Genomic DNA, 57,671 nt, shown 5'->3' on the forward strand with positions numbered 1-57,671 from the left:
CATAATCATAATCCAAATGCTAAGCATAAATCTATCAAAAAAGAAGGATCTTCAAGTCAACACTTTAATAGATTTGGAAATTAAAAAAGAAGAGTCTTCCGACTCTTCTTTCAATTAATTATTTTTACTCTTCTATATATGCATTATTAAAGAATACATGTCCTAAAGTTGAAACTCTAACGCCTTTAACTTCTGGCTTAGCTCCCTTAACTTTAGTGTAGTAGTATAATGGGATCATTGGAGCTTCATCCATAAGTATATCTTCAGCTTTTCTCATAAGTTCCCATCTCTTAGTTGAATCTGTTTCTTTTCTAGCATCTGCAAGTAACTTATCGTATTCTGCATTTGAGAATCCTGCATCGTTATTTCCGCCGCCAGTTTCAAATAAATCTAAGAATGTCATTGGATCAACATAGTCTCCATTCCAACCATGTCTAGCAATTTGGTATCCACCTTGTTGTCTTGTATTTAAGAATACCTTCCATTCTTGGTTAGTTAATTCAGCTTTTACACCAATTTTAGCCCAATCTTGTTGAATAACTTGAGCTATATCCTTGTGAGATCCTTCAGTATTATACATAAATTCAAATGTTGGAAGCCCTTCACCATTTGGATATCCAGCTTCAGCTAATAACTTCTTAGCTTCTTCTGTATTAGCTTGATTTGGATTAAAGTATTCTTTGCTTGCAAATTCTTCACCTTTATCATTTAAAATTCCCTTTGGAACATAGCTATATGCTGGAACTTGTCCTGCTTTAGTAACTTTTTCAACTATACCTTTTCTATCGATTGCAAGTGATAAAGCTTGTCTTACTTTCTTATTGCTTAAAGCTTTCTTAACTTCTGGTGATGATATAGTATCTTGCTTACCAACATTAATTACTAACATGTATGTTGCAAGATTTGGATAAATTGTAACTAAACCTTCATTTTTACCAGCTTCAATTTCTGCTGGAGGAACTGTATCAACCATATCAAATTCCCCTGCTTTTAATGAAGAATATGCAGTGTTTTGGTCAGTAACTAATTTATAAACTATTCCTGGAAGTTTAATTTCTTTCTTATTCCAATAATTATCATTCTTTTCAAAAACTAATTGATCTTTCATATCCCATTGAACTAATTTGAAAGGTCCATTTGAAACATAAGTTTCTGGATTAGTTGCCCATGTATCTGGATTAGCTGAAACTATATCTTCTCTTAATGGAACATAATTTGTAAATGCAGTAAGTTCTGGGAAGTAATCTGTTGGTGATTCTAATGTTACCTTTAAAGTATGATCATCTACAACTTCTATTCCTAAATCTTCTCTTTTAGCTTTTCCATCATAGAAATTTTTTGCATTCTTAATATAGAAAAATTGGTATGCATACTCTGCTGCTGTTTCCTTAGTTAAAGCTCTAACCCATGAATATTCAAAGTCTTTAGCTGTAACGTCTTTTCCATCTGACCATTTAGCATCCTTTCTTAAAGTAAAAGTATATACTAATTTATCGTCAGAAACATCCATCTTTTCAGCAACTCCTGGAATTGCCTTTTCATTTTCGTCCAGTCTCATTAGCCCTTCAAAAGCATTATCAATAACAGTTCCTGACTCTGCTGCAGTATTTAGAGTTGGATCTATCGTTTCTGGATCTGAACCTAAATTATAAATTAATTTTCTTCCACCATCACCTGAATCACCTTTTCCGCAACCCGCAAAAACAGACATTCCAAGTGCAAGCGTTAGTGCAACTGCACAAATTTTTCTTAGCTTATTGCTTTTCATTGTTTTTCCCCCTTAATATATAAACTTTATACTAATTGCCTATGCAATAAATACCTAATCATTAAATAAATGGCATGCTACAAAGTGACCTTGCTCTACTTCTTTAAGCTCTGGATCTACTTCTCCACAAATTGGCTTAGCATACTTACATCTACCTTTAAATCTACATCCTGGTGGCGGATCTATTGGTGATGGTATATCACCTTGTAAGACTATTCTTTGATTTGTTTTAGCCACCTGTGGATCTGGAATTGGCACAGCAGAAAGTAAAGCTTGTGTATATGGATGTTTAGGTTTTAAATAAACATCATCAGCTGGTCCCTTTTCAACCATTTTACCAAGGTACATAACACCTATATGAGTTGATATATGCTTAACCATTGATAAATCATGAGCTATAAATAAGTAAGTTAGCCCAAACTCTTCTTGAAGCTCTTCTAACATATTGATAACTTGTGCTTGAATTGAAACATCAAGCGCAGAAATCGGTTCATCACAAACTATAAAGTCTGGTTGTACTGCAAGAGCTCTAGCAATACCTATTCTTTGTCTTTGCCCACCTGAAAACTCGTGAGCATATCTATTTATATGGCTTCCATTTAAGCCAACTCTATCTAATAAATACCTAATTCTTTTATTTCTTTCTTCTCCCTTATATAACCCATGAATGTCTATAGCCTCACCTATAATATCTCCTACAGTCATTCTTGGATTTAAAGAAGCATATGGATCTTGAAATATCATTTGCATATTCTTTCTTAAAGAAACCATTTTCTTTTCACTATGATTAGTTATATCTTCACCATTAAAAATTATTTGTCCTGAAGTTGGTTCATATAGCTTTAAAATAGTTCTACCAGTAGTAGTTTTACCACAGCCTGATTCTCCTACTAACCCTAAAGTTTCTCCTCTTTTAATGCTAAATGATACATTGTCTACAGCTTTAACAAAGCTTTTATTGGAAAATAATCCTTTATTTACAGGGAAGTATTTGCAAAGATTTTTAACTTCTAAAATAACATCGTTTTTATTTTCCATTATTCTTCCCTCCTTATTGGTGACTCTACCTTTGGTGCATTTTCATGACATAACCAACAAGCTGCTCTATGTCCTTTTGATATTTCAAATAAAGGTGGTTGGTTCTCTATGCAAACCTTCATTGCATACTTACATCTAGCTGCAAATGGACATCCTACTGGTGGTTTTAATAAATCTGGTGGCTGTCCTTCAATCGGTGTCAATTTTTCTTTTATTTCACTTTTAGGATTAGGAACGCTATTTAGCAATCCCCAAGTATATGGATGTCTTCCATTGTAGAATATGTCTTCATCTGATCCTTCTTCTACAACAATTCCACCATACATAACATTTATTCTCGAACAAAGGTCTGCTACAACTCCTAAATCATGTGTGATTAAGATAATTGAGCTATTAACCTTTTCTTTTAAATCTTTCATTAAATCTAATATTTGTGCTTGTATTGTAACATCTAATGCTGTTGTTGGCTCATCAGCTATTATAAGGTTTGGTTCACAAATAAGACTCATAGCTATCATAACTCTTTGTCTCATACCACCTGAAAATTCATGTGGATATTGCTTAAGCCTTTTTTCAGGACTTGGGATACCTACCATGTCTAACATCTTAATAGCTTGTTCATTCGCTTCTTTTTTAGAAATCCTCTTATGCTTTATTAGATGTTCTGTCAGTTGCTCTCCTACTGTATATAAAGGATTTAATGATGTCATAGGATCTTGGAAAATCATAGCCATTTCATTTCCTCTAATTTTCTGCATAACCTTTTCATTTGGATTAGTTATATCAGTTCCATTAAACATAATAGTATCCGCATCAATAACAGCATTATCTGCTAATAATCTCATAATTGACATCATTGTAACTGATTTACCACAACCTGATTCTCCAACTATCCCTAAAGCTTCTCCTTTATCTAAGTGTAAGGATACTCCTCTTACTGCTTGTACATCACCTATATGTGTTTTAAAGGAGGTTTTTAAGTTTTTAACTTCTAATAATCTACTCATCTGTCATTCCTCCTATCTCTTATTCTTAGGATCTAAAGCTTCTGTTAACCCATCACCAAATAGGTTAAATGCTAATATAATTAAACAAATCATTCCAGCTGGGAATAATAATTGATACGCTGCTGTACTTAAAAGTCCACTAGCATCATTTGCCAATGTTCCAAGTGAAGCAAGTGGTGCATTTATACCTAAGCCTATAAAACTTAAGAAAGCCTCTGTAAATATTGCTTGTGGTACAAATAATGTTAAAGTTACTAATATAGAACCCATTGTGTTAGGAATTAAGTGTCTAAAAAGTATTCTTGCTTTTGAAGCTCCAAGAGCTTTTGCTGCTAATACGAATTCTTGTTGTTTTAATTGAAGAATATCTCCTCTTACTATTCTTGCCATACCTACCCAATAAGAAATAGCCATTGCTAGAATAATAGTAGTTAATCCTGAAGATCCTTCTTTCTTAAATGTAGCCATTAATATGATTACATAAATTTGATTTGGTATAGCATATAAAACGTCAACTATTCTCATCATTATATTGTCTACTCTACCACCAAAGAAACCAGAAACTCCTCCATATACTACACCTATAACTAAGTTTATAGCTGCTGCTGATACTGCAATTATAAGAGAATATCTAGCTCCATACATTACTCTTACAAATAAGTCTCTTCCTAAATTATCAGTTCCAAACCAATGCTGAGCACTTGGTCTTAAATCTGTTGCTTGTAAGTTTGTATCGTAATAAGTATATCCCATTGTTTTTTGCATTATAATTGGTCCTAAAGATGCAAATAAAATTATTATTCCTATCATTATTAATGAAAACAATGCTACTTTATTACTTTTTAATCTTCTCCAAGCATCAGCCCAATATCCAACGCTTGGTCTAACTATTTGTTCAAAGTTCTTTTCCTCTTCACTTAAAGGAGTAAATAGTTCTTTATCTATATTTAAATCCATTTTTAAATCTTCCATGCCTTTACCCCCACTTACCCTTCTAGTTTAATTCTTGGATCTATAAACACGTATATTATATCTACTAGTAAGTTACATATTACTATTAAGGTACAATAAAATGTTGTAACTCCTAATAATGAACTATAATCTCTATTAGTTATTGATAAAGTAAATTCATTTCCAAGCCCAGGTATAGCAAATATTTTTTCAACTACGAAAGAGCCTGTTAATACTCCTGCTACTAATGGTCCTAAGTAAGTAACTACTGGAATTAATGAATTTCTTAATGCATGTTTAAATACTATTGTTTTTCCACTTAACCCTTTAGCCTTTGCAGTTCTTATATAATCTGATTTTAATACATCAATTAATTTACTTCTTGTTAATCTTGTTATAAATGCCATTGAACCTCCTGAAAGTGCTATAACTGGCATTATATAATTTTTAGGTTTACTTAATCCAGTAGCTGGTAAGAAACCTTTAAGCTGTACTGTAAATATATATATTAGAAATGTTCCCATTACAAAGCTTGGTATTGTTATACCTAGTGTTGCTAGTAACATACAAACTCTATCTGGCCATTTATCTGCTTTTAATGCAGCTACTATTCCAAGTAGAACTCCAACTACAACTGAAAATACTATTGATACTCCACCAACTTTAGCTGAGTTTGGGAAACTCTTTTTTATTGTTGTTAAAACGTCTCTTCCTTTATACTTCATTGATTTACCAAAATCACCTTTTAATAAATTCTTCATATAAATTGTATATTGTTCCCCAACAGGTTTGTCCAACCCATATTTTTCGTTTAGCTGGGCTTTCATGTCCGGTGTTATTTTTTCTCCATCAAATGGACCACCCGGCATCATTCTTACTAGAAAGAATACTATAGTCACAACTGCCCAAATAGTAACTATACTAGTTAAAAGCCTCTTTCCTATATACTTTACCATTTGTTTTCAACCCCCATTCATCATTCTACACACATTCCATTTTGTAGATATTAATAATTATATTATATTATTAAAATTTGTCAATTAACATTTTAAATTTATATTCAGTATTTTGATAATATATCAATAATACCTATCTTTTTTTTTAAATTTATAAAAGAATCCCTCAAACATTAGTAAACGCTTACACTTACTTTTTTACTCATTTCTGCAAGTATAAATATTAATCCTTCATTTTTCTAATTATTATTAATTTACTTTTATTTTAATAGAATATATTTATTAAATTTTAATTTACACGGACAATTATATAAATTTGTTCGTTTATAGTGAACATATACTTTCTAATTTTTATAGAATTATTACGCATAATTCTAAACTATTTATAAAAACTGATTAGCATAAAAGCTTTACTATAATGCTAATCAGTTAACTATTATTAAATGTGTAATTTATTTATATAATTCTCTAACTTATCTATATATTAATAAATTAATATTCTATTCCTTTTCTGGCATCTACGCCTTTTTCAAAATAATGTTTAATGCATTTCATTTCTGTAACTAAATCACTTTTTCTCAAAATTTCTTCTGGTATATCCCTTCCTGTTAAAATAAGTTCCATATTAGTAGGTTTATTATCTATAATATATAGAACTTCTTCAACTGTTAAGAACTTATTATATAAGACTCCCATTATTTCATCTATAATTAATACATCGCATTTATTATTTCTTATTGTATCTAAAATAAATTTATATCCTTCTTTAATTTCAAGCTTTAATTCCTCTTTTTCTTTTTCGTTTAAATTCCAAACAAAATCTCTTGGCTTTTCAAATCTAAATAATTCGAAGTTTTCCCCAAGCTCATCTATAGTTTTTAATTCTCCTGTTGGACCACCTTTTAGAAACTGAAGCATATATATCTTTAATCCATTTCCATAGGCTCTCATTCCTTGACCTATGGCAGCAGTAGTTTTACCTTTACCATTTCCTGTGTACACTTGAACTAATCCTTTATCCAATTTCATTCTATCAACTCCTTTTTTTATAAATTGTACATTATATATAATTGTATTGTAAACATAATATAATTTATCATTATTTTATTATTTTTCTATGTATATATCCTTAATATATTATTTCTACATTCTTATTTTATAATACAGTGCTGATAGTCTCAAATATAATCATACATTTATAGGAAACTATAAAATTTATACTTGTGCATACTTAATTATAAGAAAATAATTTATAAAAAAGTGCACATATGTAAATTTGCTTATTCCGTCACTTCGCTCCAAGTCATCACAAACTTACATATGTGCACTTAAAAACTGAAGGAATGAAACTATAAAGAGTTATTCATAGAGTAAACTTTTTATAACTTCCTAAAGAATAAATGATTAAAGGTGAAAAGCAAGCTTTTCACCTTTATTTTATACTACATTACTTCTTCTTCACTAACTTCATGTTCTAAATCTAAATTATCATTTTGAACTCTTTCCATCTTTGATACAGATACTTCATATGCTATTTTCTTTATAACATCTGTATCGCTAACTTTCTTTTGATACTCTCTACTTTGTAATCTTCCCCAAACTCTAATGTTATCTCCAACCTCTAAAGATTGGCAGAATCTTGAATTTCTTCCCCATGCTATTGTTGGAATATAATCTGATTTATTATATGCTCTATTAACTGCTAATAGTACATCTGCAATTTCTCTTCCAAAAGGAGTTGTTCTATAAACAGGTTCCTTGCATATATACCCATCTAAGAAAATTTCATTAGGATTCTTACTTCTTTCAATACAAGGTTCTATATTTCTTGCAAAAACAGTTAATATAAGTTTATTTGACCCATCAACAAACTTATTATATGACCTCAATTGACCATCTACTATTATTTCTTTACCAATAGATAAGTCCATATTAGCTATAAGTCTTTCTGATACTGTTATGTTTAAAACATCAACTGAATCACTAAGTCTCATAACCTCCATTGAAAATGTATAAAACCCTTCCCCATACATTTCATGGCTAAATTCTAGTTCTGATATTACTGTTCCCTCTAAATAAATTTTGTTATTTAACATCAAGTTGTCCATCATTAACCCTCTCTCCCTTAGTAATAATTTTAATCGATTGCATTTTTAACCCCACTGGATACATTTCCATTATAATACATTATATCATCATTTTTCAATATTTTTTAATTTATTTTTTTATTTGTTCTCCTTTATCATCAACATAATAATCCTTCTCATATATCATTTCACCCACTGGTATGAAGGAATATCCTTCTTCTTTAAGTTTTTTGATTATTTTATCTAGATTTCCTGGAGTGTACTTTGCATTGTTATGAAAAAGTAAAATTGAACCTGGAGCAATTTTTTTCATAACTCTATTATACTCCTCATCAGCTCCTTTTTGCTTCCAATCAACAGAATCTATATCCCATTGAATACACTTATATCCTTGTTTATTTACAAAATCAAAGGACTTTTTATTGTAATCACCACTAGGAAACCTAAATAATTTAGGTTTAACTGCTGCTGTTTCTTCTATTATTTTATCAGTTTTATCAAGTTCCTCCTTCATCCTATTTTCATCTATCTTGGTAAACATAGGATGAATATAGCTATGGTTTCCTATTTCATGGCCTCCCTCCTTTATATTAACAAGCTTTTCTCTATTTTCTTCACTATAATTAACCCAACCTCCCATTATAAAAAAGGTTGCCTTTACATTATATTTATCTAGTATCTCTAATATGTTATAAATTTCATCTTTTTCAGCCCAATTTATGTCAAATGTTAAGGATAAAACTTTTTCTTCTTTGTTTACTCTATAAATAGGTCCTTCATTAAATGTTTCTGATAAAACATATTTAAAATTTTCTTTAAATAAAACAGAAAAAATCATAGTGCACACTAATAATGCTAAACTTATTAATACTCTATATCTCCTTCTCACAAAAAACTCCTGTAAATTGATGTTATTTATTTATATTCTTTATAAATAATATTAATGACTATAATATCAACTTAGTAAAATTTATGATATAATTAATATATACTTTCTAAAAGGGAGGTTTAATATGTACGAAAACTCAGCAGAACTAGCAGAAAACAAGTTATTAGTTTTATATGTAATAGAGTCATTAAAATATCCTATTACTAATACTCAACTAACTGAAATTATATTGGAAAATAATTTTATAAACTATTTTACTCTTCAGCAATATATTAGTGAACTTGTTTCATCAGAATTTTTAAGATATGACATAGTGAATGATAAAAATTTAATTTATATAACTGAAAACGGATCAAATGTTCTTTCATTTTTCTCTGATAGAATATCTTCAATAAAAAAGAAGATAATCGATGACTATCTTCTTTCAATGATTGATTCCATAAAAAAGGAGTTAACTATTAATAGTGATTATACTTTAGGAAAAGATAATGCTTTTATAGTAAATTTACAAGCTTTAGAAAATGAGAATCTTTTAATATCTCTTAAAGTTTCTGTTCCATCAAAAAAACAAGCATTATCATTATGTAACAGATGGAAAAGCAATCCATCTGATATCTACACTAAAATAATGAACTCTTTATTCAGTGATTCTGACTAATATAAAGTCATAGCATTAGGCTCTTTTCCTACTGTTATGACTTTTATTTTATTTTTCTTTAGATTAATGCACATAACTCTTCCATTTAAATAATCTGATACAAATGTTGTTTCACCATATTTAACTATTGACTTAGGCATTCCTCCTAAATTCATTTTACTTAAATTACTAAAATCACGTTTATTTATTATACTAAGGGTTCCATCTACAAAATTACAAACATATATACCTTCCTCATCTTCCACAATATCTATAGGAACCTTTCCGACCTTTATCCTAGCTAGTGACTCTAATCTTGATAAGTTAAATACCTCAATATAACCTTCCTTGTCATCTCCCATATAACTTTCACATACATATAATAATCTTTTATCCTTAGAAACTTTAATTTTAGTTGGATATTCTAAAGTTGTTATATCTTTAATTACCTTATTGGTATTTATATCTATAACAGATACATTATTGCTTTGAAAGTTAGAAACAAATATTAGACCAAGTTCCTTAGATACCTCTATATTATGTGGCCAATTATTAACATGTATTTCTAACGCAATCTTATTTTCTTTTAAATCATAAATAATAATAGTATTTGATTCAGAGCATATAATATATAAAGAATTCTTATATCTTACTAAATCATTTGGATGAGCTCCTATATAAATGCTATTTTTTTCCTTTAATGTATCCATATTTATTATTGATATCGAATTACTATAACTATTAGCAGTATAAGCTATATTTTCATTAATGCAAATACCACTTGGTCCTAAAGGTCTTTCCCCAGTAGTTAAAAATATTTCTTCACTCAAAAAATTTTCTATAGATAGTTTGCTTATAGAATCACTACCTGTATTACAAATAATTAAAGATTTCATTAATATAGCACCTCCTTTATATTAGAAGCTATTTATTAAAACTTTATAAAGATTGATTATTATATACTTTTATAGATACTCATAATATCTTAAATACTATGTACATTTATAATATATTCCTACTTAAAATAAATGAGACAACTTTTTATCTTTTATATCATATTTCCACATTTTCTCTTCATTTCTACTTAATATAGATATATAATATGTCTTGTACAATATTGTATAAAGGAGGGATATAATATGTTTGTTTATAAAACTAAAGGGGTTTGCTCTACAGAAATACATATAAATGTAGAAAATAATATTATAAAAAACGTTGACTTTATCAGAGGTTGTCCTGGAAATCTTATTGGAATATCAGCTTTAGTGAATGGAATGAATATTGATGAAGCAATATCTAGGTTAAAGGGGATAACATGTGGAAATAAAGATACATCTTGCCCTGATCAACTTTCTAAAGCACTAGAAGAATATAAAAAATCTGCATAATAAAAAGGAGTACTTCTACTCCTTTTTATTATAATTTTTTATTTTATCAACTACATTTTCTCTTATCTCTTCTATAGGAAATTCTTTCCCTGGACAAAGTGTTTTATATAAATCTTTATGCCCTAAAATTGTATATATATCGTATTTTAATGATATATATACTGAAAGCTTATATAAACTTTCTAACTGCTCTTCATTTGGATGTTCTTCTTCAAAGTTCCCTTCCAAGCATATTCCTATAGAAGTATTATTTTCACCTTTTGTATGTGCTCCTTCTGCATTTTCTGGTCTGCAAGAATAAATTCTTCCATCTTTTCTTATATAATAATTATATCCTATTCCTTTCCATCCCTTCTCCTTATGATATTCGTTTATATCTTCAGGACTCCATATACTTCTTGCAGCATGATGATATATTATTTTATCTGGTATATTGCTTAGTTCTAAATTTTCTTTCCATTTGTAATCTAAGTTTATAATATTCAAATTTTTCTCTAGTATATTTAATTGATTATCATCAATAACTATATTGTAAAACTTTCTATAGCTTATTTTAAAATAAGATCTTATATCATCTCTTGAAAGTATTACTATAATAATTATTAATAATATTACTGTTGCTATTAAATATATTTTTTTAACCTTCAATTCTATTTCCTTTCTATAATATATATTTCTTAATATATTATTAAAACTTTTAAATTATTATAAAAGGAGTAAATATTCTCTCCATAGAATATTTACTCCTTTAAGTTTACATAATTAATTTTATAATATAAAGCTTATTATTAATGTAATTATTCCGCTTAACATTAAAGAAATATTAATTATATCAATATTTAAAGTAACTTTACATGAATCAACTATTCTTCTTCTATCGATTTCATTGGTTTCTAAGCTTATGTTAGCTAACCACTGAGGATTAATTTGACCCAAATCTTGAAGAGATAAACTCATAGGATTGCCTCCTATTGAAGAAAATACCCCCATCATTAATATTGCTATTCCTTCTACAAAAATTATGTCTCTAAAATGGTACCCTTGAAAAATCGAAATAAACTGTCCTAAACTTAAAGCAATTATTAGACTAGTTAAAGAAACAACCAAAAATTTTGATAAATTTTTTTTATTCATAAGAACCACCATCCATCCTTTTGAAATCAATTACATTATATCATTATAGCTATTTTCTTACAATAACCATAACTTATTCTAGTGTTTCTTCAAATTATCAGTATTTTAAAATTTTGTAATTATCTTAATTAAAATAATAATCAAATTATATATATTCTTTTTAAATTTAAAAGATATATATAAACATTAACAGATAAATATTTTTATATAGACTTTTAAATATAAGAGCATAAAAATATTTTAAATAATTAATACTACATATGGGCTGAATTTAATATAATTTATTTGAACAATGTTCATTCTAGTATTATTATGAACTATGATCAAGAAAATTAATAATATTTTATCTTAATTATACATTTAAGCAAAATACTATTAAATTTAAGCTTAAAATCAATTTGCTTAATTATAGTAAAAATACTATTATTAATACATAAAATTAATTAATAATTATTTTTATATAATATTTTTTATGAGGAGTGTTAATTATGAATAATTTGATGATAGAAATTAGAGATAGAAGCAATACATTGCATAAAGCTGCTGAGAGTACTGGTTTCACAACAAGACTACTTGATAAAAATGCAACTAAAGAGAGTTATTCTGAATATATATTTAACTTATATTACGTATATGAAGCTATAGAAAATAACCTTGATAAGTTTAATGATTTAGAGGCTGTAAGCCCATTTGTAACAAAAGAATTATATAGATCTCATTTAATAAAAAAAGATTTAGAAACACTTTTAGGTGATACATCATCCTTAAAACCTTTGTCTTCTACACTTTCTTATGTTGATAGAATAAATAGTGTTTCTACACAAAATCCTAATTTAATAATTGCTCATGCTTATACAAGATTCTTAGCCGATTTATTTGGTGGAAGAACATTTTATTCTTTATTGAAAGATTTTTATAATGTCACTGAAGATGGATTAAATTATTATCAATATAAGGATCTTGGCGATATGAGAGCTTATGTTATGAGTTATCATAATATGTTAAACTCACTTAAGCTATCAAATGAAGAAAAGGAAGCTTTTATTTTAGAAATTTGTAACTCATACATTTATAATATGGCAATTTCAAATGAATTAGATGCTAAATACTTTTAATAAAAGGAAAACTGTAAGCATACTAAGCTTACAGTTTTCCTTTTATTAATTTACCTAAAAAATCACTATGATAAACTTTAATTGAAAATTAGCTCTAAGTAACCATATAATTTTATAAGAAATAGTTATATTAATAAATTATACTATTTTCATTCATTATTAGACTAATTTACTATATATAATATATAATAGTATCTTTTGATTTTTTATAATCGTTAATTAAATCTTCTAAAGTAATTGATGAGAAATACTTGCTTATAATGCAATTTATATCTTTCCATAAATTTTTATTTATAAAATCTTCTAATTCATTTTCCTCCTCATCATTTATATCTATAAATATATTTTCACCCTCTAAAACTTTTAATATCTCACTTATAGTTAGTTCACTTGGATTTTTACCTAGTGTATATCCGCCTTGAGCACCTTTTCTTCCTACAATAATTCCACCTTTTCTTAATAATGAAAATATTTGTTCAAGATATCTTTCTGAAACATTTTGCCTTTCTGATATTGTTTTTATACTTACATTTTCACAATCCATATTTATAGCTAAATCAACTAAAGCTCTTAGCCCGTATCTTCCTTTTGTTGAAATCTTCAAATAATCACCTTTCCCTTATTGTCTTCCTATTTAATAATAAAAGTCACCACTTTAAATAGTAATGACTTTATTACAATTACTTATATAAATCTGTTGATAAATATCTTTCACCTGTATCTGGTAAAAGAACTACTATATTTTTACCTTGATTTTCTTCCCTTTTTGCTAATTCTGTTGCTGCAAATATAGCAGCTCCTGATGATATTCCAACTAATAATCCTTCTGTTCTAGCAATATCATTTGAAGTATTAAATGCATCTTCATTTTCAACAGCTATAACTTCATCTATAATTGATACATTTAAATTTTTTGGTATAAAGCCTGCTCCTATACCTTGTATTTTGTGAGGTCCTGGTTTTCCCCCAGATATAACTGGAGAATTTTTCGGCTCAACCGCTATTATTTTAACATTAGGATTTTTGGCTTTTAGTACCTCTCCTACACCAGTAATAGTTCCCCCTGTTCCAACTCCACCTACAAATATATCCACTTTGCCTTCAGTATCTCTCCAAATTTCTTCTGCTGTTGTATTTCTATGGATATTTGGATTTGATGGATTTTCAAATTGTTGAAGAATAACTGAATTCTCTATAGTATCTTTAAGTTCATTTGCTTTAGCTATTGCACCTTTCATTCCTTCTGCTCCAGGTGTAAGAACTAATTCTGCTCCTAAAGCCTTTAAAAGATTTCTTCTTTCTAAACTCATAGTTTCTGGCATTGTTAAAATAAGTCTATATCCCTTTGCTGCCGCTACAAAAGCTAATGCAATTCCTGTATTACCACTTGTTGGTTCTATTATAACTGATTCTTTATTTAATATTCCATTTTTCTCTGCATCAATTATCATTCCATATCCAACTCTATCTTTTACACTTCCACCTGGATTAAAATATTCTAATTTTCCTATAATATTTGCTAATACTTTATTTTCATTATTGTAATTAGATAACTCTAACAATGGTGTATTTCCTATTAATTCTACTAGACTTTTCGCTATTTTCATTTTAACCTCTCCTCTCTTCTTCTCCTACTATTCCGATATGTTTTGTTTATAGTTATATAATACTCTATTTTCAAAGATTTGTGAATAGCTTTTAAAGAAATTCTAAAAAAATAGATTATATCATTATTATGATATAATCTATTTTTAATTATTAATTTATATTAAGCATTTACAAACTAATTATTTTTTTATCGTTCTCTAATAAAATACACTGATCCCCAACTCTAACTTTTCCACCTTCTAGCACTCTAGTAAATATTCCATTTTTTGGCATTATACATTCTCCAACTTGATAATATATAGCACATTTATCATGACATTTTTTCCCAATTTGAGTTACTTCTAATAATACATCCCCTACTGTTAGCATTTGTCCTATTGGAAGCTTATCTAATTCTATTCCTTCTATAACTAGATTTTCTCCAAATGCTCCAAAATCAACGTTCCCACCTTTTTTTCGAAATTCATCAATTTTTTCAAAAGCTAGTAAGCTCACTTGTCTATGCCATTTTCCTGCATGAGCATCACCTTCAATACCAAACTCCTTTATAAAGTTAGCTTCAGTAATTTCTTTTTTCAAAGTTCCTTTATTCTTACTTGTACATATAGCTAAAACCTTCCCCATATTATTATCCTCCAATTTGATTCATAGATTTTAGTTCTTTATTATTACTTTTTTTCATAAATAAATGTTTCTCAGGTTTATTATAAATACTACTCTTTATAGCTATAATTAACTCTTCATCTGAAGCACCACTTCTAAGCATCTTTTTTAAATCAACTCCATAATTAAAATGTAGACATTGTTTTAAAAATCCTTCTGGAGTTATTCTAATTCTATTACATTGATTACAAAAACAATTACTTATTGCACTTATAAATCCAACTTTTCCCTTTGAATTACTAATTTTAATATAATTTGCTGGTCCACCATTTTTATTTTCCTTAATTTCTTCAAAATTATCATATTTAGATTTTATAATATTCAATATATCTTTATTAATTATACCTTTATATCTATTTCCTACTCCAATAGGCATAAGCTCTATAAACCTTACATCTATAGGTTTTTCTATTGTTAGTTTTATAAAATCTGATATTTCATCATTATTAATTCCATCTATCATAACAGTATTTATCTTAACATTAATCCCTAACAATAAGCATTTATTAATTGCTGATAATACTTTTTTTAACTCTCCCACTCTTGTTAATGTTCTAAATCTATCTTCTCTTAAAGAATCTAAACTTATATTAACTCCAGTTAAACCACTTTTCACTAATTGATCTAATTTATCTTCAAGTAATATTCCATTTGTGGTTAAATATATTTCTTCTATCTCATCTATCTTATTTATTTTATCAATTATTTCAACTATTCCTTTTCTTAATAAAGGCTCTCCTCCAGTAAATCTAATTTTTTTTATTCCTAATTTTGAACTTTCAAGAACTATTTTATAAATTTCATCATCAGTTAACATTTCTTCACTTTTAAGGAATGTATTTTCTTTCTCTTCCATACAATAGATACATCTTAAATTACAATTATCAGTTAGTGAAACTCTTAAGTAATCTATTTCTCTTCCTAATTTATCTTTCATATTATTTTGAAGAGCTGTCATTAAAAAAATTAAACTCTCCACTCTTCCCCCCTGTTTTTTTAAGTAAGTGAGTACTTTCTATAACCATTCTTTTATCAACTGCCTTACACATATCATAAATAGTTAATGCTGCAACTGTAACTGCAGTTAAAGCTTCCATTTCAACTCCTGTTTTATCTACTATTTTTACTGTTGATTTTATTTCAATAAAGCTTTCTTCATTATTTATTTCAAAATCTATATTACAACTAGAAATTAGCAAAGGATGACACATAGGTATTAAATTAGATGTTTGCTTACTAGCCATTATCCCCGCAACTCTAGCTACACCTAGAACATCTCCCTTACCTATTTTCCCATTCTTTATAAGTTCTAAAGTTTCATTACTAACTTTTATTTTGGATACAGCAATGGCCACTCTCTCAGTTTCTTTTTTTTCAGATATATCTACCATTTTTGCATTACCATTATTATCAAAATGGGTTAATTTATTTTTCATTTTTATTCCTCCTGAGTTTTAAATAAAAGCCTTATATTTATTTACATAGTTATTACTCTTGTTCTCCATAACATGGTAAAAGGCCATAGTTAGAAAAACTAATTATTTTCTTGCACATTCTTGCTCTTCACCTATCAATATACCTAATCCATGCTTTAATTCATCTAATATAAAATCTAATGCTTCCATACAAGCCTTAGGGCTTCCAGGTAAATTCACTATTAATGTATTTCCTCTTATTCCTGATACTGCCCTTGAAAGCATAGCTCTCTTAGTTATTTGAAGACTATAACATCTTATAGCTTCACATATCCCCGGTGCTTCTCTATCAATTATTTCTTTAGTTGCTTCTGGAGTTATGTCTCTTTTAGAAAAGCCTGTTCCTCCTGTGCTTAAAATTAAATTAACCTTTAACACATCACTCATACAAATAAATTCTTTTTTTAGCATTTCTTTATCATCTGGTAAAATAATTTGTTTTTTTACATTAAAGCCTGCTTTCTCAACTATATCTCTGATTACAGCTCCACTTTTATCCTCTCTTTCACCCTTATATCCTTTATCACTACTTGTTATTATTCCAACACTGTACATTAAATTCTCACCCCTATATTGATTAAATAATTAATGCCAAAATCTCTTTAAGGAAAATTTTATCCGTTTATTTAATACTTCTATATCTTTTGCCATATTCCTTCTTTAAAGCATATTATTGTCTAAAATTTCAATTTATATGGAATTTTAGATAATAAAAAAAGAAGTGATTTACACCTCTTTTCAATTATTTTTAATTATTTCTTTTTCTACTGGATTATTTTTGAATAATATTATTTTATCACCAATTTCTCTTGCTTCATTTAAATCATGACTTACTATTATAGCAGTTTTTCTTTTTTCAGAAAAATATTCTCTTACTACCTTAATAATATTTTCTTTATTTTCCTTATCTAAGCCTTTAAATGGTTCATCCATAATAAATACATCACCATCATATAACATTGCTCTAGCTATATTTATTCTTTGTCTCATTCCTCCACTTAATTCATGTGGATAAAGCTTTTTACAATTTGATAAATTCATTTTTTCTAATATATCATCTATTTTTTCTTTTCTAATTTCTTTATGAAAATTATCTTTTATAACAAATTCTAGATTTTTATAAATATTTATCCATGGTATTAATCTATTTTCTTGAAAAACAGCACTAACATTGAATCCTCTTAATATTAATTCATCCTTTATATAATTAAGCAAAGTACTTTTTCCTATGCCAGACTCACCCATTATAAAATTTATAGAATCTTTATTAAAATCTATAGAAAAATCTTTATACAATACTTTTTCTTCAAAGTTAATATTAATATTATTAAATTTAATCAAGTATATACCTTCTCCCTTTAATACTTTTATTTAAAACATATATAATTATTTTATCAGTTATATAACAAAGTATAGCAACTATAATTATCCATGCAAATATTCCTGCTGTATTAAAATTTATCTTTTCTCCTTGAATAGCAGTTCCTATTCCATATAGTGGTTGTCCATACACTTCTCCTGCAATTACAACTTTTAACACCAATGAAAAGGTAGATGTCGCTATAGATGAAATATTAATTATTATCTTTGGAAAATATATATTTAATAATTTATAAATAAACTTAACTTTAAAGGCTTCTGCCATTTCAATTAAATCTTTATTTTCATTTATTATTGAATTAATTGTACACTCATACAAAACTGGAAAAGCCATAATAAATCCAATTAAATAGGGTGCATAATTTTTATTTAACCAAATTAAAGCTATAAGTATAAAAGCTATTGTTGGAATTGATTTTAATATGGAATTAACAGGATATAAAAAATTATATATAAATTTATTAAAGCCTGATACTATACCTAAGATAATAGCTATTATTAATGCCATTATAAAGCTTATAAAGCCTCTCAACAACGAATTTCCTATATTTAACAAAAAATATTTTTCTTTCACTATGTTAAATATTTCTTTTAATATTTCACTTACTTTAGGTAAGTAAATAGAATTATTTATTTTATTTGATAATAGTACCCATATCCCTACTAAAACAAGTAGAGATATAAATATAATTTTTTTATTTTTAATAGAAGAAGTCTTCATCTGGAATTTTTTCTCCTATTGATTTTGGATTTTTACTTTCTAGAATTTTATAGTAATCTAAATATTCTTTCTTGCTATCTTTTGCTTTTGAAAAGTTTATATTACTATTTTTTATTGATTTTTCTAATACACTTACATCTACTTGTGAACCATTTTCTACAGAATACTTAGCTGCTTCACCATTGTTTTCATTTGCCCATTTTGTAGATAAATCTATTTCACTTATTAATTTATCAAGAAAATCTTTACTATTATTTATTAAATTTTCTTTAACAATTATACTAGCTTGAGGAAACCCCTTATTGCTATCAAATTTCTCTTTCCATAAATCATTTAAATTAGCTATTACTTCTATATTAGTATTCTTATTAATTATAGTTGTTAGCACAGGTTCTGGAACAACTGCAAACTTTGCTTTTCCCCCTAATATAGTAGGTGCTAACTCAGTTGCCCCACCTACATAACTTAATATAACTTCACCCTCTTTAATTCCACTTTCCTTTAAAAGAGTTTTAAAAACTATATCTGGAGTTAAGCCCTTTCCTATATTATAAATCTCTTTACCTCTAATATCATTAAAACTAATTTTTCCTTCAGTTGAGATCAAATATAATGCTCCCCAACCTGTTGTACCAACTAACTTATAACCTAAATTCTTATTATAAGCTTGTGCAGCTAGATTTGACGGAACTATTGCTATATCGGGTTCTCCCTTCATTACTGAAGTTGCTAATGTATCTGAAGTATTTTCTATAGAATAGATAATATTATAATTATTATCTACTTGTATATTTTCTTTAATCATTTTTGATATAGATGTTGATGGAACTCCATTTGGCACTACTAAACTTATTTCCTTCTTTTCCTTTGTTTCTTGTTTAGACTCTTCTACATTCGATTTACAGCCTGTAAATGTTAAAAACATAGTAGCTATAAGGAAAATGCCTAATTTAACTTTATTATTCTTTCTCATTTTATCTACTCCTTCTAAATTTACTACTTCTTACCATTATATCACTAATAAAAGGATACACAAACAGCACTAATATAAAATCAAATATCTTATTATAAGTTATGATTTATTATATAAAGCAGTTTCTATGTTGAATTTATTTTATCTTTCCTTTATAATATAATTAGTAAATTTTTGAAGGGAATGAATATTTATGATAGACAATAAATTAGATTTACTTATTAAAAATAGTAATAACTTAGAAAATGTAAAATCTACTTTTGGAATGGGTATATTTAAAAGATGTAATGCCTTAAACCTAACCTTAAGAAATATAGATGTTGATGTAGAAAAAATAAATAACTGCATAGATTTAATAAAAAATAATTCTTCTTTTTTCTCTAATTTTAGAGGAAATAACCTCCTAACTACTGCAATTAATTTATCTATACAAGATAATCCAGAAGAAAGCTTTAAAGATATAACCATTATATATAACAAATTAAAAAATCATTTTTTTAATAATCAATTTTTAGTTTTAGCAGCGCAAATAATTTATAATTATAAAAATACAATAGATGTTGACTTATTAGTTGAAAATACTAGAAAAGCTTATGATATTATGAAAAAAAACCACCTATTTTTGACTGGGCAAGATGATATTTGCGCTGCTGCTCTTATTGCTACAACTTCTTATAATTTAGATCAAACATTTATTGATATGGAGGAGTGCTATACTATTTTAAAAAATAATGGTTTTTATGCTGGTAATAATCTTCAAGCTCTTTCTCACATACTATCTCTTTTTGATGGATTCTCACAAGAAAAATGCAATAAAGTTATTTTATTAGATAAAACCTTAAGAAAACATTCTATTCCTTTAAAAGGTTATTCTCTTCCTATACTAGGTGTTGCAGCTTTAACAACTAATGATTATGAAGAATTTGCTCAAAACTTAATTTCAACTGATAAATTTCTAAAAAAACAATCTGGTTTCGGAACATTTACTTTAGGTTCAACTGTAAGGCATATGATTATAGCTTCATTACTCTCTTTAGAGTCTATTGAAAATAGCGATTCTTTAATAAAGGAAAAATTAATTGAAACAACTAACAACATATCTCTAAATATAGTTATTATAATGCAAATAGCAGCAGCCTCAGCTGCCGCTGCAGCTGCTGCTTCCGCTGCAAGCAATTAGCAATAAAAAAGTATTATTAATTATATAAAGTAAAACCTTAAAGTTTACTCAGTAAACTTTAAGGTTTTTACCATTTCATCTTCTCCAATTATTAAACTTTCAAATATTTCACGGGCATTTTCACTAAACTCTTTAGGTTCTACCATTGCAGGACTGAAATGAGTTAGCAACAACTCCTTTACTTCACCCTTATTTGCTAAAATAGCAGCTTCTTTAAAAGTCATATGTTTATTTTTTATAGCTTTTTCTATATCCTCATCACTTCCATAAGTGCCTTCACAAATGAACAAATCACTATTCTTTATTAGCATAGGAATACTCGAGATAGGTCTTGTATCTGTTATGAAGCTTAATTTAACACCTTTTCTTTTCTCTCCTAAAACCATGGTGTAATCATATTTCACTCCGTTATAAATTACTTCTTCTTCCTTTTGTAATTTACTCCATAGAACTTTAGGTACATTCATTAAAGTAGCTTTTTCTAAATCAAATTTTCTTCTTCTTTTAAAGTAAAGACTATATCCTAAACAAGGTGAAGAGTGATCTAATTCTAATGATCTTAATATAAAATCACATTTTTCAACTTCAGATAGCTGTAGCATATCCTTTGTAATATTAAAATACAACTCATCAGGATTTTCTAAAATATTTATATCATAAGGTAAATATCGACAAATAACTCTAAGATTATTTATCACATTATTTATTCCTATGGGACCAACTATTGTTAATGGCTTTTCCCTTCCACTATTGCCTATAGTAGATAATAATCCTGGCAATCCCACTATATGATCTCCATGGAAGTGAGTTATAATAATTATATCTATAGCTTTAAATCCAAGCCCCATTTTTCGTATAGTAACTTGAGTACCTTCTCCACAATCTATTAATATTTTTCTTCCTCTGTAATTTATAAATAGTGCTGATAAGTTTCTATTTGGCATAGGCATTCCTCCACCACAACCTAATAGCGCAATATCTATCATTTTCTCACCTTCTTTCTAAAATATATTATTTACAAATTTAATATATATAATTTATATTTTACTATCTATATAGCATTAAATATCTTTATATCTAATTAATATATTTAAAAAGTATATTTTAAATATAATTATCTCTATTATATTTAGATAATTAATTTAATTATTAAATAAAGACAGTAGGATAAACTTCCTACTGCCTAAAACTAATCTTACTTATATATTTATTTTGCTAACTCTAATGCTATTTCCATCATATCAGTGAAGCTTTTTTGTCTTTCTTCAGGAGTAGTTTCTATTCCTTTAAATATATGATCAGAAATTGTAAGTATAGATAAAGCTTCAACTCCATATTTTGCTGCAAGTGTATATAATTCAGCTGATTCCATTTCTACAGCTAAACAACCATAATCAGCCCATAACTTTATTCCTACATTAGTGTCATCATAGAATAAATCCGAAGACAATACGTTTCCTACTTTAATATTTAAACCTTTTTCTTTTCCTTTATTATATGCTTCTAATAAAAGCTCAAAATTTGCTGTTGGAGCATAATCCATTCCTTGGAATCTTCTTTTGTTTATTCCTGAGTTCGTTGATGCACTTTGAGCCAAAACTATATCTCTTACATTAACCTCTTCATTCATTGAACCTGCTGAGCCAATTCTAATAAGTCTTTTTGCACCATAAAACTGAATTAATTCGTTTACATAAATAGAGTGTGACGGTAACCCCATTCCTGTGCCTTGTACTGAGATTCTTTTACCTTTATATGTACCAGTATAACCATACATTCCCCTAACTTCGTTATAACAAACAGGATTTTCCAAGTAATTTTCAGCTATGAATTTAGCTCTTAGTGGATCTCCTGGCAATAATACTGTTTCTGCTATAGCTCCTTCATCAGCCATTATGTGTAAATGTTTTGCCATGTTAAAAGCCTCCTTAATCTATAATTAATAAAATACTATCATATTTATAAAAACAAATAAACCTTTTCATTCTAAAATATCATTATTGTTATATTTATTCTCAAAAAAATAGAATGTTATTGTATATTCTATTTAATATCATTAAATAGTATTAATAATATTATTTTACTAAGTTAATTATTACTAGAATATATTAAAATAAGTGTAATCAGTAAAATAAAATTTTACTAATTACACTAAAATTTATCTAATATATTGGATTATTTGTAATACTTATATATTATTTAATATTCTTCTAATCTCTCCTATCATATAAAGTGATCCTGAAGCAATTATTAAATCATCTTTTTTTGCTTTACTTAATGCTAATTCTATTGCCTTATTATATTCATTAAAAGCAATGCAATTTTCATTATATTTTAATACTACATCTTTTAATTCATTTGCATTCTTTGCTCTTATTGAATTTGCTGTAACAGTATAAACCTCGGTAGCTAATGGTGCTATTATTTTTACCATTTCATCAACATTTTTATCTGCCAAAATTCCAAGTATTAAATATATATTTTTATATTTAAAATACTCTTCTATATTACTTTTAAGAAATTCAATTCCTGAAATATTATGAGCTCCATCAATTACTACATATGGATTTTTTCTTAATACTTCAAGTCTGCCCTTCCATCTAACACTTTTCACACCAGAATATAACTTATCATAATTTAATTTTATATAATTTAAATTATGAAGTTCTTCCAACCCTTTAATTGCTAAGGCTAAATTAATAATTTGATGCTTACCAAGTAAAGGTAAATCTAAAATATACTTATTATTATTATAATCTATTGAAACCTTTTGATATTGAATATCATCATTTACTATTTCTAATAGTGTGTAATTTTTTGAATCTACAACAATTAAATTAGATTTAGTTAATAAAGCCCTCTTTTTAATAATTTCAATAGCTTCATTTATTTGATTACAAGTTATAACTGGAATATTTTCTTTTATTATACCTGCTTTTTCATTAGTTATTTCTTCTATTGTATTCCCTAAAATATTTGTATGATCTAAGCTTATAGAAGTTATTATTGATAATATTGGTATAATAACATTTGTTGAATCTAATCTACCTCCAAGCCCCACTTCTATTATTCCAAAATCAACTTCTTTTCTATATAAGTATAAGAACATTATACAAGTTAAAACTTCAAATTCTGTTGGATGTTTATATCCTTCTTCTACCACTTTATTAACATATGGTTTTACTTCTTCTAATAAGCTTACTAAATCCTCTTCTAGTATATTGTCCTCATTTACTCTTATAGTTTCTTCTATTTCTTCTAAATGTGGTGAATTGAAAAAACCTACTTTGTACCCATGTTCAATAAGAACCTTCCCTATTATCGCTGAAGTTGAACCTTTTCCATTTGTTCCAGCTATATGTATAAGCTTTAGTTTTTTATGTGGTTTTCCAAGTAACTCTAATAATCTTTCTGTACGTTCTAATCCATAACTTGAGCCTAATTTTCTTAATTCTTCTAAATATTTTAATGCCTTTAAATTCTTCATACCTGTCTCATTCCTTTTAGATCTTTTGATATATGGTTTAAAAATAATTCCATTGTATTATTTACTCCTAAATAGCTTAGCATTCTACTTCCAACTGCATCTTCAAATTCATTAAATAGTATTTCACCATTTTCTAAAAGTAAAAAGTCAATTCCACCGAAATCTATTTCTATATTATTTAATATTTTATCTAGTACTTTTTCTTCTTTAGATGAATAATTATATAACTTCACATTTCCTCCTTTAGAAAAATTAGATAAAAAATTATTTTTTTGTGGTTTTCTTATTACACAGTTAACTATTTTATTATCTATTATGTAAAATCTTATATCTCCTATGTAGTCTTCAATAAATTCTTGATATACATTTTTATTAAAATCTAAATTATTAAATTCATTTAGTATATTAATACCTATTCCACCATGTCCATTTTTAGGTTTTTCTATTATATTTTTGCTCTTATCAATATCTTCTAAACATCTATAGATTCTTGGATATCTTATATTTAAAGATTCTATAAAATTATATGCTTCTAATTTGTCATTTCCCAATTTACAAAACTTATATTTATTAAAAACTTTAATACTTAATAACTCTAAATTATATGTTACATTGTAATTTCTAGATCTATTTATAGCAAATTTATATTTTCCTTCTATCTTTTTATAATCAATATCTTTTGTTAAAATAAGTTTTAAATCTAAATCATACTTTCTTCCATCTTCTATTAACCAATTAATATAACCTTTATTTTTTTCTACATCTCTCTCATCATATATAACTAAACCATTTATCATAAGCATTCCTCTAATATATATTTTAATATTTCTCTTCCAAAGCTTTTTCCCCAAAGTTCTTCAAAACTTAAGAAATTTAAATTTGAATTTACTTCACATAATAAAGGCTTATCATCATCTCCAAATAATAAATCTACTCCTGAAAAATCTAAACCTAATGCCTTGTGTGCTTTTAATGCAAGCTCTTCTTGTTCCTTAGTTAAGTCTATCAACTTTCCCTTTCCGCCTTGAGATATATTTGCTCTAAAGTCTTTATCTGACTTTCTAAGCATAGCCCCTATTATTTTATTTCCTATTATATTTACTCTTATATCTCTACCATAACTACTTTTAATATTTTCTTGCATAATAAAGTCTACATTTCTCTTATTTAGCTCACTAACTTTTCTAATAAAATCTTCCTTGCTATTTATTAAATATACCTGCATTCCAAAAGAACCTTTTGATTCTTTTATTATTATATCTTCTCCAAGTTCTTCATAACATTTTAATAAATAATCTTCATTGTTTGATGAATAATTAAAAACCATTGGGGATAGTATAGTTCGCGGCATTTGGATTTTATTATTAGAAAGTTTTAAATGCATTAATCCCTTATGATCACAATATTCTATTGATTTACTTGAATTAAAGACCTTTAATTCCATATTTTCTAAATGTTTTGCTAATAATACATCTTTATCCCAAAATATAATAAATCTTGGATTAGGCAGCTCCTTTAAATATAAAAGTTCAGCTTTACCTTCATTATTATACATAGGTATTATTTCTGTATTTTTAACTGCCTCTAATTTTATATCTAATTTTTCTGCTTCAATTACTAAGGATTTTACAAGCTTATTTATTTTGGGAATATTTAATGTTCCATTGTAAATTATCCATCCTGTCATATACATATCCACTCTTTCTACTCTTTATTAATTAACCTACTTTTATCACTTTTAATTTTTTTTGTCAATATTAAAGCTTATGTTATTATTTTATATTAATTGTATTTTATATTAAGATAATTTAAAATAATAAATAGATAATCTAAAGAAGGAGTTTATTATGAATGATTTAAATGAAGCATTAAAATTAAATTTAGATAAAATTTCTATTTTTGAAATAGATGAAGAAAAATTAATTGAACTTAAATCTTATGACTACTATATGCAAACAAACTTTTACTTTTGGTTGGTTAATAAAATAAATTTTTTTGAAAACAAAAAACATTATGAGGAACTAGCATATTCGCATTATTTAATGTCTTATTTTATTTTTATTATTTTAACACCTTTGTCATATGAAGACCTAGCATTTAATCATATAAATAAAGCCTTAAAATATAAAGATGAACTTAAGTATAAAGAATGGTTTCTTATTTTTTCAACACTTCCTAATAACTTTATAAAAACTTATGATGCAATAAAAATTGCTGAAGAAGTTATTGAAAAAGATCCAAGCAGTACTTTAGCAAATACTATATTACAGATGTTTTAATAAAAAAGTGGACATATGTAAGTTTACTTATTCCGTTGTTCCACTCCAAGTCACCATAAACTTACATATGTCCACATACAAACTGAAGGTAAGGAAAGTATAAAATAAATCTACTTTCCCACATTTAATTACTAAAAGTATTATATAATCGCATTTTCAAAGCTTTATTTTTTTATACTTTCCTAGGCATTTAAACACTAAAGGCTCTAGCTTAAGCTAGAGCCTTTAGTGCCTTTTATCTTATTAAATCTTTTATCTTAAATATTATAAACTAAATACTATAAATTAGAAACAACTTTTTTTATAATAAATAAATTCTATTAATGTTGTATAGCAATGAATTTTATTTTATTATTGTAAAATTATATCTCCTATTTTAAAGTATCTATTCTAACTAAAACTGCATTTAGCATTTCTTGATATTTTTCTCTCTTTTCTTTTTCACCATCAATTACTGCTTGAGGTGCTTTAGCTACGAAGCCTTGATTAGATAATTTCTTATCTATTCTTTCTACTTCTCCTTCTAGCTTTTTCTTTTCTTTATTTAGTCTTTCAAGTTCCTTTTCTTTATCTACTAAATCTAAAAGCGGCATAAATAATTCTCCACCCTTAACAACTAGTGATACTGCATTTTCTGGAACCATAGACTTATCTTCTATAAATGATACTTCAGATGCCGATGCTAGCTTTTCTATATAGTGAACTCCAGATAAGAATGCATCTTTTGATTCATCTGTAGTATAACTAATTACTTTAGCTTTTCTTGATGGTGGAACATTCATTTCAGCTCTTACATTTCTTAATCCTTTAATAGCTTCAATTATAAAGTCCATATCTTTTTCTGCTTTTTCATCATTTAAGCTTTCATTGCATTCTGGCCAATTTGAAATTACTATTGACTCGCCATCAGTTAAAGTAGTGTATATTTCTTCAGTTATAAATGGCATTACAGGATGTAATAGCTTAAGTCCAGTTTGCAGAACATCATTTAAAACATTGTAAACTATGCCTTTTTGCTTTTCATCTTCACCATATAAAACTCCTTTAACTAGTTCTATATACCAATCACAGAACTCTGTCCACATGAAATCATATACCTTTTGAAGAGCAATTCCAAGCTCATATTTTTCCATATTTTCAGTTACTTCTTTAACTAATGTATTCATTCTTGAAAGTATCCATTTATCTGCTAAACTATATTCCTTGCAATCAGCATATTTATTCATTATATCTTTATCAAGATTCATCATAACAAATCTTGAAGCATTCCACATCTTATTTGCAAAGTTTCTAGCAGATTCAACTCTTTCAGGAATATATCTTATGTCATTTCCTGGTGAGTTACCTGTTACAAGCATAAATCTTAAAGCATCTGCGCCATATTCATCTATAACTTCTAACGGATCAACCCCATTTCCTAAAGATTTACTCATCTTTTTACCCTCAGAATCTCTTATGATACCATGCATTAAAACTGTATCAAATGGAGTTTTATCCATATTTTTTATTCCTGAGAATATCATTCTTGCAACCCAGAAGAATATAATATCATATCCTGTAACTAATACGTTTGTTGGATAAAAATATTCTAAATCATCTGTTTTATTAGGCCATCCTAATGTTGAGAAAGGCCATAAAGCTGAAGAGAACCAAGTATCTAGTACATCTTCATCTTGACGTAAGTGCTTAGATCCACACTTAGGACATACTGTAGGAGCATCTACTTCAACTATGATTTCTCTACAATCTGTGCAGTACCAAACTGGAATTCTATGCCCCCACCATAATTGTCTTGATATACACCAATCTTGAATATTTTCCATCCAGTTAAAGTATATCTTATCAAATCTTTCTGGTACAAATTTAGTTTCATTATTTTTAACTACATCTATAGCTGGTTTTGCTAAAGATTCCATTTTAACATACCATTGCTTTGATATTATAGGTTCAACTACTGTTCCGCATCTATCATGTGTTCCTACATTATGAGTATGTGGTTTAACCTTAACTAATAATCCTTGTTCTTCTAAATCGCTAACCATTTGCTTTCTAGCTTCATATCTATCTAATCCTTGATACTTTCCACCTAACTCATTAATAACACCATGATCATCCATGACTCTTATTTGAGGTAAGTTATGTCTAAGACCTACTTGGAAGTCGTTAGGATCATGTGCTGGAGTTATTTTAACAGCACCAGTTCCAAATTCAATATCAACGTAGTCATCTCCAACTATAGGAACCTCTCTATCTGTTAGAGGTAATTTTAATGTTTTTCCTATAAGATGTTTAAATCTATCATCATTTGGATTTACAGCTACTGCTGTATCTCCTAATAAAGTTTCTGGTCTTGTAGTTGCTATTTCTAAAGCCCCTGAACCATCAGCCAATGGATAATTTATATGCCAAAAGCTTCCTTCTTTTTCTTCATAAATTATTTCAGTATCTGAAAGAGCTGTCGTACACTTTGGACACCAGTTAGTTATTCTATTTCCTTGATATATTAATCCTTCTTTATAAAGGTTGACAAAAACAGCTCTAACTGCCTTATTTAAATTTTCATCCATAGTAAAAGCTTCTCTAGAAAAATCACAGGAAACTCCAACTTTTTTAAGTTGTTTTCTTATAGTTTCTCTATATTCATCAGACCATTCCCAAACCTTCTCTAAGAAAGCTTCTCTTCCCATTTCCTTTTTAACTAAACCTTTTTTTAAAAGTTCGTTTTCAACTTTAACTTCAGTTGCAATAGAAGCATGATCTTGACCTGGTAACCATAAAGTACAGTATCCTTGCATTCTTTTAAATCTTATAAGCATATCTTGAAGTGTATTATCAAGTGCATGACCTAAATGAAGCTTTCCTGTTATATTTGGTGGTGGCATAACTATAGAAAAAGGCTTCTTATTTTTATCAATTATTGGTGTAAAATATTTTTTTTCTTCCCAATTTTTATAAATTCTTTCTTCGAATTCTTTTGGGTTATACGTGGTTGCTAAGTTTTTCTTTTCAGACATCCTTTTGCCTCCTTTTATTTTATATATTCAAGATAATTAATAAAATTTTATTATATGTACTAAATAGTAAATAGCAATTAAGTATAATTTGAAGGTTCATACTTTAAGATTCACATAATTAATCTATAAATTGACTTTTGTAATTTAGAAACCAAATAAAATAGTATAATATAATCTTGAATGTTTAATTTTAAGCAATAAAAAAAGCCTTCATCACAAAAGGACGAAGACTCGCGGTACCACCTTTTTTCTTAATATAAAATATTATTTTATATTAAGCTCTTTATTTATTAACGACTAAGACAGCCGCCTTTACTTACTTAATTTCAGTAAAGATGCTCAAAAGCTACCTTCAGGATACTCTATATAGAAGGCTTTCAGCCGGTGACCCTCTTTTTCTTTAATACTCGGTATTCCTTACTCCTCTTTATCATTGCTTTTATTATATGATTTTGTAAGGTTATATTATACTATATTATTATTTTTGTCAATGTTATCATAAAATAAATAATTAAAGTAACTTAAAAAAGTGCTAAATTTTTATTTAGCACTTAAAAAATATTCTATTTATTAGATTTTAAAATCCTTTGGATTATGTTCCTTTGCTTTTGGTTCTCCAAAAGCTGCTTTTACACTTTCCACTTGCGGATTATGATTTATATGTTTTTTATGACTATTTTTTGATTTCTTACTCATTTACTTCACCTCCAAATTTATATAATTAGCTTATGTAAAATAATTTAATTTATTTTATATAAAGCTAAGAAAGAAAGTGAAATTTTGTAATTAGTATTTATCCATCTATCCATTCCATTGTTTTTATAAAGTCATTAACAAATTCTTCACTCATACTTGGATTAATAGTTTCTTCATGGATTATAGTAACTACTGACATAGCGATAGCATATTTAACAGTATCCTTAATTGAAAAATTATTCATATATCCATATCCAACACCTGCAACAAAAGAATCTCCTGCACCTGTAACATTTTTAACTTCCACAGCCTTTGTAGCTATTTTTCCTTCTTCATTAGAAGTCTTATAGTAAATACCCTCTGCATCAAGACTTATAAATACATTTTTAACACCTAGTGATAAGAAGTAATCTGCTGCTCTTTTTAAATCTTCGTCACTTTCAATTTTAAACCCACATAAAACCTCTGTCTCTAATCTATTTGGTTTAATTGTATGAAAATATTTTACTAAATGTTTTATTTTTTCTGCCTTTGTTGATGATACAGGATCTAATATAAATTTAGTTTTTCCTTTAAAAGTAGTTAAAATATACTCTAAAAGTTCTGGATTATCTGAATCTAATATAGTATATTCTGCATTTTCGATTATATGGGCTCTAGAATTTATAAAGCTAGATTCCATTTTATTAAGACTTTCCATATCTACTATTGCAGATTCCATTTCTCCATTTTCATTTAAAATCGCCATATATGTAGGTGTATATTCATTTTCTAAAATTAATGAATGTTCCATACTATATCCTATAAGCTCTGAGTTTTCTAAAATATTTCTTCCTTGATCATCTCCACCTAAAATAGAAATAAATTCTGTATTAACATTAACTCTTGCTAAATTTTCAGCAATGTTTCTACAAACTCCACCTAATGATATCTTTATATGTCCTGGTATAGAATCTCTTCCATTATATTTTTTTCTGCTAAAGCCTATTATATCTACTATTGACGCCCCTAATACTAATATATAAGGATTATTATTATACATACCATCTCTCCTGCTCTTTAAAATCCGTTACTAAAAAACATAAATATATTATATTAGAGAAAGCTAAAAAAATAAAGTTAATTTTACAAACTTTGTCGAATTTTATTTTTTATTTATGCTTCTTTAATTATATTATTTATTTAAAACTCTCTAAAACTTGCTACATTTTCCTTGGATATTCATATACTGAATATTAACTTATCTATATGTCAATAATTTAAATACATATAATTATATTCCTTGGAGGTAAAAATGAATTACTTTAACGAAGGTAATAAATACTATAATCTTAAAGAATTTAAAAAAGCAATTGAATTTTACAATAGGGCAATTGAAAATGATGAAAGTACAACTTGTTCCTATTATAATGCAGGAGTTTGTTATATAAAGCTTAAGGATTTTGATTCGGCAATAATAATGATAAAAAAAGCTCTTTCTGTGCAGCAAGAAAGTAAATACTTCTTTAACTTAGCCTATTGTTATACAATGAAAGAAGAACTCAAAAAAGCCCTCATTTATTTTAACATAGCCTGGTCACTAGATGATTCTGACTATGATTGTGAAAAAGCTATAAATTTAATAATGTCTAAAAATAAAAAGGCTTTATAATCTTAAATAGGTTATAAAAGCCTTTTTAATTTTACTAAATTTAAAGCCATTCTCCTGCTAGTTGAGCATTTAAATGATCTGAATTGAAATCTTTGCTATCAAAGTAATCTCCTGCTAAATAAAATGTTGGATCTATATTAATCCAAACTCCTTCATCTGAAAGATACACTTGATTCCAAGCGTGTGGTCCATAGTTTTGACCATCAAAGGCATCTCCAGTTACTATCCTTGTTCCTAAGCCTACAGACTTTGCCATAGCTACATAAAGACAAGCATAATCAAAACAAATTCCACTTCTTGTATTCCAAGCTTCAATTGCTCCACTATTACTTACGCCTTCAGGTCCTAAAGCTTTTTCAGCTTTTAAAAAGTCATATTTAATATTTGATCCAATCCATGAATATAATTTTTTTGCTTTTTCTCTATCACTTTTAGCATTTCCAATTATTTCAACAGCCTTTTTATTTATTTCTTCTGATGATTTTATTCCTTCTTCTAATGTAACTCCATTATAATATACTATTACATTAGAATTTGATGGAATATATTCTTTAAAATCATTATAAGATAGTACAGGCTTATTAATTGACATTATATTTTCTAATGTACTGTATCCATTTATACTATTAAATAAATTAACTTTCATACTTCTTCCAAAGGTTGTATTATAAGTTATAATACTCATAAACATTATTAATATTATAACTAAACCTTTTAAAAGCCCAAATAGCGTTGAAAATAAAACAATTCCTAAATTTCCTCTACTTAATAAAATATTATATGCTTTTGTTAATGGATTATTTAAACACTTTAAAATCCAATAAATTATAGTTTGAATAAATAAAAATACTATTCCTAGTACTAAAGCTTTAAATAAATTGTTATTTACAAAATTAATATTAGAATAATTACTTACAAACTTTAATATTTCTAAATATATTTTTTCTAAATTAGTAAGCATGATCAAAAATGTCATAAAAATAGAAAAATAATAAATTAATCTATTTAAAGAATACTTAGCACTTCCTTCCTCTAAGGATCCTTGTACACTACCCTTTATTGAAAAACCCATTAATAAAGCACATAAAATATAAGGTAAATATGTAATCATTAATGTCTCTCCTTTTAAAACAATCTACATATCATCAATTTCCATTATCCTTTTTACTGCTTGAGAAACTATATCATAATTATATCCCTTGGATAACAAAAACCTATATAACTTTTGAGATAATTTATATTTATCATTTTCTCTCTTTAATAAAATATTATATTTTTTCAAAGCCATATTATATGCTATATTTTTTTCTTCATCTTCATTTATATTAGAAATTTCCTCTTCTATAAGAGTATCATTTATTCCTTTTTTTATTAAATCATATTTTATTTTCTTTTTTCCTTGCAACCTAGTTTTATCTTTTACGTACATTTTTACATAATTTACATCATTTAAAAAATTATACTCTTTTAAAAAATTTAGCGTTTTATTAATACTTGCTTCATCATATCCTTTTAATAAAAGCTTATCTTTCAGCTCTTTTTCACTTTTATATGTTTTTTCTATTATTCTAATGGCAGTATTTTTGCATCTTAAATAATTATCTTCTTTTGCAATTACTTTAATTTTCTCTAGGTCTATTTTCTCATTTAATTTTAGTCCTTCTTTATAAACTAATTCTGTACTTATTGAAAATGAATACTCCTCATCAATATATATATTTACTCTTTCTTTATTTCTCTTTTGTATTTCTATTTTTGTAATAACACTCATAATTATCTCCAATCCTTTAAGATTTTAGTATATGAATTGTTGGATTACTCAAAACCTTTCTAGCTACCTCTTGGATTTTATTCATATCTAATGTATGTAATTTTTCCATATCTCCAACAAACTCATATAAATCTTCACCATCTAAGCCTTGATGAAGCATATAATTACATAACTCTGCTGGATCCTCTAAAGTTGAGATAACAGCTGTTTTATGAACTTTTTTCATAAGTTCTAAATCTTTCTCTCCAATTGATAAATTTCCATTTTTAACTCCATCTATTGTTTCATTTATTGCATTTATAGCAGCACCTAAATCTTCTTCTGCAACTGCTGTGTATATATATAAAGTCTTAACACTATTTGTCATATCTATACTAGTATAAATATCATAGGCTAATCCTCTTTTTTCTCTTACTTCTCTAAATAGAAGTGAGTTAGAACTCTCCCCTAACCTATGATTTAAAATTCTAAGCGGAAGCTCTAGTTCCCTATTTAAATTATAAAAAGTGTATAAATACACTATAGTATTTTGTTCTATATTAGCTTTAGTTGTTGTAATTGACTTAGAAATATTTTCTTCTTCTAGGATACTTTTTTCTATCTCTACTCCTCTTTCCCAATTTGAAAATATTTTTTTCACTTCACTTAGTGCTTCACTATGGTCATAAGAAGACACAACTGTAACTAAAGCATTATTTGGTATATAGTGTTTTTTATAGAATTTAATTAAATCTTCTTTAGTATATTTTTTTATATTTCCTTCTATACCTGCAACGTCATATTTTAGAGGACTTTTATTAAAAGCTACTTCATTAGTTCTTTTAAAACTTAAATCTTCTATATCATCTTTACTTGTTCTTATTTCTGCAAGTATTACTCCTCTTTCCTTTTCCATTTCACTCTCATTAAATTCAGGACAGATTATCATATCACCTAAAATTTCAATAGCATTTTTAAGCTCGTCTTCTAAACAGCTTATAGTATACACTGTAGATGTATAATCTGTATAAGCATTATATTCTCCACCTAAAAACTCTAGCTCATCATTTAATTCTTCATAACTCCTTTTTTTTGTCCCTTTGAATAACATATGCTCTATAAAGTGAGATGTTCCTTTTTCATTCATACCTTCATGAAGTGATCCAACTTTTATTCCTACATTTATAGATGATATTTTTGTATCCTTTTTTATAGTTATAACCTCTAATCCATTATCTAAAAAATTTCTCTCAACATCAAAATTTAATTTAAACATATTAATCCACCTATTTCCTCATATTATTTTGCTTATTAAAAATATAATATGACTACATTTTAAATACAATACTATAATTATATATATGTTTCAACTAAGAATCTACATTATTAGTCTTTTTAAATCAAATAATTACTTGTTATATAAATGTAACATAAATTAAATAAATATTACTTTTTTATTTATTTACATAATTAATCTTTACCATATAAGTATTGACATTTATAATTATATTAAAGATTTCATAATAGGGAGGGTTTTATGAAAAAAAATATACTATTAATTGAAGATGAAACTCGTATTAGATTTTTACTTAAAGATTATTTTTTTAAAGAAGGATTCAATATTATAGAAGCTTCCGATGGTGATGAAGGTCTTAACTATTTTATAAGCAATAAAGTAGATTTAGTTATATTAGATATTATGATGCCAAAGGTTGATGGGATTACAGTTTTAGAAATGATAAGAAAGGTTTCTACAGTACCAGTTATATTACTTACTGCTAAGGGGCAAGAAGAAGATAAATTATTTGGTTATGAAATGGGTGCAGATGATTATATGACTAAACCATTTTCCCCTAAAGTATTAATTGCTAAGGTTAAGGCTTTACTTAAGAGAACCTCTGAAGACACATTTTCTAGTACAAATGACTATAATGGTTTGACTATAAATAAATTATCTCATGAAGTTAAAATAAATGATGAAATAATAAATTTATCTCCAAAAGAATTTGAACTTTTAACTTATTTATCTGACAATGAAGGTATAGCTTTATCAAGAGATACTATACTAGATAATGTGTGGGGCTTAGATTACTATGGCGATTTAAGAACTGTTGATACAAATATAAAGAGACTTAGAGAAAAGCTTGGAGACAAGGCATCTTATATAGTTACAGTTAGAGGAAGTGGATATAGATTTGAGGCACAAAAATAAATTTAGCATATCAAAAAAATTATTTTTAATAACTTTTGGCTTAATATTTATTGTATTAATATTTAGTATGTTATTCCAAATTTTATTTTTTGAAGATTTCTATTTAAATCGAAAAGTAAAAGACATGATTAAGGAAGCAAGTAAATTTAGTACTTTAAATTCTTATGCTGATGAAAACTTTTTGACTGATGCATTATTTAGATTTGAACAAGAGACAGATTCTAGAGTTGTTATTCTTTCATTAGATGGTAAAATTAAGTTTCTAGATAATTATGGTAAAAATACAGATGACTTTCAAGTTTTAACTGCATTTTGTGCTGAACTTATTAATGATAAATATCTTATTAATGAAGTTTTAACTTCTGGTAAGCCACAAGCTAGAGTTTTTGAAAATAAATTAAGCAATACAAAGAAAATTGGAATAGTATCCCCAATGTCATTAAACTCTAAAAATGATTCAATTATTGTATCTGTTTCATCAATGCAACCTATTAGCGAAGCTGCTGGTGTGACTAAAGAGTTTTATGGATATTTATTTTTAGGTTTTAGTGTAATTGCTATTTTCTTATCATCTGTATATGCAAATTTGATTTCTAAACCATTAGTCAATATAAATAAAGTAGCTAAGAGAATGTCTGCAATGGATTTTACAGCTAGGTGCCAAGAAAACTCGGATGATGAAATTGGAAGTCTTGCTGTTACCTTAAACTTTCTATCATCTACCTTAAAAAATGCCTTAGAAGATTTAAAGCAAAAAAATAAAACTCTTCAGGAAGATATAGAAAAAGAACGTAAATTAGAAGAGATGAGAAAAGATTTCGTTGCAAGTGTTTCCCATGATTTAAAAACACCTATAGGAATAATAGAGGGTTACGCTGAAGGCTTAAAAGATGGTATAGCTACTGGTGAAGATGCTTTAGTTTATTTAGATACAATTATAGATGAAGCAAATAAAATGAATAAATTAGTAACAAATATGTTGGAATTATCCAAACTGGAATCTGGGAATATAGATTTAGTTATAGAAAAGTTTAACATACTTAGACTTATTCAAAAACTTATAAAAAGTTTTTCTTTAGAACTTGCATCTAAAAATATAAATATAGAATTCAAAACTAAGTTTGAATATTGCTATGTAATTGGAGATGTATTTCAATTAGAACAAGTTCTTACTAATCTCATTAGTAATGCAATTAAATATACTCCTAATGGAGAGAAAGTAATAGTAGAAGTGCTAGGAGAAAATGATTTTATTAATATTTCTGTAGAAAATAAAGGCTCTCATATTCCTGAAGAAGAAATTGAAAATCTTTATACTAAATTCTACAAAATTGACAAATCAAGAAGTAGTTTTAAAAACAGTAATGGCTTAGGACTTTCAATAGTAAAAAGGATTTTAACATTACATGAAAGCTCTTTTTCTTTATCTAACACAATAGATGGAGTAAAATTTCAATTTACCTTAAAAAGAGCTGATGATTTAGAAATAATATAAAGGGATGAGCTTCATCCCTTTTTATACAAAAAAGCTAATTATTATTATTAGTAACAGAATAGCATTTAATATTAAAACTATTTTACTATTTAGTGAAATTCCTCTTAATTCTTTTTCTTCTTTACTTTCTAACATATCTACCATTATTAATATTTGCTCTAATTTATTTAGTATCTCCTTATTTGTTTTTCTATTTTCCCCTATTTCTTTTATATTGCTTAGAACTTCATTTTTACTTTTCTCAACTTCTCCTCTTATATCATCAATTATTATATCTTTATATAAATCTTTAAGTCTTTCTTTTACGTTATCTTTTATAACTTCTTCTTTTAAATAATTACCCACCCATTATCTCCTCCTCTAAACTTAACATGTCACTTATCAAAATAGAAATGTACTCATAGTTTAAAATCAAATCAAAATCTGTTAGATATCCTGAATTTATAGATGTAACTACAGTTCCTTTTTCTTTTAAAAACTCTTTTTTTATGTAATCTAAAAATACGCCTACTAATTTTTCTTCTTCATAAGAAGTTTTATTAAATTCATCATAATTCTTTCTTAAATTTTTAACCTTACTAATTTCTTGTTTTTCTATTCTTTTAATTTCATTAACTGCTTCTATAATATCATTTAACTTTTCAAACTCTATTTCATTATCTTCAGTATTACTTAATTCTATCAAACCCAATCTTCTTACTTTATCTTCTCTTTCCTTTTCTAATTCTATGTAACTCTTTTGCAAGTAATTTATATTATTTTCTATACTTAATATATCTCTTTTAAATTTATTTCTTTTTTTACTTATAAATCTAATTGTATCTTTTTGAGATTCTACAAATCTTTTTATAATTATTCTATCATTTAAGTTCCCTTCAAATTTATACTCTTTATGTTGATTTTTAAAATCTTTTAAAAATAACTTTATTCCCTTGTATATGAGGTCTTGATTTCTTTTACAAATCTTATTTAATGATTTTTCAATCATAAGTGTTACGCCCCCTTTTAATCATTACCCTTCAATAGTTATGTTATGTTTTATATAATAATATGCTTATATATTAATTATTATTATAAAAAAGTAGCAGAAATTAAAATTTTCTACTACTTTTAAAATTTATTCTTCTATTAAATTAAAATCTTGCATTTTTTTTATTTCTTTACACTGAGGGCATAAAATTAAAGACTCTTCCTTTAACTCCTCAAAATTATATCCACACTTATTACATATACATGATGTTTCATTCATTTCCATTTTTTTGACCTCCCTACAACTTAATTTTTGACATATGTCTATTTATACATTCATATGTTAAAATTTCTTAAATTAAGATTTAATTTTAAATACTATATATTATACATTTAGTTTATATAATAATTACAAAATTATTATATAAACTAAAAATATAAAAAAATATTACTAAAAACCTAAGTCTCTAGTAATATTTTAAATTAAAATTTATTTATAATTTAATGTATCAGTTATTAAAATTCTTCAAAAGATCAGCAAATGGATTATTAATATCTTGTTCTGCTTCCTTTTTCATCTTTTTCATTATATTATTTACTTCTTTTTTATTTACTTTATCAGATTTAGAATCAAATCTTTTATTAAATATAGAAGCTTTTTCCCTAAATGTACAATTAGTATTAGGACATACATATATTTGTCCTTCTCCATGACCTCTAAGCTCTAATTTCTTTTTACATTCTGGACATCTTGCATTAGTATTTCTACTTACACTTTCTCTATATCCACACTCTCTATCTTGGCAAACATTCATAATACCATTTTTACCTTTTACTTCTAAAAGGTATTTACCACAATTAGGGCACTTTTTGCCTGTTTTATTATCATGAATAAATTTACTATCTGTACCCTTTATAGATTCAATTAATGCTACAGCATAATTTTTCATTTCTTTTATGAATAAATTTGAATCTTCTTTTCCTTTACTTATTCCATCTAATTTCTTTTCCCATTTTGCAGTTAAAAGTGGTGATTTAAGTTCATTTGGCACTAATTCCATAAGCTGTCTTCCTTTAGATGTAGGTATTATTTCTTTACCTCTCTTTTCTATTACAAAAGAATTAAACAACTTTTCTATTATATCTGCACGAGTTGCAACAGTTCCAAGTCCACCTGTTTCATTTAGTGTCTTAGCAGAATCTTTATCTACATTTACATACTTATGTGGATTTTCCATAGCTGATAAAAGAGTTCCTTCATTAAATCTTGCTGGTGGTTTAGTTTGCCCTTTATTTAAATCTACTGAACTTATCTTTAATGAATCTCCTTTATTAAGTTTTGGAAGTACTTGATCTTTTAAATCATCTTCACTTGCTGATTCATCAATAATTTCTTTATCATATAAAGACTTCCATCCTTTTGACTTTATAACCTGCCCCTTAGCAATAAAGCTTTCTCCATTTATATCAGCCTTTATATTAGTTTGAATATATTCAAATGGCGGCATTAAAACGCTTAAAAATCTTTTAACTACAAGATCATATATATGTCTTTCTTCTGAACTTAAATTACTTAAATTAGGCTTTTGTTCAGTTGGTATAATTGCATGATGATCACTTACCTTACTATTATCTACAAAGCTTTTATTAGAGTTTATCTTTCCCTTTAACATTTCAGATGCTGCCATTCTATATTCACCAATAGATATTGCTTTTAATCTTTCTGGAATAGTTGAGACAATATCTGTAGATATATATCTAGAATCAGTTCTAGGATAAGTTAATATCTTATGGTTTTCATAAAGTCTTTGCATTATAGATAAAGTTTGCTTTGCAGAATAACCCCATATTTTATTTGCATCTCTTTGAAGCTCTGTTAAATCATATAAAGCTGGTGCAAATTTCTTTTTAGGAGTTTCTGTTATTGATGTAATTTTAGCATCATGTCCTTTTGCATTATTTAATATTTTATTAGCCATTTCTTCATTAAATATTCTTAAATTATTTTCATTATTAACCCATTGAAGTGAAATTCCATTTGCTTTTGCAAATATAGTATAAAAATCCTTTGGCTTAAAATTTTTTATTTCATCTTCTCTATTAACTATCATAGCTAAAGTCGGTGATTGTACTCTTCCTGCTGAAAGTTGTGCATTATATTTACATGTCAAAGCTCTTGTTGCATTAAGTCCAACTACCCAATCAGCTTCTGCTCTGCATTGAGCTGCCTTATATAAGTTTTCATACTGACTTCCAGGCTTTAAATTTTTAAATCCATCTAAAATTGCTTTATCAGTTTGAGATGATATCCAAAGTCTTTTTATAGGCTTCTTAACTCCTGCTTTTTCTATAGTCCATCTTGCAACAAGCTCTCCTTCTCTACCTGCATCAGTTGCTATTACTATTTCTTCAATATCACTTCTATTTAAAAGTTTTTTAACTTCATAAAATTGTTTAGATGTCTTTTTTAAAACAGTAAGCTTCATATACTTAGGTAACATTGGAAGAGTTTCCATACTCCAAGTTTTATATTTTTCATCATAACCTTCTGGGTCTTGAAGCCCAACTAAATGTCCAAGTGCCCAAGTTATAACATACTTATTTCCTTCTATATATGCTCCTTTATTTTGATTACATTTTAAAACCTTTGCTATATCTCTACCAACAGAAGGTTTCTCTGCTAGTACTAATACTTTTCCCATATCTTAGTCCTTTCTCTTTTAAGAGTAAATATACTTCTTGCATCTTAAACTCTATATTTATTTATTATTTTCTTTTAACTAATTAAACTATATCCAATTTATGATATTCTGTAAACCTACTTTAAATAAACATTCTATATTTAAAGTATTTTAATATACAGAATTAGTAAAATATTATATTTAATGATATAATAAATGACAAAACAAATTAGGGGGAATATCTATGGTAGAAATATTGAAATTAATAGCTAGTCTTATTAATGATTTACATGATAAAGTCTTAGATATTGTTAGTATAGCTGGATATCCATTAAATGATAAACAACTTCATTTTATATTTATGGCCTTAATTGGCATAGTAATATTTGTAATAACTCAAGTTGTATTTAAAAAACTTGCAAAATATAGCATTACTGCTATATCATTTATATATACATTAACAGTTATGATAGTTATAGTTTTTGCTATAGAAATACAGCAAAAGTTAACACATAGAGGTAATATGGAGTTTGCCGATATTGCTTATGGACTTTATGGATTTATTTATGTATTTCTTATATACTTGTTAATAAAACTTATTATAACTTTAATAAAAAAAATCAGTAACAAGCAATAAAAAGTGGTACCTATAAAGATATCCACTTTTTTGTTAAATCATTTATTTTTAACTCTAGTCTCGCTTTCTTTTCAAAGCATATCCTGCTGCCATTAATGATGAAGCTAAAGTTAATAAAGCTGTTGTTCCTATAGCATCACCTGTGTTAGGTAGCTTATCTTCATCTTTGCTTTCATTATTTTCAAGTTTATTCATTGCATCTTTTAAATTATTTACTGATTTATCTACTTCTTCTTGTGTTACATCCACTTTAGCAAATACATCTTTCGCATAAGCCAAAGCTTCATTAAATACTTTCCAACTTTCTTCAGTATAATTACTTGCTTTTAACTCTTCTGCTTTTTTAATAATTTCTTTTAAATTACTCTTATCAATATTAACTACAGTATTATCCTTTAACTTTAAATCCTTCATAGCCTTATCTAGATTTTTTGCTGCTTCATCAACTTCTATTTGTGTAGCCTTCTTATTAGACACTATATCTTTAGCGCTAGCCAAAGCTTCACTGAAGTTATTCCAAGACTCCTTAGTGTAATCTTCACTTCTTAAGGCTTCTGCATCTGTAATTAATTTGTTCAACTCTTCCTTGTTAACTATTTCTTGAACAGTATTTGTGGCTTCAACTGAAACTGTGTCATTAGCTCCTACCTCAACATTTGCATAACTTACTAATTCACCGTTTACTTCCTTTTGCTCTGCTTTAACTTGCTCCCCATTAACATTTATATACTTATAATCACCATAAAACCTAGCTTCCCAATTTAAACTTTCTGATGCTTTATTTGTTAATGTAGTCATAGTTAATCCGTTATGAGCAATACTTAATTCATGATCTCCCATCTGTAAATTATCTAAATTAACCCATTCAACTTCTCCAGGTAAATGTGGTGCTGTTACAATTTTATGAGCTCCTGCATCTGGCTCTACTCCCATTAATCCCTCTACTGTATGAGAAATAAATGTAAATGAAATTTCTGGATAATCACCATTGGTACCTTGTGTTGCACGTTCATGTGCCTGATCTTTAACACTCATTATATATTTCATCCATTTCCAAGCTTCTTCATTTCTATTATATGGGAAATAAGCTTCAGGTATATAGGTATATGCTTCTATATTCAAAGGCGAATCCTCAGTACTTCCTATTCCATTACCTAACTTTTCAGATATAAAATCTAAATATTTATCATTTCTTTCTCCCGGTTCTGATAATAATTTCATTGGAATAAACCAACTATTTTCTTTACCAAAATCATTTAGCTTTTTCCCATCCTTTTGTAATACAGTAGCATAATTTTCATTTGGATTACTTGGGTCTATTACACTCCAATCTTCATTAAAATATTTTTTCAATGCTTCTGCTTTATCGTACCATTCCTTAGCTTCTTTATCTTCTCCTCTTGCACTAAGCATACCAGCATAAGCTAATGTTGCTTGATATTGTGACCCAATAGCATCAGCAGCCTCAATTGGAAATTTCCCTCTTTCATTATAAGTACATGACCCTTGGAATATTCCTCCATAACCTTCTGCAATGCCATTTGTATTTTGATCATCATGAAGGCTTATATAGTCTGTTAATACCTTTGTATACAAATTCCATAAATCATCATCAAAAATATATCTTTCATCACCAGTCCAAAGATACTGCTCATAGGCCTTCTCAACTAGTTCAAACTGAGCAGGTACTTCCCTTACAAATAAATCATCATTTTTGTAATCAATTGTATGCGGTGTTCCATCAAAATTTATTGCCCAGAATGTATACCATTTTCTTGATTCTGTTGCATTCTTTGCAAAGGTTTTAAACATTGAGAAGTTTTCATCCTTTAATCCTGAGATTTGTCCACCTGTTGCTTGATGAACAAAATCTCTTCCATAAAATGCTGTTCTATCATAATAACCAGCCCAATATGATGGTATATATTTAGCAGTTCCACTACCATCATTATTATTTTCATCTCTATTTACCAAACCTGTTTTTCCAGTCATAACAAATTGTTCTGTTTTATCAACTGACCAATTAAAGCTATCTTCTAAGAATTTATTAGAAGACTTTACAACTGCCTCTTTTCTCTCAACTTCACATACTACAGACCATACATCTGTACTCCCATTTCCATTAGTCACATTAACCTTTAATGGAGCTGATAAGTCTAAAGTTTGTCCATTTTTTAAATTTGATACTGATTCTTCAGATAATTGTATACTATTTAAAACTACCTTACTAGTATCAGTTCCATATGGTACTACAACCTTTATAGTTTTATCTTTTTTATTTATTATGCTATTTCCTTCTTGTCCATCCAAGTTAAATGAAATAATATTACTGTACTTTTCCGTTTCAATCTCTCTATTTCTAATTAATTTAACATTATCAACACTTACTAAAGAAGTTTTTGTACCTTGGAAAAATATTTTAATTTTCTCTCCTTTTTCTAGTCTAATATTTTTAAGCTCATTTTTTGTATAACCTGTATTTTTTTCTACTGTAGAATAGCATATAATTTCAGAATCATTAAGTTCATCACTTAAAGTCATAATACCTAATTTAGCTCCTTCTCCTTCCGTGTTTACAAAAGCTGATAAATCATAAAATCCTGTTTCGGGAATTTCAGTTTCTTGAGTAATATAATTAAAATCTCCTTTAGCTATACGAGCTCTTATTCCTCCATCATAGCTATAATTATATCTAATGTTAGCTCCATAATATCTCCAACCTAATCCATTATTCTCAAAGCTTGGATTATTAATGATATTTACATCAATTGGTCCAATGGCCTCACTAAATACTCCATCTCCTAAAGTTCCATATTCGTCAACAGGTATAACTTTACATTTTAAGTACTTATTTTTTAAGTTTTCTTTGAGCACTAATGTTTTACCATATTCTCCTGCTATTTCACTATATTCACCATCTTTACTATCGGACATTAACCAACTAAACTTTGTAGCTCCTTCAATATGATTATCTAAGTCATTAAAATCGTATGTCACATTTAACGGTGCACCTACTTCATTATTACCATTAATCTGAATGTTGGTAACTTGTGGTTTTAAAAAATTCATTTTCTCTATGTCATACATAAACCTAGCATCTTCTATTTCTGCACTCCCTTCTATGGTTATATTTAAGTCAGAGTTTTTATCTTGTATTATATCACTAATTCTTACTACTTTATATTCTTCTGATGCTGCTAAAATTTCTGTTCTGTCCCCTATCTTAACGTTTACATTGTTAGTTAAAGCCTTTATATTCATTTCCAAGTAATAATTCCCTTTATTTGGAACCTTTATCTCTTGGCTTATTTTTGAAGTATCATCTTTTAAAATTGCTTTACCATTTAATATTTCTGCATCTTCTAAAGCCCATCCATCTAAATTTTCAAAACTCTCATTAACAAGTAAATTTTCTACCTTGCTTCTATCATAATAAAATTCAAAATCATCTCCATTAACCCAGGCACTTCCTCCTATTAATCCTATATCAATCTTATCACCTTTTTTCATATATATAGGCTCTATTTCATATCTAGCATAGCTAGAGTTTGAATCTATTTTAACTTCCTTTATAATACTTCCATCCTCTGGATTGAATAAAGCTAACTTTCCATTAGGTCCTCCTGCTGCCGCATAAACAGCTCCTTTATAATATCCGTTATATGGCGCTTCAATAGTTTGTTTTATAATGTTATTATCACCTGGATCTACCCAGCATTGAACCTTCCCTGTATAGGGAAAATTATTCCAATCGCCTACTGCTCCAATAGTTATCCAATTTGGAATTTCATAATCATCAATATTTGGATCTTCCTCAAAGCCTGGATCCTTAACTAAGTTTACTCTACTATCATCATTTAGTTCTACAGTACTTAGATTATTTTCTTTAATTGGTTCAGCAAAAGTCAATACATTACTAGTAATACACGTTAAGGCTACTAACAATGCTAATGTTTTGCTCATGGATGTTCTAAAACCTTTTTTCATTATTAAATCCCCTCTCATTATTTATAATATGAAAATAACTAAGCCCCTTAATATAAAGAGCTTAGTTATAATTCAGAGCTTCTCTATACCATCATAGGCAATATTTCACTTTCAAAGTAGTAAAACTCCGACGTCACATCTAAATTTTCTGTTATTTTAACGCTAGCACTATCTGATAATGATATTACTTGATGCCATATACCCTTATAAAGACATATTGGTTTATCCAATAAAAATACTTTATAATCACTAGGTGTTTTATTTTCTGCTACCATAATTAAGGTTGTACCAGTTAATGGTTCAAAGCTTTCCATTGATGTAGGATGATTTTCCATAAGCTTTACACCTTTTTCTTTATATCTATAAACAGCTAGTCTCCAAGGATCATTTGGCTCTGATACTACTATTTCAAACTTATCAGTACAAGTTTCACTAAACTCAATTATCTTCCCAAACTTTTCAAAGCTTTCTTTAGAGATAGTTAATATAGGCTTTTTCATATTTTTAACTCCTATTCTTAGTTATTTAAGGCTAATTCTTAAATTAGATTTTTCTCCCTTAAATACTAAATTAACTTGAAGAAGTTCTTCTTCTATAAAATAATCAACTTCTGCATTATCACATTTGACACTGTCAATAACAAATCCATTTGGTATATGGAACCAATAACTTTCTTCTGATCCTTTTATAGTATCTAAATGTAAATTTAATGTACTATCCTCAAACTTTTGATTTTTAATACTTATTGCATCCATTGTTACGTGTCTTGTTGATGCTATTACTTGTGGCTCACTCTTAACTTCTGTTAATGATATTATTTGACACGTACCTAAATCTAATTTCTTAACAGTAAATCTTCCACTTACTTTTCCTAAATATTTTTTGCCCCAGAAATCAAAAGCAAGATATTCCTTATTCCTTTCTAAACCAACATTTTCAAGCTCTATATTACTTTCTTCCAATGGAATTGAAGCAAATCTTCCGAGTACACTCCATTTTCTCCACTCTTTATCGATATGAATTGTCCAAAGAGTTGAAAAAGGATGCTCATCATTCATAGATGGATATTCGCCAGCCATATTCATTGCTTCTTCTAATGTAATATCTTCTGCTTTAACTGGATTTTCTCTTGGAACTGCAAATCCATGAAGTTTTGTCCATGTAAATGCTGGATAGCTTAAGTCAATAGTACCTGTTTCCCCAGCAAAAGTTTCAATAGTAGGTAATGTTTTTCTTATTACTTCAATTCTCTTATCATCATAATCCTTCATTGGGTCACTTAACATATATAATCCACCTGACAGTGAAACAAGTGAACATATACTTCTTGCCCATTCAAGGTTAGTTCTTGCGCAAATGTGGTCTGGGTCTATTAAGAATAATATACGTTGAGCATTAAACCATCTTGCTGACTCAACTATTTGCATTCTTATTCCAGCCCAAGTTGGATTAGCATCCATCGCTACACGACATGCATCAACAACCCCTATAACTTCTGATAATACTCCCCATGATGCTAAGAAATATGCCTTATCTCCAATTCCATCTCTTGCACATTCCATATAAGATCTAAAACGTTTCTCCGCATCATCATTAGTTATTAATCCTTGTCTTACGGCTTCATGTAATCCATCTAATAATAGATGCCTTATTGCATCAGTTTTAAAATAATCATAACCATATTCCTTTAATCCTTTATAAAAAGGTAATACATGCTTATCTAATGATTCTTTTCTACAATCTATTAAATAATCTATCCATTCACCTAGCATTGGCTTACCATCATTGCCCTTTAGCAGGTACTTTCCTTGATTTTTAGCAAATTCAGAATTTGTAATATTAGCATTTGTCCATATACCAGCTTTAAATCCTTCTTTTTCTATTGCTTCAACTGCTCCTTTATGCCCTTTTTTAAATTGGCTATTTGTATTTAGCCATCCTTCTGCTAATGAGCCATTTGGATCAACTGGTAATGGCATATTTTGATATCCATCATCTATTTGTATATATTCTAATCCATATCCACCTAATTTTTCTGAAAAGAACTTTGATACTTCTTCTATATTTTCTTGAGTTACATCTCTTCTAAATGCCTCCCAAGAGCACCAACCCGTAACTGATTTTGTATTAGGTCTCCACTCCCATGGTTTATGGTAAGAATATCCTAAATGTTTTCTATAATATTGCATTCTTAAGTTTACAAATAAAGGTTTTGGTCCTAACTCAATTTCTAATTCTACTTTAAGATTGTTTAATTCTGTTTTTTCAAACCTTTCTGAAATCCATTTCCACTGGCATCCATTCCAATCTATTAGTAAATCTTGTTTAATATCATAAACCCCATTTACTCCCTTCATAGTGGGATGACCAACTTGTCCTAATATGGCTTCATTTTTATTAGCACGATTTGGTCTCATATTAATAGCATCTTCACTTAATAAAAATGTAACCTTAGCCTTTGCTGGCTTATCTAGCGTTACATATATTTGTTGTATAAAAGGAATGTTTTGAAGATTTCCATCTGATCCATGTCTGAAACCAACTTCATCTTCTCCATCTATCTTCATTGTAATAATATTTTTACCATTATACTCATATGTTAACGTTCTCGTTTCTTCATTCCACTTATGAAGAGCATGTGCTATTGGTGGTTCAATTAATTCTGGATGAAAATTTTCGTTATTCATATGTTCCTCCTAAATATTAGCTTATTTTATTTAACTTCTACTTTATAGCACTATCAACCATACCCTTAATAAAGTATTTTTGTAGGCATAAGAAAATAATAACTATTGGTAATATTCCTAATAAAGATGCTGCAGCCGCTGCATTTATATTCGATGAACTTTGTGAAAAGAATCCTGCTATAGCCTGTGTAACAGTCTTAATCTTAGGTGATTGTAATAAATATAAGGAAAATTGATAATCATTCCAACATGAAACTCCTGTAAGTATTACTACTGTAGCTGTTACTGGTTTTAATTGTGGCAGTATTATACTAAAGAATGTTCTAATTGGCCCACATCCATCTATCGCTGCTGCTTCGTCTAATGCATCTGGTATTGATGAAATAAAATTAGTATATAAGAATATACTCATTGGAAGTTGGAATGTAATTAGAACTATTATTATAGACCAATAAGTACTAGTTCCATTTAACTTTGCAATCATCGAATATAATGGTACAAGAATACTTAAAGGTGGTACCATCATTATCCCTAAAACGAAGGCCTTAACTCCCATATTAAATTTAGTCCTATTTCTTGCTAATGGATAAGCTGCTAAAGCTCCTATTATTGTAATAAACACAATAGATACACTTGTAATTACTAAACTTGACATTAAGCTTTGTCCAATTTTTCCTTTTTCTATAGCTACACTAAAATTTTCCCAATTAATATAAGTAGGAAATACCCATCTAGAGCTTAAATCCTTAGGTGATTTAAATGCAACCCCTACCAAAATGTAAAAAGGTATTATGTGTAATAAACAAATTAATATTGCTAATGGAGTTCTCCATAAGTTATTTCTTTTAAATCCACTATTTGTCATTATTCATTCACCTCTTTACTATCAAAGTATTTCATAATTAAGTTTGAAACAATCATTATAAATATAAATGTAAATATACCTATTGTTGCTGAATAGCCAGCATTTTGTCCTCTAAAATATGTCTGCGTTACTAAAGTTGATAAGGAGTGTGATGAGAACCCTGGTCCTCCCCCAGTTAATGCCATAATTATGTCAAATAACTTAAGACCTCCAATTAAATTAATAACTACAGATGATACTATAGCTGGCATTAATAATGGTAATGTAATATATTTAAATTTATCCCAAGTCCTAACTCCATCAATTTCAGCAGCTTCATAATACATATCAGGAATATTTTGAAGTCCTGCTAAATAAATAATCATTGAAATACCACAAAATTGTAATGTATTTATTATTGTCATAATTATTACAGCTCTTTGTCCATCTCCTAACCAATCTATTGGTGCTCTTCCTAACCAAATTAGCACGTCATTAAATGCTCCCTTATCAAATTGGAATAAGAAATAAACAACATAACCCATTATTAATGGTGCAATCATAACTGGAATATAAATTATTGTCCTAGCTAAAGATCTTCCTCTAAACTTTGAATTTAAAAAAATAGCATAAGCTATTCCTATAACATTTTGTAATAATGTACTTCCAAATCCGTATATAATTGTATTAAAAAGTGCTCCCCAAATATTTTTATCTTGTAGTAATCTAATATAATTATCTACTCCTACATATTTATAATTTTGTGAAAATCCATTCCAATTTGTAAAAGAAATTCTAATACCATCTATAAAAGGATATACAACAATAAATAAGAATAATAGAATTGCTGGTAAATATAATATGTTCATTAAATTTTTTCTATTTTTACTTTTTGGGGCTTTTTTAACTACAACAGCATCATTTTCTGTAACCAACATTTTAACTTCATTATTCATATATTCCCCTCCCAATAATTTCTATTATCAACTATTAAGGGCATAAAATACCCTTAATAGTTTTATTTTATATTGATTATCTCTTTTGACTAAATTTATCTTTAAAGCTTTGTTCCATGTGTTTAATTGAATCTTGTACAGCTGTTGGTTTTCCAGCTAATATATCAGCTCCAGTTATGCACATATCATCCCACATTCCACTTGGTAGATATACTCTATCAAAGTATGGGAATGTTTCAACATTAGCATACTTATCATAGTATTGTTGAACAGCACCTGTATCAGCAGTTACATTTGTTAAACCTGATGGCATTCCATCAACTGAAGCCAATTTACCAGCAACTTCTGGTTTAGCTAAGTAGTTTATAAACTTAAGTGCAGCTTCTTCATTTTTAGTATTCTTATTCATACCAACAGCTATTCTTTCACCAGCTATAAGTGAAGGTTCATCATCTTTGCTATTTGAAGGAATAGGCATCATTCCAAGCTTAGCATTAGGATTAACTTTTAATGCTTCTGTAATTGCATAGTTACCATAGAACTCAAAAGCAACCTTGCCATCTGCAAAGCTTTTAATATCAGTTAAATAATCTGATGTTAAACTATCTAAATTGAAGTATCCAGCTTTATTCCATTTATCAAATAAACCTGCAACATCTCCCCATAAATTCCAATCAAATGTTCCATCTAATAATTGCTTCTTATAGTTCTTAGCATCGTTTGTAACATAGAATGACGGTGCTACCCAATCAAAGAATTGACCTATTGTCCAGTTATCCTTTCCCCCCATATGAATAGGTGTAAATCCAGCAGCCTTTATCTTTCCTAATGCTACTTCAAAATCAGCCCAAGTCTTAATATCATCAACTTTTACTCCAGATTTCTCTAAAACTTCAACGTTATAAACAATACCTGCGATATCCATATTAATTGGTAATACAAATATGTCATTTTTCTCGTTAGTAATCATTGGTTTAATTGCCGGTTTAATATCTTTTACCCAAGACTGATCCGTAAGAGGTTTTAAATATTCACTATATCTTGCAACAGACCATCCATGAGTTGTCCATAAATCTGGTAAGTCATTTGCAGCCATTTTAGTTTTCATAAGCTCTTCATAATTGCTTCCTGGTGCTGAATATTCAATTTTTATTCCAGTTTCATCAGTAAAGTCCTTACATACTTTTTCTAATTCCTCACTTGGAACTCCAACTAAGTTAGTCATAAATGAAAGCGTTACATCTTCCTTAGCTGTATCTCCTGTTTTTCCTCCATTATTTGATGATGAACAACCCACCAGCCCAGTAAACGTTAACACGCCACATAATAAAGCACTTATTAATCTTTTCTTCATAAACCTTTCCCCCTTAATTTGTTTTACAAATTTATTATATAATCCTTTTCATATATCTCATATGTATCAATTCTATACTTATAGAGTTTAATTCTATACTAATTCTTACATTCATTCAAAAATCATTTTAATTTTATATTTTATATTATAAAATAGTAATATATTATATTTAGAGGTGTGCTATGAAAAAAATACAGTCTTTTAGTTCAAAGCTTATGTTATTATTTAGCTTAAGTATAATTTTACCTATAACTATAATGATATTGATACTATGTGTTTACTTTACTAATATACTATCAAATCAAAATGTAATTCAGTTTAAAAATACACTTAGCTCTGTTTCAAGTAATATTAATACATATATAGATGATTTGAAAAGGTTAACATTAACTCCTTATATGTATAAAGAAATATCTTTATTTATGGAATCCATAAATAATGGCAGTTATGAAAGAAACATTACTGAAATTGATAGATTTATAAAAAGTAAAAATTATAGTTCTACTCTTAATAAGATAATTAATCAATCAAGAGAAGATATATTAGGAATTACTTTTATACCTTATTCTAATCAATCTAATGGATTTTTAGTAAGTAAATATTACGATACTTTAAACCAAGTGGATATTCCTTATTCATATAGTCCTTGGTTAAGTAATGCATTACATCTAGATGGTGATACTTATTTTACTCCTGTTCATTCATATAAGTACACTAAAAGTGGTAGTGAGTATCAAATTTTTTCAGTAATGAGAGTGATTAAAAATTTGGATACTAATAAAGTAATAGGAACTATTAAAATAGATGTAAAAGCCATTACTATTAAAAATATTATATCTTCTGTAAATATAAGTGATAATTCTATATTTATTTTAATGGATCAAAATAGTCAAATTATTCACTCTGTGAATTTTCCTTCAAATAAAGATGTTTCTGATATTGTTTTTTCTAATAAAAATCTGTCTAAAGACTATAATATAGTATCAACACCTATTGAATCTAGTAACTGGATTTTATTGTATCTAGGCTCTAAAAAAGATTTATATAGTGAAGTAGATTTTGTATTTAAAGTCACATTAATAATATCATTACTTTGTATTATAGTTGCAATTATATTTTTCAGAATTAATTCAAATAAAATGATAAAATCTATAACAAATATTACATCAACAATGAAAAAAGTTAGAGATGGTGATTTATCAGTCAGATGCATTACCTTAGAAAATGATGAACTTAAATTTATATCTGACGCATTAAACAAAATGATTGTTAACTTAGATAACCATATAAAAAATGAATATTCATCACTAATCGCTGTTAAAAATGCTGAATATTTAGCATTGCAATCTCAAATCAACCCTCACTTTTTATGTAATATATTGAATGGATTCGTAGCACTAAATAGGATTGGAGAAAAACAACTATTAGAAGACTCTATAATCCAACTTTCTAGCTTATATAGATATACTTGTAGCAACACAAATGTAGCTACATTAAAAGATGAATTTGATTTTATTGAGAGATATTTAACCCTTCAAAAACTACGTTTTGATGATATGATAGATTTTAAAATATCTCTAGATGAACGTGTTGCTAATATAGATATTCCAAAATTAATTTTACAACCACTTGTAGAAAATTCAATTAAACATGGTATAAAAAATTATAATGAACCTATTTTTATAACCTTAATAGCCTTATTAGATACAACATCTGGTGACATCGAGACATTAAAAATAATTATTTCAGATAATGGTGCTGGCTTTATTAAAGAAAAATATAGTTCTAAAAATAGTACAGGCCTAAATAATGTTAAAGAAAGAGTTGAATTCTTTAAAACAGGTGCCAACTTTACTATAATTGGAATTGAAAATGAAGGTACAGACTGCTATATAGAAATCCCTATTGGAGGTGGCTTAAATGAAAATACTAATAGCTGATGATGAAAGATTAGTTAGAATAGCACTTAGAAGTATGTTAGAAGATATATATCCTAGTAAATATACTTTTATTGAAGCAAAAAATGGACAAGAATTAATAGATTTATCTAAAAAATATCAACCTGATATTTGCTATGTAGATATTAATATGCCTTTACTTGATGGCTTAACAGCATTAAAATCCTGTAAAGATAACTGCCCTAATACTGAATGGTTTATATTAACTGGTGAAGCTGAATTTAGCTTTGCCAAAGAAGCTATAAATATAGGAGTTAGAGATTATTTGTTAAAACCTGTTAGTATTAATGATCTAAAAACAAACCTAGATTTAGCCGAAAAAAATATCTTAAACAAAAACCATTTAGAAAATGAAGTGTTTAAACTAAATACACTTTCTTTATTTACTTCTACTTTAATTAGCAATAATATTACAAAAAACTATATTACTTTAAAAGAAGGCAATTATACAGCTATTGTTTTCTTTGTAGATACCTACATTAATCAAGAAAGTAAAAATAAATTTATTAATACATTATATAATGAAATTGAAAAGACATTAGAGGATAAAATAAGTGAAGGCTATAATTATGCTCTATTTAATCTACTCTCAGGTGAGCTATGTTTGATTATTAATTCACCTAATTTAAGACATATTACTTTTGAAGATATTATAAAAAAGTTTGAATATGATAATTTATTAATTACTCCTATAGCTACAAAAAACGTTTCAAATTTACTTAAAGTATATGATGAAATAAAACTTATTAAGAAATACTCCACACTCAGAGCTACTTATAAATCTGGTAGGATATTGTATATAGAAAAGCTAATTTTTTTACCTAATATAGATTTAATATTAAATTTAACAAATGATATATTTTCTATATATAGATATTATTTAGATAAAAATGAACTAAAATTTATAGAATCTTTAAATTCTATTTCTTTAAATAATACATACAAAGGTATATTTAAAGAAATAAATATTGAAGTTTTAAATAGGTTTCTAAATTTAAATATGAATTTAAATTTAGAATTTAAAACATTTGATGAGTTATTAAATATATTAATATCAAATAGTAATAATATTTTATACTCTAATAAATCACAAAGTAAGGATATTATAGATGAAATTATGGATTATGTTAAAGAAAATTATATGAAAGATATCGGTGTCAATACTATTGCCAATCTTTATGGGATTACACCTAATTATTTAAGTAAAATATTTCATGAAAAATCTGGTATGAAATTTTCAAATTATATAACTGCTATTAGAATTCAAGAAAGTAAAAAGTTAATTTTAGAAGACAAATCCCTTACTATTAAAGATGTATCAAAGAAAGTTGGATACTATTCTCCTCGCCATTTTACAAAGCAATTTTATAAAATAGAAGGATATTATCCTTCGGACTTAACTAAATGATTATACAAAAAGGAAGGTTTTATAAGCAACAAAAACCTTCCTTTTTAATAAAATCTAATATTAATTATTTATTTTAAGCAAAAGTTCAAATACAAATCATATAAGTATAGTTCATACTCTAAATAATTCCTCCATCTACCTTTATAACTTGACCTGTTAAATACTTACATGAATCATTGCATATAAAAGTTACTAATTTACCAACTTCAGCTGCTTCACCAAATCTTCCCATAGGTATCTCTTCTTCTAGCTCATTCTTTTCTTCTTCTGATAAAAATGAATTCATTTCTGTGTTTATCACACCTGGTGCAATTGCATTCACTCTTATTCCCATTGGTGCAACTTCCTTTGCTAGGGATTTAGTAAATAAATTTATAGCCCCTTTAGAACTAGAATATATTACTTCACAAGAAGCTCCAACATCCCCCCAAATAGATGATATATTAATTATATTACCTTTTCCTTTGGAAATCATATATGGAATAGCATGTTTAGTTAAATACATAACTCCTAAAATATTTACTCCCATAATATTATCTATATCTTCTTTTGAAGAATCCATAAACAAGCCTATATTTGATACTCCCGCATTATTTACTAATATATCTATTCTCCCAAAAATTTCTATTATATAGTCTATCATATTTTTACAGATATTATAATCTGATATATTTCCTTTATATAATTTCCCATAACCACCTAATGCAATTATCTCTGCTAAAGTAGTTTCTGCACCATCATCATCCTTTGAATAATTTATAACTACAGTTGCCCCTTCTTTAGCTAACTCTATTGCTATAGCTTTTCCTATTCCCCTTGATGCTCCTGTTACTAGCGCTATTTTTCCTTGTAAGTTTTTCATTTTATTCTCCTAAAAATTTATTATATATTATAGACATTCTTTAATTACTCTTTTTACATTTTTATAGAATATCTTATCTATTTCTGAATTTGTAAACTTCTCTTTAAGTAATGCTTCTCTAAGATTACCTATTTCTCCTATATTTTTTATTTCTACTTCATTTTCAATTCCATCAAAATCTGTTCCTAAGGCAAGAACATCTATTCCTCCAATATTTCTTATATGTTTTATATGTTCTATCATAGATTTAATAGTAGGAACTTTTTCTTTTCCTAAAAATGGTGCACAAAAATTTAACCCCATAACTCCGCCTTTATTAGAAAGCTTAACTATCATATCATCTGTTAAATTTCTTGAGTGATTAGTTATTTCTCTTGAATTTGAATGAGTTGCTATAAAAGGTTTTTTACATATATGGACTAAATCATAAAATCCACCATCTGATAAATGAGAACAATCTGGTACTATCCCCAACTTTTCCATTTCAAAAACAATCTCTTTTCCTTTATCTGTTAGACCTTCATTTTTATATTTATATCCTGCATTTGGATATCCTATACTATTAGCAAAATTCCATGTTAAAGTTACAAATCTAATTCCTAAATCATAAATCTCTTTTACCATTTCAACTCTTCCTTCTAAAACCTCACCTTCTTCTATTGATAAAAATGCTCCTATCTTACCTTTATTATTTACTTCTTCCAATTCTCTCAAATTTCTTACTATTTCAATATCATTGTAGTTTTCTTTTAACTCTTTAGTTAAAACTTCATTCATTCTCTTAAATTCTAAATATGGATTATCTACTATATTTAGTTCTATAAAATGTGCAAAAACTTGTGCTAAAGCCTTACCTTTTTTTAACTTCTTAATATCAACCTTGCAAATACTTTCATTTAATTTTAAATTTTCATATAGTAGCCTACTAGCTGTGTCACAATGTAAATCAATTGAATTCATCCTTTAAATCTCCTTTAACATTTTGTTTTTTTATTTAAATTTTTATTTATGTCTTTAGATTCTTCTATCATCCTTATCCTTTCATCTCTTGCCCATAATAAATATCCCTCTAAACTTTGAGGACCAGTTATAACTTTTCTTCTTACCCAAAGAATCCCTGATTCCTGAGATTCAACACTCCATTTTATAAGAGAAATATTACCACTTTCTATTTCTATAGCAGTCATAGCATAAGGTAAAATACAACATCCATCATTAAAATAAGGTGGTTCAAGCTTTCCTGGCATTCTACTATTGTGGGTATGTCCACAAATTAACATTTTTGAATTTTCTTTTGCCCACTTTTCAAGCTTCCTATCTACCTTACTTCCTTTTTTATTATTTTTAGCCGGACTAGTTGGATCATTAAAACCTGCTAAGCCATTTAAAAATTTCCATACATACCTTACTAAAAATCTTGATATTAACCAATAATCTGAATTAATAGGATCTGCTTGATGTCCATGAGTAACTAAAAATTTTTCATTAATTGGTTTAAACTTAAAATTTATACCTTCATAAAATTTTATATCCTTAATAAACTTCAAGAAATTTTTCCCATAGTCTGCTCCAATTCTTTTTAAAGCTTTATATTGAGTAATATAAAAGGTCTCTCTATTTTTAATTATATCATGATTTCCATAAATCATATAAATTCTATTTTCTTCTTTAAATTTATTAAATAACTTAAATATATCATTATAACAATAAGCAATATCATTAAAATTTCTATTTTTCCAAAGTTCATCTCCATCTCCTACTTCAACATAAGTAA

Annotated in this window: 56 protein-coding genes and 1 other annotated feature (2 of these 57 cut by a window edge); of the genes, 12 read left to right on the forward strand and 44 right to left on the reverse strand. The window is 27.3% G+C overall.

Annotated features, from left to right (window positions below):
- A protein-coding gene (locus ACYUEX_RS07775) for a hypothetical protein (protein ID WP_411168004.1) crosses the window boundary here: on the forward strand, positions 1–84 show its 3' portion. It extends 81 nt beyond the left edge of the window; the window shows 84 of its 165 coding nt (coding positions 82–165); its start codon lies off the left edge, out of view; it ends in the stop codon at positions 82–84.
- 40 nt (positions 85–124) lie between these two features.
- Here ACYUEX_RS07775 and ACYUEX_RS07780 read toward each other — a convergent pair whose 3' ends face one another.
- The 8 genes from ACYUEX_RS07780 to ACYUEX_RS07815 form a co-directional block, all read right to left on the reverse strand.
- Positions 125–1,768: a peptide ABC transporter substrate-binding protein gene (locus ACYUEX_RS07780; protein WP_460287450.1), complete on the reverse strand. Its 1,644-nt coding sequence runs from the start codon at positions 1,766–1,768 to the stop codon at positions 125–127.
- A gap of 54 nt (positions 1,769–1,822) precedes the next feature.
- Positions 1,823–2,806 carry an ABC transporter ATP-binding protein gene (locus ACYUEX_RS07785; protein WP_460287451.1) on the reverse strand — a complete coding sequence of 328 codons (984 nt, stop codon included), beginning with the start codon at positions 2,804–2,806 and terminating at the stop codon, positions 1,823–1,825.
- Positions 2,806–3,813, reverse strand: a complete 1,008-nt coding sequence (locus ACYUEX_RS07790) for an ABC transporter ATP-binding protein (protein WP_411168007.1) — start codon at positions 3,811–3,813, stop codon at positions 2,806–2,808. The genes ACYUEX_RS07785 and ACYUEX_RS07790 overlap by 1 nt, the downstream gene beginning before the upstream one ends.
- Before the next feature lie 12 nt (positions 3,814–3,825).
- Positions 3,826–4,785, reverse strand: a complete 960-nt coding sequence (locus ACYUEX_RS07795) for an ABC transporter permease (protein ID WP_460287452.1) — start codon at positions 4,783–4,785, stop codon at positions 3,826–3,828.
- Positions 4,786–4,799: 14 nt separating this feature from the next.
- Positions 4,800–5,720 (reverse strand): ABC transporter permease, encoded by a 921-nt coding sequence (locus tag ACYUEX_RS07800; RefSeq protein ID WP_460287454.1) that lies wholly within the window; start codon positions 5,718–5,720, stop codon positions 4,800–4,802.
- Positions 5,721–6,212: 492 nt separating this feature from the next.
- Positions 6,213–6,749, reverse strand: a complete 537-nt coding sequence (locus ACYUEX_RS07805; RefSeq protein WP_411168010.1) for a cob(I)yrinic acid a,c-diamide adenosyltransferase — start codon at positions 6,747–6,749, stop codon at positions 6,213–6,215.
- A gap of 413 nt (positions 6,750–7,162) precedes the next feature.
- Entirely contained in the window at positions 7,163–7,828 is a 666-nt protein-coding gene (locus ACYUEX_RS07810; protein WP_411170701.1) for a single-stranded DNA-binding protein, read from the reverse strand.
- A gap of 109 nt (positions 7,829–7,937) precedes the next feature.
- Positions 7,938–8,645, reverse strand: coding sequence for a polysaccharide deacetylase family protein (locus tag ACYUEX_RS07815; RefSeq protein WP_460287690.1), 708 nt, complete (start codon positions 8,643–8,645; stop codon positions 7,938–7,940).
- Positions 8,646–8,820: 175 nt separating this feature from the next.
- Between ACYUEX_RS07815 and ACYUEX_RS07820 the strand changes: the two genes are divergently transcribed.
- Complete coding sequence (locus ACYUEX_RS07820) at positions 8,821–9,354, forward strand: DUF4364 family protein (RefSeq protein ID WP_411168011.1); 534 nt, start codon at positions 8,821–8,823, stop codon at positions 9,352–9,354.
- Here the strand turns inward: ACYUEX_RS07820 and ACYUEX_RS07825 are convergent.
- Positions 9,351–10,229, reverse strand: a complete 879-nt coding sequence (locus tag ACYUEX_RS07825; RefSeq protein WP_460287457.1) for a YncE family protein — start codon at positions 10,227–10,229, stop codon at positions 9,351–9,353. The two genes, ACYUEX_RS07820 and ACYUEX_RS07825, sit on opposite strands and share 4 nt — an antisense overlap.
- Before the next feature lie 243 nt (positions 10,230–10,472).
- Between ACYUEX_RS07825 and ACYUEX_RS07830 the strand changes: the two genes are divergently transcribed.
- Positions 10,473–10,721 carry a TIGR03905 family TSCPD domain-containing protein gene (locus ACYUEX_RS07830; protein WP_460287459.1) on the forward strand — a complete coding sequence of 83 codons (249 nt, stop codon included), beginning with the start codon at positions 10,473–10,475 and terminating at the stop codon, positions 10,719–10,721.
- Between the two features lie 15 nt (positions 10,722–10,736).
- On the opposite strand, the gene ACYUEX_RS07835 is transcribed toward ACYUEX_RS07830, so the two are convergent.
- On the reverse strand, positions 10,737–11,369 hold the full coding sequence (locus tag ACYUEX_RS07835) for a peptidoglycan recognition protein family protein (protein ID WP_460287460.1): 633 nt from the start codon (positions 11,367–11,369) through the stop codon (positions 10,737–10,739).
- A 120-nt stretch (positions 11,370–11,489) separates the two neighbouring features.
- Positions 11,490–11,855 carry a hypothetical protein gene (locus ACYUEX_RS07840; protein ID WP_460287461.1) on the reverse strand — a complete coding sequence of 122 codons (366 nt, stop codon included), beginning with the start codon at positions 11,853–11,855 and terminating at the stop codon, positions 11,490–11,492.
- Between the two features lie 488 nt (positions 11,856–12,343).
- On the opposite strand from ACYUEX_RS07840, the gene ACYUEX_RS07845 reads away from it, so the two are divergent.
- Positions 12,344–12,970 (forward strand): biliverdin-producing heme oxygenase, encoded by a 627-nt coding sequence (locus ACYUEX_RS07845; protein WP_460287462.1) that lies wholly within the window; start codon positions 12,344–12,346, stop codon positions 12,968–12,970.
- Positions 12,971–13,142: 172 nt separating this feature from the next.
- Here ACYUEX_RS07845 and ACYUEX_RS07850 read toward each other — a convergent pair whose 3' ends face one another.
- The 9 genes from ACYUEX_RS07850 to ACYUEX_RS07890 all read right to left on the reverse strand — a co-directional run bounded on the left by ACYUEX_RS07850 (position 13,143) and on the right by ACYUEX_RS07890 (position 19,790).
- Complete coding sequence (locus tag ACYUEX_RS07850; protein WP_460287463.1) at positions 13,143–13,574, reverse strand: RrF2 family transcriptional regulator; 432 nt, start codon at positions 13,572–13,574, stop codon at positions 13,143–13,145.
- 76 nt (positions 13,575–13,650) lie between these two features.
- Positions 13,651–14,577 carry a cysteine synthase A gene (cysK, locus tag ACYUEX_RS07855; protein WP_460287464.1) on the reverse strand — a complete coding sequence of 309 codons (927 nt, stop codon included), beginning with the start codon at positions 14,575–14,577 and terminating at the stop codon, positions 13,651–13,653.
- Positions 14,578–14,746: 169 nt separating this feature from the next.
- Complete coding sequence (locus ACYUEX_RS07860) at positions 14,747–15,202, reverse strand: MOSC domain-containing protein (RefSeq protein ID WP_460287465.1); 456 nt, start codon at positions 15,200–15,202, stop codon at positions 14,747–14,749.
- Between the two features lie 4 nt (positions 15,203–15,206).
- Complete coding sequence (gene moaA / locus ACYUEX_RS07865; protein ID WP_411170703.1) at positions 15,207–16,178, reverse strand: GTP 3',8-cyclase MoaA; 972 nt, start codon at positions 16,176–16,178, stop codon at positions 15,207–15,209.
- A 1-nt stretch (position 16,179) separates the two neighbouring features.
- Complete coding sequence (gene moaC, locus ACYUEX_RS07870) at positions 16,180–16,677, reverse strand: cyclic pyranopterin monophosphate synthase MoaC (RefSeq protein WP_411168020.1); 498 nt, start codon at positions 16,675–16,677, stop codon at positions 16,180–16,182.
- Positions 16,678–16,779: 102 nt separating this feature from the next.
- Positions 16,780–17,271: a MogA/MoaB family molybdenum cofactor biosynthesis protein gene (locus tag ACYUEX_RS07875; RefSeq protein WP_411168021.1), complete on the reverse strand. Its 492-nt coding sequence runs from the start codon at positions 17,269–17,271 to the stop codon at positions 16,780–16,782.
- 183 nt (positions 17,272–17,454) lie between these two features.
- Positions 17,455–18,057 (reverse strand): ATP-binding cassette domain-containing protein, encoded by a 603-nt coding sequence (locus ACYUEX_RS07880; RefSeq protein WP_460287466.1) that lies wholly within the window; start codon positions 18,055–18,057, stop codon positions 17,455–17,457.
- Positions 18,050–18,817: an ABC transporter permease gene (locus ACYUEX_RS07885; RefSeq protein WP_460287467.1), complete on the reverse strand. Its 768-nt coding sequence runs from the start codon at positions 18,815–18,817 to the stop codon at positions 18,050–18,052. Before ACYUEX_RS07885 ends, ACYUEX_RS07880 begins: the two co-directional genes overlap by 8 nt.
- A complete protein-coding gene (locus ACYUEX_RS07890; protein WP_460287468.1) occupies positions 18,798–19,790 on the reverse strand; it encodes an ABC transporter substrate-binding protein in 993 nt (330 codons plus the stop codon). The genes ACYUEX_RS07885 and ACYUEX_RS07890 overlap by 20 nt, the downstream gene beginning before the upstream one ends.
- Positions 19,791–19,983: 193 nt before the next feature.
- On the opposite strand from ACYUEX_RS07890, the gene ACYUEX_RS07895 reads away from it, so the two are divergent.
- Complete coding sequence (locus tag ACYUEX_RS07895; protein ID WP_460287469.1) at positions 19,984–20,970, forward strand: DUF4003 family protein; 987 nt, start codon at positions 19,984–19,986, stop codon at positions 20,968–20,970.
- Between the two features lie 44 nt (positions 20,971–21,014).
- Here the strand turns inward: ACYUEX_RS07895 and ACYUEX_RS07900 are convergent, their stop codons facing one another.
- The 5 genes from ACYUEX_RS07900 to ACYUEX_RS07920 all read right to left on the reverse strand — a co-directional run bounded on the left by ACYUEX_RS07900 (position 21,015) and on the right by ACYUEX_RS07920 (position 26,150).
- On the reverse strand, positions 21,015–21,956 hold the full coding sequence (locus tag ACYUEX_RS07900; protein WP_460287471.1) for a ribonuclease Z: 942 nt from the start codon (positions 21,954–21,956) through the stop codon (positions 21,015–21,017).
- Positions 21,957–22,177: 221 nt separating this feature from the next.
- A complete protein-coding gene (gene deoD, locus ACYUEX_RS07905) occupies positions 22,178–22,885 on the reverse strand; it encodes a purine-nucleoside phosphorylase (RefSeq protein ID WP_460287472.1) in 708 nt (235 codons plus the stop codon).
- Positions 22,886–23,158: 273 nt separating this feature from the next.
- A complete protein-coding gene (locus ACYUEX_RS07910; protein WP_411168028.1) occupies positions 23,159–24,457 on the reverse strand; it encodes a bifunctional folylpolyglutamate synthase/dihydrofolate synthase in 1,299 nt (432 codons plus the stop codon).
- Positions 24,454–25,254, reverse strand: coding sequence for an ATP-grasp domain-containing protein (locus tag ACYUEX_RS07915; RefSeq protein WP_460287474.1), 801 nt, complete (start codon positions 25,252–25,254; stop codon positions 24,454–24,456). The genes ACYUEX_RS07910 and ACYUEX_RS07915 overlap by 4 nt, the downstream gene beginning before the upstream one ends.
- The gene (locus ACYUEX_RS07920; RefSeq protein WP_460287691.1) at positions 25,251–26,150 is read right to left on the reverse strand and encodes an ATP-grasp domain-containing protein; all 900 of its coding nucleotides are present in this window, start codon (positions 26,148–26,150) and stop codon (positions 25,251–25,253) included. Before ACYUEX_RS07920 ends, ACYUEX_RS07915 begins: the two co-directional genes overlap by 4 nt.
- A gap of 154 nt (positions 26,151–26,304) precedes the next feature.
- Between ACYUEX_RS07920 and ACYUEX_RS07925 the strand changes: the two genes are divergently transcribed.
- Positions 26,305–26,736 (forward strand): hypothetical protein, encoded by a 432-nt coding sequence (locus ACYUEX_RS07925; RefSeq protein WP_411168030.1) that lies wholly within the window; start codon positions 26,305–26,307, stop codon positions 26,734–26,736.
- A gap of 371 nt (positions 26,737–27,107) precedes the next feature.
- Here the strand turns inward: ACYUEX_RS07925 and ACYUEX_RS07930 are convergent, their stop codons facing one another.
- From ACYUEX_RS07930 to ACYUEX_RS07940, 3 genes are all read right to left on the reverse strand, one after another.
- On the reverse strand, positions 27,108–29,750 hold the full coding sequence (locus tag ACYUEX_RS07930) for a valine--tRNA ligase (RefSeq protein WP_460287475.1): 2,643 nt from the start codon (positions 29,748–29,750) through the stop codon (positions 27,108–27,110).
- Between the two features lie 216 nt (positions 29,751–29,966).
- Positions 29,967–30,193, reverse strand: a binding site (T-box leader).
- 127 nt (positions 30,194–30,320) lie between these two features.
- Positions 30,321–30,446, reverse strand: coding sequence for a CPC_1213 family protein (locus tag ACYUEX_RS07935; RefSeq protein ID WP_411168032.1), 126 nt, complete (start codon positions 30,444–30,446; stop codon positions 30,321–30,323).
- Between the two features lie 97 nt (positions 30,447–30,543).
- The gene (locus tag ACYUEX_RS07940; RefSeq protein ID WP_411168033.1) at positions 30,544–31,488 is read right to left on the reverse strand and encodes a carbohydrate kinase family protein; all 945 of its coding nucleotides are present in this window, start codon (positions 31,486–31,488) and stop codon (positions 30,544–30,546) included.
- Between the two features lie 252 nt (positions 31,489–31,740).
- Here ACYUEX_RS07940 and ACYUEX_RS07945 point away from each other — a divergent pair, with 252 nt between their 5' ends.
- Positions 31,741–32,097 carry a tetratricopeptide repeat protein gene (locus tag ACYUEX_RS07945; protein ID WP_411168034.1) on the forward strand — a complete coding sequence of 119 codons (357 nt, stop codon included), beginning with the start codon at positions 31,741–31,743 and terminating at the stop codon, positions 32,095–32,097.
- Between the two features lie 40 nt (positions 32,098–32,137).
- On the opposite strand, the gene ACYUEX_RS07950 is transcribed toward ACYUEX_RS07945, so the two are convergent.
- The 3 genes from ACYUEX_RS07950 to ACYUEX_RS07960 are packed head-to-tail and all read right to left on the reverse strand — an operon-like array spanning position 32,138 to position 35,123.
- Positions 32,138–33,208, reverse strand: coding sequence for a transglutaminase-like domain-containing protein (locus ACYUEX_RS07950; RefSeq protein ID WP_460287476.1), 1,071 nt, complete (start codon positions 33,206–33,208; stop codon positions 32,138–32,140).
- Positions 33,209–33,232: 24 nt separating this feature from the next.
- Positions 33,233–33,868, reverse strand: a complete 636-nt coding sequence (gene recX / locus ACYUEX_RS07955) for a recombination regulator RecX (RefSeq protein WP_460287477.1) — start codon at positions 33,866–33,868, stop codon at positions 33,233–33,235.
- A gap of 16 nt (positions 33,869–33,884) precedes the next feature.
- Positions 33,885–35,123 carry a M16 family metallopeptidase gene (locus ACYUEX_RS07960; protein ID WP_460287478.1) on the reverse strand — a complete coding sequence of 413 codons (1,239 nt, stop codon included), beginning with the start codon at positions 35,121–35,123 and terminating at the stop codon, positions 33,885–33,887.
- Positions 35,124–35,384: 261 nt separating this feature from the next.
- On the opposite strand from ACYUEX_RS07960, the gene ACYUEX_RS07965 reads away from it, so the two are divergent.
- Positions 35,385–36,059, forward strand: a complete 675-nt coding sequence (locus tag ACYUEX_RS07965) for a response regulator transcription factor (RefSeq protein ID WP_411168038.1) — start codon at positions 35,385–35,387, stop codon at positions 36,057–36,059.
- Between the two features lie 67 nt (positions 36,060–36,126).
- Entirely contained in the window at positions 36,127–37,554 is a 1,428-nt protein-coding gene (locus ACYUEX_RS07970; protein ID WP_411168039.1) for a HAMP domain-containing sensor histidine kinase, read from the forward strand.
- Positions 37,555–37,575: 21 nt separating this feature from the next.
- Here ACYUEX_RS07970 and ACYUEX_RS07975 read toward each other — a convergent pair whose 3' ends face one another.
- From ACYUEX_RS07975 to ACYUEX_RS07990, 4 genes are all read right to left on the reverse strand, one after another.
- A complete protein-coding gene (locus ACYUEX_RS07975; RefSeq protein ID WP_411168040.1) occupies positions 37,576–37,899 on the reverse strand; it encodes a hypothetical protein in 324 nt (107 codons plus the stop codon).
- Positions 37,892–38,542 carry a hypothetical protein gene (locus ACYUEX_RS07980; RefSeq protein WP_411168041.1) on the reverse strand — a complete coding sequence of 217 codons (651 nt, stop codon included), beginning with the start codon at positions 38,540–38,542 and terminating at the stop codon, positions 37,892–37,894. The genes ACYUEX_RS07975 and ACYUEX_RS07980 overlap by 8 nt, the downstream gene beginning before the upstream one ends.
- A gap of 129 nt (positions 38,543–38,671) precedes the next feature.
- Positions 38,672–38,809: a hypothetical protein gene (locus ACYUEX_RS07985; RefSeq protein ID WP_411168042.1), complete on the reverse strand. Its 138-nt coding sequence runs from the start codon at positions 38,807–38,809 to the stop codon at positions 38,672–38,674.
- Positions 38,810–39,032: 223 nt separating this feature from the next.
- On the reverse strand, positions 39,033–41,225 hold the full coding sequence (locus ACYUEX_RS07990; protein ID WP_460287480.1) for a DNA topoisomerase III: 2,193 nt from the start codon (positions 41,223–41,225) through the stop codon (positions 39,033–39,035).
- Positions 41,226–41,448: 223 nt separating this feature from the next.
- Here ACYUEX_RS07990 and ACYUEX_RS07995 point away from each other — a divergent pair, with 223 nt between their 5' ends.
- Entirely contained in the window at positions 41,449–41,841 is a 393-nt protein-coding gene (locus ACYUEX_RS07995) for a hypothetical protein (RefSeq protein ID WP_411168044.1), read from the forward strand.
- Between the two features lie 54 nt (positions 41,842–41,895).
- On the opposite strand, the gene ACYUEX_RS08000 is transcribed toward ACYUEX_RS07995, so the two are convergent.
- The 6 genes from ACYUEX_RS08000 to ACYUEX_RS08025 form a co-directional block, all read right to left on the reverse strand.
- A complete protein-coding gene (locus ACYUEX_RS08000) occupies positions 41,896–45,828 on the reverse strand; it encodes a hypothetical protein (protein WP_460287482.1) in 3,933 nt (1,310 codons plus the stop codon).
- 83 nt (positions 45,829–45,911) lie between these two features.
- Complete coding sequence (locus tag ACYUEX_RS08005; protein WP_411168046.1) at positions 45,912–46,328, reverse strand: ureidoglycolate lyase; 417 nt, start codon at positions 46,326–46,328, stop codon at positions 45,912–45,914.
- 21 nt (positions 46,329–46,349) lie between these two features.
- Complete coding sequence (locus tag ACYUEX_RS08010; protein WP_460287484.1) at positions 46,350–48,515, reverse strand: Sip1-related alpha-galactosidase; 2,166 nt, start codon at positions 48,513–48,515, stop codon at positions 46,350–46,352.
- A 37-nt stretch (positions 48,516–48,552) separates the two neighbouring features.
- Positions 48,553–49,380, reverse strand: a complete 828-nt coding sequence (locus ACYUEX_RS08015) for a carbohydrate ABC transporter permease (protein ID WP_411168048.1) — start codon at positions 49,378–49,380, stop codon at positions 48,553–48,555.
- Entirely contained in the window at positions 49,380–50,315 is a 936-nt protein-coding gene (locus tag ACYUEX_RS08020; RefSeq protein WP_460287486.1) for a carbohydrate ABC transporter permease, read from the reverse strand. The genes ACYUEX_RS08015 and ACYUEX_RS08020 overlap by 1 nt, the downstream gene beginning before the upstream one ends.
- A 76-nt stretch (positions 50,316–50,391) precedes the next feature.
- Positions 50,392–51,669, reverse strand: a complete 1,278-nt coding sequence (locus tag ACYUEX_RS08025; RefSeq protein WP_460287487.1) for an ABC transporter substrate-binding protein — start codon at positions 51,667–51,669, stop codon at positions 50,392–50,394.
- Positions 51,670–51,851: 182 nt separating this feature from the next.
- Between ACYUEX_RS08025 and ACYUEX_RS08030 the strand changes: the two genes are divergently transcribed.
- Both ACYUEX_RS08030 and ACYUEX_RS08035 read left to right on the forward strand, forming a co-directional pair.
- Entirely contained in the window at positions 51,852–53,609 is a 1,758-nt protein-coding gene (locus ACYUEX_RS08030) for a sensor histidine kinase (RefSeq protein WP_460287488.1), read from the forward strand.
- Positions 53,590–55,035, forward strand: coding sequence for a response regulator transcription factor (locus ACYUEX_RS08035; protein WP_460287490.1), 1,446 nt, complete (start codon positions 53,590–53,592; stop codon positions 55,033–55,035). Before ACYUEX_RS08030 ends, ACYUEX_RS08035 begins: the two co-directional genes overlap by 20 nt.
- A 118-nt stretch (positions 55,036–55,153) precedes the next feature.
- Here the strand turns inward: ACYUEX_RS08035 and ymfI are convergent, their stop codons facing one another.
- The 3 genes in view from ymfI to ACYUEX_RS08050 are tightly spaced (at most 27 nt apart) and all read right to left on the reverse strand, a layout consistent with a single transcriptional unit that may run on beyond the window.
- Positions 55,154–55,897, reverse strand: a complete 744-nt coding sequence (gene ymfI, locus ACYUEX_RS08040; RefSeq protein WP_460287491.1) for an elongation factor P 5-aminopentanone reductase — start codon at positions 55,895–55,897, stop codon at positions 55,154–55,156.
- Positions 55,898–55,924: 27 nt separating this feature from the next.
- A complete protein-coding gene (locus ACYUEX_RS08045) occupies positions 55,925–56,857 on the reverse strand; it encodes a dipeptidase (RefSeq protein ID WP_460287492.1) in 933 nt (310 codons plus the stop codon).
- A gap of 14 nt (positions 56,858–56,871) precedes the next feature.
- On the reverse strand, positions 56,872–57,671 hold the 3' portion of the coding sequence (locus ACYUEX_RS08050; RefSeq protein WP_460287494.1) for a metallophosphoesterase. 172 nt of this gene lie beyond the right edge of the window; the window shows 800 of its 972 coding nt (coding positions 173–972); its start codon lies off the right edge, out of view; its stop codon occupies positions 56,872–56,874.

Source organism: Clostridium sp. CTA-7 (assembly GCF_054768095.1).

Excerpts from the sequence above, each read along its gene's own strand:
- ACYUEX_RS07780 (WP_460287450.1), bottom strand. The coding sequence starts at position 1,768 with ATGAAAAGCAATAAGCTAAGAAAAATTTGTGCAGTTGCACTAACGCTT.
- ACYUEX_RS07785 (WP_460287451.1), bottom strand. The coding sequence starts at position 2,806 with ATGGAAAATAAAAACGATGTTATTTTAGAAGTTAAAAATCTTTGCAAA.
- ACYUEX_RS07790 (WP_411168007.1), bottom strand. The coding sequence starts at position 3,813 with ATGAGTAGATTATTAGAAGTTAAAAACTTAAAAACCTCCTTTAAAACA.
- ACYUEX_RS07795 (WP_460287452.1), bottom strand. The coding sequence starts at position 4,785 with ATGGAAGATTTAAAAATGGATTTAAATATAGATAAAGAACTATTTACT.
- ACYUEX_RS07800 (WP_460287454.1), bottom strand. The coding sequence starts at position 5,720 with ATGGTAAAGTATATAGGAAAGAGGCTTTTAACTAGTATAGTTACTATT.
- ACYUEX_RS07805 (WP_411168010.1), bottom strand. The coding sequence starts at position 6,749 with ATGAAATTGGATAAAGGATTAGTTCAAGTGTACACAGGAAATGGTAAA.
- ACYUEX_RS07810 (WP_411170701.1), bottom strand. The coding sequence starts at position 7,828 with ATGGACAACTTGATGTTAAATAACAAAATTTATTTAGAGGGAACAGTA.
- ACYUEX_RS07815 (WP_460287690.1), bottom strand. The coding sequence starts at position 8,645 with ATGATTTTTTCTGTTTTATTTAAAGAAAATTTTAAATATGTTTTATCA.
- ACYUEX_RS07820 (WP_411168011.1), top strand. The coding sequence starts at position 8,821 with ATGTACGAAAACTCAGCAGAACTAGCAGAAAACAAGTTATTAGTTTTA.
- ACYUEX_RS07825 (WP_460287457.1), bottom strand. The coding sequence starts at position 10,229 with ATGAAATCTTTAATTATTTGTAATACAGGTAGTGATTCTATAAGCAAA.
- ACYUEX_RS07830 (WP_460287459.1), top strand. The coding sequence starts at position 10,473 with ATGTTTGTTTATAAAACTAAAGGGGTTTGCTCTACAGAAATACATATA.
- ACYUEX_RS07840 (WP_460287461.1), bottom strand. The coding sequence starts at position 11,855 with ATGAATAAAAAAAATTTATCAAAATTTTTGGTTGTTTCTTTAACTAGT.
- ACYUEX_RS07845 (WP_460287462.1), top strand. The coding sequence starts at position 12,344 with ATGAATAATTTGATGATAGAAATTAGAGATAGAAGCAATACATTGCAT.
- cysK (WP_460287464.1), bottom strand. The coding sequence starts at position 14,577 with ATGAAAATAGCGAAAAGTCTAGTAGAATTAATAGGAAATACACCATTG.
- ACYUEX_RS07860 (WP_460287465.1), bottom strand. The coding sequence starts at position 15,202 with ATGGGGAAGGTTTTAGCTATATGTACAAGTAAGAATAAAGGAACTTTG.
- moaA (WP_411170703.1), bottom strand. The coding sequence starts at position 16,178 with ATGAAAGATAAATTAGGAAGAGAAATAGATTACTTAAGAGTTTCACTA.
- moaC (WP_411168020.1), bottom strand. The coding sequence starts at position 16,677 with ATGAAAAATAAATTAACCCATTTTGATAATAATGGTAATGCAAAAATG.
- ACYUEX_RS07875 (WP_411168021.1), bottom strand. The coding sequence starts at position 17,271 with ATGTACAGTGTTGGAATAATAACAAGTAGTGATAAAGGATATAAGGGT.
- ACYUEX_RS07885 (WP_460287467.1), bottom strand. The coding sequence starts at position 18,817 with ATGAAGACTTCTTCTATTAAAAATAAAAAAATTATATTTATATCTCTA.
- ACYUEX_RS07890 (WP_460287468.1), bottom strand. The coding sequence starts at position 19,790 with ATGAGAAAGAATAATAAAGTTAAATTAGGCATTTTCCTTATAGCTACT.
- ACYUEX_RS07895 (WP_460287469.1), top strand. The coding sequence starts at position 19,984 with ATGATAGACAATAAATTAGATTTACTTATTAAAAATAGTAATAACTTA.
- ACYUEX_RS07900 (WP_460287471.1), bottom strand. The coding sequence starts at position 21,956 with ATGATAGATATTGCGCTATTAGGTTGTGGTGGAGGAATGCCTATGCCA.
- deoD (WP_460287472.1), bottom strand. The coding sequence starts at position 22,885 with ATGGCAAAACATTTACACATAATGGCTGATGAAGGAGCTATAGCAGAA.
- ACYUEX_RS07910 (WP_411168028.1), bottom strand. The coding sequence starts at position 24,457 with ATGAAGAATTTAAAGGCATTAAAATATTTAGAAGAATTAAGAAAATTA.
- ACYUEX_RS07915 (WP_460287474.1), bottom strand. The coding sequence starts at position 25,254 with ATGATAAATGGTTTAGTTATATATGATGAGAGAGATGTAGAAAAAAAT.
- ACYUEX_RS07920 (WP_460287691.1), bottom strand. The coding sequence starts at position 26,150 with ATGTATATGACAGGATGGATAATTTACAATGGAACATTAAATATTCCC.
- ACYUEX_RS07925 (WP_411168030.1), top strand. The coding sequence starts at position 26,305 with ATGAATGATTTAAATGAAGCATTAAAATTAAATTTAGATAAAATTTCT.
- ACYUEX_RS07930 (WP_460287475.1), bottom strand. The coding sequence starts at position 29,750 with ATGTCTGAAAAGAAAAACTTAGCAACCACGTATAACCCAAAAGAATTC.
- ACYUEX_RS07935 (WP_411168032.1), bottom strand. The coding sequence starts at position 30,446 with ATGAGTAAGAAATCAAAAAATAGTCATAAAAAACATATAAATCATAAT.
- ACYUEX_RS07940 (WP_411168033.1), bottom strand. The coding sequence starts at position 31,488 with ATGTATAATAATAATCCTTATATATTAGTATTAGGGGCGTCAATAGTA.
- ACYUEX_RS07945 (WP_411168034.1), top strand. The coding sequence starts at position 31,741 with ATGAATTACTTTAACGAAGGTAATAAATACTATAATCTTAAAGAATTT.
- ACYUEX_RS07950 (WP_460287476.1), bottom strand. The coding sequence starts at position 33,208 with ATGATTACATATTTACCTTATATTTTATGTGCTTTATTAATGGGTTTT.
- recX (WP_460287477.1), bottom strand. The coding sequence starts at position 33,868 with ATGAGTGTTATTACAAAAATAGAAATACAAAAGAGAAATAAAGAAAGA.
- ACYUEX_RS07960 (WP_460287478.1), bottom strand. The coding sequence starts at position 35,123 with ATGTTTAAATTAAATTTTGATGTTGAGAGAAATTTTTTAGATAATGGA.
- ACYUEX_RS07965 (WP_411168038.1), top strand. The coding sequence starts at position 35,385 with ATGAAAAAAAATATACTATTAATTGAAGATGAAACTCGTATTAGATTT.
- ACYUEX_RS07970 (WP_411168039.1), top strand. The coding sequence starts at position 36,127 with ATGTTATTCCAAATTTTATTTTTTGAAGATTTCTATTTAAATCGAAAA.
- ACYUEX_RS07980 (WP_411168041.1), bottom strand. The coding sequence starts at position 38,542 with ATGATTGAAAAATCATTAAATAAGATTTGTAAAAGAAATCAAGACCTC.
- ACYUEX_RS07985 (WP_411168042.1), bottom strand. The coding sequence starts at position 38,809 with ATGGAAATGAATGAAACATCATGTATATGTAATAAGTGTGGATATAAT.
- ACYUEX_RS07990 (WP_460287480.1), bottom strand. The coding sequence starts at position 41,225 with ATGGGAAAAGTATTAGTACTAGCAGAGAAACCTTCTGTTGGTAGAGAT.
- ACYUEX_RS07995 (WP_411168044.1), top strand. The coding sequence starts at position 41,449 with ATGGTAGAAATATTGAAATTAATAGCTAGTCTTATTAATGATTTACAT.
- ACYUEX_RS08000 (WP_460287482.1), bottom strand. The coding sequence starts at position 45,828 with ATGAAAAAAGGTTTTAGAACATCCATGAGCAAAACATTAGCATTGTTA.
- ACYUEX_RS08005 (WP_411168046.1), bottom strand. The coding sequence starts at position 46,328 with ATGAAAAAGCCTATATTAACTATCTCTAAAGAAAGCTTTGAAAAGTTT.
- ACYUEX_RS08010 (WP_460287484.1), bottom strand. The coding sequence starts at position 48,515 with ATGAATAACGAAAATTTTCATCCAGAATTAATTGAACCACCAATAGCA.
- ACYUEX_RS08015 (WP_411168048.1), bottom strand. The coding sequence starts at position 49,380 with ATGACAAATAGTGGATTTAAAAGAAATAACTTATGGAGAACTCCATTA.
- ACYUEX_RS08020 (WP_460287486.1), bottom strand. The coding sequence starts at position 50,315 with ATGAATAATGAAGTTAAAATGTTGGTTACAGAAAATGATGCTGTTGTA.
- ACYUEX_RS08025 (WP_460287487.1), bottom strand. The coding sequence starts at position 51,669 with ATGAAGAAAAGATTAATAAGTGCTTTATTATGTGGCGTGTTAACGTTT.
- ACYUEX_RS08030 (WP_460287488.1), top strand. The coding sequence starts at position 51,852 with ATGAAAAAAATACAGTCTTTTAGTTCAAAGCTTATGTTATTATTTAGC.
- ACYUEX_RS08035 (WP_460287490.1), top strand. The coding sequence starts at position 53,590 with ATGAAAATACTAATAGCTGATGATGAAAGATTAGTTAGAATAGCACTT.
- ymfI (WP_460287491.1), bottom strand. The coding sequence starts at position 55,897 with ATGAAAAACTTACAAGGAAAAATAGCGCTAGTAACAGGAGCATCAAGG.
- ACYUEX_RS08045 (WP_460287492.1), bottom strand. The coding sequence starts at position 56,857 with ATGAATTCAATTGATTTACATTGTGACACAGCTAGTAGGCTACTATAT.